Raw genomic sequence first — 57,671 nt, forward strand, 5'->3', positions numbered from 1 at the left:
GATCATAGGCCGCGGCCGCGACTTCGGCGTCGTAACTAGTAGGCATAGCGGCTGTAGCCCCTGCTGACGGATATGACTTGAGGTCCTCGCTCATCTGCCCGCTTTCATACGATTTCTCCTGAGATGGAATCGAAGATTTTTTTGTCCAACATATTCATTGGATGCCCCACCAAGCTGTTCTATTGGCGATAGAGGCGGCAAAAGATCAGTTCTGGATGGGTCCATCGCAGAGGTAAGGTTTCCAGAAGGCTGGGTGTCTCGCATCCCCCGAACGGATGAGACATGCCGAGCTTATGACTACTGAGCCCCCGTGGAGGTGCGCTGGGGCATAGGGCTACTGCACAGCCCTGTCGGGACGGAACGGCAAACGGATGGAAGGGCAATCGGGAAGGATAGTGACCGAAACGCACTCCTTCCATTCACGATTATGGCCTTCGTCGATATCCTAACGTGACCACACCGTCATTCATACGGATGGCGCGAATTCCTGGCTCGTCGGCTAGACATCCCGGGAAGAGATGGGCGTTCGCTTCAGCAAATGGACATAACATCACTGCCGGAAGGCTTCCCTCAGTCTGGATTGAAAGATGATCTTGGAGCTATTTGGGCCGTCCGGTGCTGGTAAGACGACGTTGGCGTGCGAGCTGGTGCACGTTCTGCGAGCTCAGGGCTACTCTGTTGTTTTGCAGACCGGCGACCGTCGACACCCGGTTAGAAGAGCCGCCTTCAAACTAGTCTCCGGCTTGCATTCAAAGTGGATTGGACAGCGTTCTCTCGGTGCAGAAGTGCTTAAGATCCTTCCACCCAAGAATGAGCTGTGGGCGGCTCGTCTGAACTGGCATCTTGAAGCTCTTCTACAAGCCTGGCGCGCGGCAATAGCGTCCAAGGACACGATCTCAATTTTTGACCAGGGTATGGTGCAATTCGTGTGCTCGCTGGTTTTGTTCAGCGGCATAACGGATCGTGAAAGGGTGTCGTGCGCCCTCGAGCTTTTACCCAAACCGGACCTGCTTGTCCGATTGCAGGCGCCACGAGAGATTCTAGAGGCGCGGTTGAGGGAACGCCGGCGTAATCTCGGCATCATTCAGAAGTTCCTCGAAGTTGATCTGCAGAGCAGTCTTGATCATATCGACCACGTTAATCTTATCGAGGAACAACTTGGATCGTTCCCGGTACCGACAACTTGCGTTGAAAGCTTAGATTCAGACGGGCTCGCTGCCGCCACCGAAATAATAGCGCGTGGAGTAATTGACAAGTTTGGCGCGGCGCGGGCGAAATTTAAAAGGGTTGAAGCTTAGAGAGATACGGTTTTGAAGCGTCGAGAAGAAGGTATCCAATAAAAACGGAAATCGAACTATTGAGACGGAACCGCGTGAGTTGACACGACATGCGCTTTTTTCGCTACCAAATTGTCTTGGCGTTGACGCTAGCTGCCAGCGCGACATCCATAGATCTGCGCGGAGCGGTGAGTGAAGAGGATGTGGCATCGACAAAGTTCGTCGCGCCGGTGGCCATGGACCTGCCTGATTACCTGCACCCGGCGAAGGATGCGGCATTTGGCACAACTTTCACGCGAATAACCAAACCCGGAATCCTCGGCGCCGGCGTCGCATGCGGGAGCAAATATTGCAGCCACCGCTATTCGAGCGCTCAGGCCTGGAATTCGGATCAGAGCCTTCTTGTCATCAGCAACGGCTGCGGCGGCTTATGCTTCCTGGATGGGCGCACCTACGCTCCGCTTTTTCGCCGTGTTCGATCGATCGAATGCGAATGGCACCCTCGCGATCCCGACCTGATGATCTGCGTCGGTGGTCGGAAAATCTCGACGTGGGCGCCACGCACCAATCATGAGGAGGTCCTGTTTGTTTCGACTGACAGTAGCGATCTCCAGTTCGGCCCTTATAAAGGGAATCCGAGCCGTGACGGCAGCCGTATAGCCGTGCGCGCGGTTCGCGGGGACGGCAAAGCGGTCGTCTTTGCCTACGATCTCAAACAGCGGCGGAAGTTTCCGGAAATCGATCTCGCACAGCTTGTCGGGACCAACAGCGCCTGCTCAATCTCGCCGCTAGGCGTCAACATCTTATGCATTCAATACCTAAAAGACGAAACTGAACAGACGTTCATCTTTTCGGTTGACGGCGTTCTGCGCCAAAAATGGACCGAGCATCATCGGCCTGGCCATGGGGACATGACAGTCGATGCCGACGGCAGCGAAATCTATGTGGGGATCAGTAAATCCGATCCGGACATATTCCAGGTGATCAAGCGAAGGCTGTCAGATGGGAAAGTCACCTCGCTGATGAGATATGGCGAAGCACAGCATGCATCGCTCAGGTCACTGGACAGGCCGGGTTGGGTGTTCCTTAGCTATTCCGGCGACCCGGACGAAGTATCGAAATATCCGAATTGGGCGCCGTATGCGCGGGAAGTCATCGCGCTGCGCATCGACGGCAGCGGAGAGGTTCGACGTATTGTGCAGACGAAGAACGCTCCATTCGACTACTGGAGTGAGACCCACGCCTCGCCGTCCCCAGACGGTTCACAGGTGGTCTGGTCAAGCAATTGGGGAGTACCCGGCGGTCCGGTTTACGATTTCGTCGCCCGTATTGACTGGCCGGAACGGTCAAACACTGGCTCGAGAGCATTAACCGCGAGCGGTCTTCAATAACGCAACCTTCCGGTCACCTATCACGGTTGTCTCCGATCGTGCTTACCCATTGTGCGTTCAACACCTCACCTCCAACTTCGCCGCCACGCAGCTCCGTCCAATGTCAATTCATTCAAACAGACGACGACAGGTGGCCAAGCCTGCACCTACCGTGAAAGTGCAGTTTGCAAGGCTTATGACACTTGCCGGAACTCTACGATTTACAGAAATGACTCGAACGTCGGGTGATGGCTTTTGTGCGAAAGACGCTCGCGTCGGAGCCGAGAAAGGAATAGCAGATGGATGCGGATAGGCGAGCCGAAGAGAATGCCTCTTTCAATCCTGAGTTGTTGAAACGGTTAGTATGCCCAGTGACCAAAGGCTCACTTGCCTGGGATGGGGATCGCGACGAACTCGTATCGAAGAGCGCAGGACTTGCCTACCCGGTACGCGACGGCATTCCGATCCTGCTAGCATCGGAGGCACGGGCGATCATCTCCCGCGTGGTCAAACTTCGCGCATCCAGAGGATGAGCTAGCCGCGCAAATTAGGCGGCATTCCGACGGCAACCAGCACCAAGACAGGAAAGTGCCGCGGAGCGCGAGCCGTTTGTCAACGGACCACTCCGTGCTCGGGCATCTGGGCAGTGCCGACCTTTTTGATGCAACGCGCGGCTACCTGAACCGGCTGGGCACGGCGATCCGTTTCCGGGACACGGTGTGTGTCATTCAAACAGACGAGGACAGTGGCAAGGCCTGTCCCTACCGTGATCTTGGGCGTGATGGGTAACGAAACCAACACTATGAAAGCAAATTCAACGGCCGGCCACTTCGCGCGATCGGGCTACGGCGAACGGTCAGGAGACGCAGGATGAATCCGCACCTCGTGTGTGTTGGAGGCGAGGATCACGCCCTGCGAATCCCCTTCCTGATGTCGCTGCGAGAGAAGGGATTCCAGGTTACTGCGGTTTCGAGCGGCGGTGAAGCCGCATTCCTGCGGCATGGCATTCCGCATCGCAGCTACGGTTTCGACCGCTTTTCCAGCAGCAGCGGGGAATGGGCCGCCATCAAAACCATTCGAAAGCTGATGGCGGAACTCCGGCCGGATATTATCCAAAGCTTCGACACCAAGCCCAACCTGGTGACGCCACTTGCGGTGCGCGGGAGCGTTCCAGTCGTGCGCACAATCAACGGTCTGGGCTGGACGTTCTCGTCCCTGGAACCGCGCGCCCTGGCCCTGCGCCCAATCTTTTGCGGACTGCAATGGCTTTCGTCCTTATGGACGGCCGCTACGGTGTTCCAAAATCGGGACGATCAGTCATTCTTTGAACGCTACCGACTGATCATACGTGGCAGCGGACGAGTGATCCGCAGTTCTGGAATCGACGTCGATGCGTTCGCCATGGCAAGGCATCTTGGCCCGTCGGCGATGAAAATGCGCGAGGAGCTTGGGCTCCAATCCGCCGAGATCGTAATTTTTGTCGGCCGGCTAACTCGCCAGAAAGGCATCCCGACACTCCTCAAGGCAGTCCCTCGCATTTTGGCTGAAAGGCCCGATGCCCGTTTCGTGCTTGTCGGGCCATTGGAATCCGAGGGCCCATTTGCGGTGGACAAGGCGGAGATTGATCGACATGCGCCCCATGTCATCGCCTTGGGCCCACGACGCGACGTTCCTGCCCTGCTTGGCATGGCCGATCTGTTCGCCTTTCCGACACAATACCGCGAAGGGATTCCGCGCGTCCTGCTGGAGGCAGGGCTGGCAGGATTGCCTATCGTCGCCTCAAGGATGCCTGGCTGCAATGAGGTGGTCGAAGACGGATGGAACGGCCATCTCGTCCCATCGCACGATCCGAACAGCCTTGCGTGTCGAATTATAGACGTCTTGTCCGACCGCCGGAAAGGAAGGACCATGGGCGCTCGCTCTGTCGAGCTGGTCCGGACGCAGTTCTCGCTGCCCTGGGTGGTCGAGCAATATTGCGATCTCTACGACAATGTCCTTAGCGCCAAATCCCATGGCGGCTTCGCTCGACCGGCGTCGCCGGCGTTGCTTGAAGAGGCTGCTGTAAACCGCGCATTGGGTGGAGCGCGCCGATGATCCGCGACGCGTTGCTGGCCTGCGGCGTTGCGATGTCCTATGCGGCGCAGCTCACCATTCCGGGAGTGCCGCTCGGCTATGGCGAGCTGTTTCTCGCGCTTTGGATCATGCTGTCGATCGGCCGGGTGCTCGCCGGCGGTCACTTGGTAGTCAGGCCCGCCCTGATCCGTGTCGCGGGCTTCTGGCTGATCATGACGCTTGCTCTGGGGATTGGCACCATCGTCGGCTATCTGACCACGGTGCTGTACCTGTCGGTGGTGATGCACGATACGATAGCCTACCTGCTGCTGATCTGCGTCACCTGCCTGGCCGCCGCGGAGCCCGAGGCTGATCGTCATCTGCGCAGTACTGCCTGGTGGGTGGTCGCGATCGCGAATGCAGGCTTTATTGTTCAACTGGCACTTGGATGGGGTTGGATCCACCAATCCGGCGTCGATCCGTGGTACTGGGATCGCTTCCGCGGCTGGTCCGAGAACCCGAACCAGCTCGCGCTGTATTGTGCACTCTTTGGCCCATTCGCCTTGCATCTTGCGACGACCACTAGCAATCCGTGGGCGAGATTGGCCGGGCTCAGCAGCCTTATCCTGACCATCTATATCGGAAGGCTGACGAAGAGTGATACCTATCTGTACACGACGGTCCTGGCCTGCCTGATATTTCTTGGGCTGCGGGTTCGGACATGGCTCGCGACCGGTGACGGCAAGGCCAGCTTTTCCCGGCAAGTTACCCTCCTGTTGATGATTGGCTTCCTTCCGTTGGCCTTATCGATGACGCCCTACATTCTCACGGAAGCGGGCAGCGTCGAACAGTTCGCCTTAAGTCTCACCAAGGACAAGGGCGGCGACGCGACCGCCGAAACCGCCGCACTTCGCCTCCATCTCTGGGGAGATGCATTGGGCAAGGGCCTGACGTCAGGATCCTTGGGCCTTGGTCCTGGGCCGCATCTGGAGCGCCCGCCCATTTCCTACAGCCAGTTTCTGCCCCGGCCTTTCGAGGCTCACAACACGATTCTCGATCTATACACTCAAGGTGGTTTGATTGCGGTCCTAGCCCTGGCCTGGATTGTCGGCGCGGCGGCTTTATGCGCATGGCGTGCAAAGCTCGATGCCCTGTTCGTGCTCGTCGTGTCGATCGTTATCTTCGGGATGCCACATCTGATCATCCGCCATCCAATCGTGTGGTTTGCGCTGACCATTTGCCTTGTTGCCGGAACGCCGCGAACGGTTTCGGCAACCTCGAGCGACCGGAGGTGATGGCATGTGTGGGATTGCCGGAATTCTCCTTGCACCCGATGCAGCCAGTGCCAGGCCGCTCACGGCCATAGGGCAGATGACGACGGGCCTTCGTCATCGCGGGCCTGATGGTGAAGGCTTCTGGGTCAACCGTGAAGCCGGCATCGCCTTCGGCCACAGGCGTTTGGCTATCGTCGATCTATCGGAGGCGGGACGCCAACCAATGCATTCGGCAAGTGGCCGATATGCCATTACGTTCAACGGCGAGATCTACAATTTCCGCGATCTGCGCCGCGAACTTGAAGGCGCTGGCCATCAGTTCCGTGGCGCCAGCGATACCGAAGTCATGCTGCGCGCAATCGAGAGTTGGGGTCTCGACACCGCACTGACGCGCCTCGCTGGCATGTTCGCATTTGGATTGTGGGATCTGAAGACCAGGACCCTCCATCTCGCCCGCGACCGAATGGGCAAAAAGCCGCTCTATGTTGCTGCAACACGCGATGCGCTTGTTTTTGCCTCCGAGTTGAAGGCGATCAATCGTTTTCCAGGGTTCTGTCAGGAGCTTGATCTCGACGCTGCCGCGACGATGCTTTCGAAGGGATGGGTGCCGGGTAACAGTTGCATCTGGCAAGGCGTATTCAAGTTACCTCCTGGCTCGGTTCTGTCTGTGACGGCGGCAGATTTTGCCGAGGCGCGCAGTGCCGCATCCCTTTCGCAACGCGTCCGACACTGGTGGTCGCTGCCTGAAGTCGCCGCGAACGGTCGACTGAATCCAATCGCCGGCACCGACGAAGAACTGACCGATGAACTCGACGACCTGCTGCGACTTGCCGTTCGGGAACGCATGATAGCCGATGTGCCGCTGGGTGCCTTTCTGTCTGGTGGCATCGACAGCTCCGCCGTTGTAGCGCTGATGCAGGCTCAGTCGCCGAAGCCGGTGCGCACATTCACGATTGCTTTCGGAGAAGGCGGGTTTGATGAGGCTCCCCACGCCGCGGAGGTTGCGCGGCATCTGGGCACCAATCACACTGAACTACACCTTTCGGCCGCCGCTGCGCGCGAGGTCATTCCGGAATTGCCGCAGATCTGGGACGAGCCGTTCGCCGACGAATCGCAGATACCAACTTTGCTCGTGGCGCGGCTAGCCCGCCAGCACGTTACCGTGGCCCTGTCAGGCGACGGTGGCGATGAATGCTTCGCCGGTTACGCCCGCCACTTCATGGCGGCGCGGTTGAAACGACAGCATGCGCTGCCGTCGCCGCTGCGTCACACGCTTGCTGCAGGGGTCGAATTGCTGGCCCGTGCGGCGCGCTACGATCTCGTCAGCAAGCTGCCGCTTTCGGCGAGTGCACGGCTCGCGCTGCGGAGCGATCGGCTGCACCGCCTCGCTCGGCTGCTCGCCGCAGCAGATGAGGACGAATTGTATCAACGGCTGACCGGAGTAGCGACCGAGAGCCTCACACTCCACAAGCCGCCCACATCAATTCAAGAGTCACCCCGGCTTGATGGCCTGCTGTCCCGTCTCTTGTACGACGACATGGCCGGCTACCTGCCCGACGATATACTGGTGAAGTTGGACCGTGCCAGCATGGCCAACAGCCTCGAGGGCCGGTGCCCGCTTCTCGACCATCGGGTTGTCGAATTCGCTTGGCGGCTGCCCGCACATGCGAAGGTTCGCAATGGCAAAGGCAAGTGGATCCTTCGTCAGTTGCTGAGCCGCTATCTTCCGCAACGGCTGATCGACCGGCCGAAGCAAGGTTTCGATGTTCCCATAGCGGTCTGGCTGAGAGGCCCGTTGCGCGACTGGGCCAGCGATCTGGTCGCCGATATGCGCCTCTCCGGAGATGGGATCTTCGACTTTGCGAAGGTCGGGATGTGCTGGCGCGACCACCTTGACGGAAGACAGGACCATTCTCGCGATTTGTGGCCCGCGTTGATGTTCCAGGCCTGGCGCAACGAGGCCGGGCGGCCCCCAGGGCCGGCAACGGGCATGTCTACAGTGCTCGAACTGACAGGAGTATAAGATGGAAGGTTCCATAGTCAGCCGCATTCATCTTCCGCGCGCCACTGAAATGCACGTGCCGACGCGCGAGATCAACCCGCGCGTGAGGCCATCCCTGCGCGAACAGATCGACGCGCAGACTCCCTTCCATCAGCTCCTTATTACCGTCGCGAGGAGAAAATGGTTCCTGCTTGCAATGGTGATTTTGGGCGGTGTGTTGGCTGGGCTTGCGGGTTTTGCGCGTCCCGTCCTGTTCGAGTCGACCGCACAGGTGATTGTCGATGCTCCTGGCAGGAATGCGGCTCCCGGAGGCGCAGATTCTGCGCAAGAGATGCTGGATGCGAGCATTGATGACCACCTAACCATGCTCTCTTCGCAGGGGCATCTGCGTCGCGTGGTGGCAGCCCTGCGCAAGACGGAGGTTGGTAACATTGCTGAGCAAGGGGATGTCGCAACCGGAAATTCACGCCCCGCTCCGGCCGGCGGCGACTTGCAGAACATACGCACCTTCGCAGCCGGTCTGCTGGACAGCATTTGGCCGCAGGGCAAGCCGGCGGCCGCCGATGAAGACGAACTCAAGGCATTACGGAAGGGCATGAGGGTTGGACAGGAACTGCGATCAAGAGTGATCACGGTCGGCTTTACCGACAACGATCCGGCGCGAGCCGCCCTTGTGGCCAATACGTTCGTCCAAGTATACATCGACGATCTCGCACAGAAGCGCAGGGCGTCAGACAGACTGGAACTCGCCTCGATCGTCGCTAGCCTACCGGTCGTACAAAGCGACTTGGCGAAAGCAACCGACCGCCTGGAAAAGTATCGGCTGAGCCATGGCGCGGTCGATCAAGGTGCGGCGGACAACGCTGCCAAGGAGACAGCCGAGCTCAGCCAGCAGATATCTTTGTCGAAGGCGGATCTCTCCGCAACGGAATCTCGCCTTCAACACATCGAGGCTTTGCGAAAGGAAGGAGCATCGGTCGCGGCGCTCGCCGAAGCGATCGGGTCACCGGTACTGGCCGACATGGCGGCTCGCCAAGCCAACGACAATGCGGATGCGGACCTGAGTACTGCAATCAACCGCGAGATCGAACAAGGCACTGCTCGCATTGCTGCGGAGGCGAACATCTACCGTGCCCAGATTGCGGCTCTGGAGGGGCGCAAGAATGTGCTTGATGCGGTGGTGGCCGACACAGCCGGCCGGCTTTCCGGCTTGCGTGCGCTCGAGCCGCAGGTCAGCATCTTGACGCAGCGATACAACCAGCTACTCACGCAACAACAGGATCTGGTGCAGCGTATCGCAACTCCCTTGCCCGGAGTCTCGATCCTTTCAGCGGCGTGGCCGCCGACGAATCCAAAAACCCTGCCGCCCATCTTCCTTATTCCGCCCGGCATGATCGTGTTTGGTCTCATTGGCGGGATCTTCGTGATGGTCCGCAGCCGCCTCAATCAGACCTTGTGCGGCGAGGCCGAAGCTGAAGCCGCGCTCAGGGTCCCATGCCTGGGGCTGATACCGGAAGCGCCCACAATACACGCGAAACGACTTCAGCAGCTGGTTCTTGGCCAACGAAAGTCCAGCTACAGCCGAGCCATCACTTCCCTCCTCGTCACCGTGACACTCAACAAGGCGAGGGGCCGCGCTTCGCACGTCATCCTCGTAACGTCCAGTATCCGGCATGATGGCAAGACCGAGCTTGCATGGAGCCTGGCGTTGGCAGCTACCCGACTTGGGGGACGAGTGCTTTTTCTCGATCTTGACAGCACGGGCGCCCGCCTCACGAACGAGTTCCTGAACGAATTCGGCGCGCTCCGGCCGCATAAATCCTTTGGAGACTATATGAACGACCGTTGTCCCCTGCACGACGCGGTCACGGGAATGCCTGAAATTGGAATCGACTTCATGGCGCTGGCACCATCAGAGGATCTGCTGCCGCAGCTGTCCATGATCGACGGATCCCTGGTCACAGATGAGCTGCGCTCAATCTACAGCGTCGTCATTATAAATGGACCGCTGGGACTTGGAGGACCTGAGGCCAGGCTACTGACGGGCTGGGCTGACGCGGTTCTGTTCGCCGTTCGCTGGGGCAGGACGCGTCGCAGCATCGCGCGCGGTGTTCTGCAGCTGCTGACGGAGGACGAGACGGCTCAGGTCCCCGTAGGCAGCGTTCTCACGCACGTCAATCTACAGAAACACGCTGGCTATCGGTTTGGGGACAGCGCAGATCTCTTGCTCGAGAGAACATCATGAGTGTCACATGCGGGCTTCCGCGTAACGACCGTCGCGGCAGTCAGTCTGTCGAGCGGAAGATAATATCGAAGAGTTCGCAGACCGGAGCTGGGCCCGCCGGCGCAAGAGACATCGACGATTGCAGCGATCCGAAGCTCGCCCGCTTCCCTGCGGCCTCCGTTGCTCCAACAAATATGGTTTTGCCGCACAAGGAGGACACGGGCCGGGGTCTCGGCTATGCCAGCATCTTCGCTCTTTTGGTCTATATCGGGGGTGCGGGCTTGACCAGCTTGGCGCAGTTATTGATTGCGCGCATCGTTGGCTCCACCAGCTATGGCATCTACTCCTACGTTCTGGCCTGGACCTCGGTGCTTGCCTATCTTGCAACGCTTGGGTTCCATGTATCCTTGCTGCGTTTCGTCTCCGCCTACAGTGCCAAAGGGCGGCTTGACCTGGTACACGGGGTAATCAGGTTTGCTCTGCAAAGGTCGCTGGCGGCAGCGACACTATTCGGCATCATTGGCGCCGCCTTGGTCTTTTTCTTTTCGGATTCTTCTCACAAGGAGCTTCAAACCAGCCAGCTGCTAGGCATGGCAGCAGTGCCTTTGGTCACCGCCTATGCGTTGGGCGCAACACTTGTTCGTGCTTTCGGCGGCGGTGTCTCGGCCCTCCTGCCGGAACGCATCGTGCGCGACGGCCTATTGTTGACGTTGCTGGGAATGGCGGTCTTATCCGGATCATGGACCCCCAACGCACCCCTGGTGATGCAGGCGGTGCTGGCAAGTTCAGCCATCACGGTCGGCCTGGTGTTCATCATGGCGGCAAAATTTCAGCCGCCCGGCTTGCGGCAGGTTCAGCCAGGCAACGAGTCGCGGGAATGGTGGTCCGCGGTTCCGCCAATGATGCTCATGGCCGGGCTCGATGTTTTCATCAGCCGGGCCGGGGTCATGGTGCTGGGCTGGACGCATCACATTCGCGAAGCGGGCATTTTCGCCTTGGGATTGAACGTCGCATTGCTTGTGAGCCTTTCCCTGGTCGCTGTCTCGACGATGTTTGCGCCGACAGCGGCCGCCCTTCATGCCCGAGGCGATCGGATGGCTCTGCAGCAGCTGTTTTCACGGGCCGCCCTACTTTCCTCTGGCGGCGCCATAGCGATGGCCATCCCGATGCTTGCGATTATTGAACCTCTGTTGAGCTGGTTCGGCGGAGATTTCAGTACAGCGGCACCCGTCGCGCGGATACTCATTCTCGGATATGTCTTTGTCGCGCTATGCGGACCCCAGATGCTCCTCTTGATGATGACTGGAAACGAATGGGCGGCAGCCGCAACCATGATCGCCGGCGCCGCGGCCAGCATCATGGGCTGTGCCGCAGGAATTGCGCTCTACGGCGCGCCGGGCGCCGCAGTGGGCCTCGCGCTTGCGTTGGCGATTTGGAATGTGGCGATGTCGATTTATATCAGCAAACGGCTGAAAATTATCCCTGGGCTGATCTTTGCGCTGGCGTCGCTCAGAACGCGCGCAGTCGAAGGCCAGCCGCCTCATTGGTTCCTGCGCTGATCTGATGTTATCGCGCCCGATACTCGACGGCATCAGCGTTCAGGAATTTCGAGTCCAAGATTGTGTCGGATAGAGGCTGGCGGGGGCGGCTTTGGGGCCGACACTCGCTTTATTCTCTGTCCGAAAAAAATGCGAAATCTCGAATTTGCCGAGTGGCAGATCGTTGCCCGACAAGGCACGGCCTACACCGTGGCCTCATCATTCACCGACGTTTGTTGCCGTATACTGACCGCGGCATCCGTTCCATGAAAGCCCCGGTACCATTCGACAAAGCGTTGCACTCCGTCCTCAAGCGGTGTCGCCGGGGCGAAGCCGACGGCCTTGCGGAGATCGCTGACGTCGGCGCGCGTCTCCAGAACGTCGCCAGGCGGCAACGGCACATCCACGCGAAGCGCCCGGCTGCCAAGGGCGGTCTCGATGATCGAAATCAGCCGGTTGATCTCCTCGGGCCGGTCGTTGCCGATATTGTAGACGCGACACGGCGCGGAACTTGTAGCAGGGTCGGCGGTGCAAGGGTCCCAATTCGGATCGGGCCGCGGCGGTGCAGCGAGTGCCCGAACCACGCCCTCAGCGATATCGTCGACATAGGTGAAGTCTCGCCAGACGCGGCCGGCATTGGCTACTTCGATTGGCTTGCCCTCGATGATCGCGCGCGTGAACAAATAGACCGCCATGTCGGGCCTGCCCCAGGGGCCATAAACGGTAAAGAAGCGCAGCCCCGTCACGGGCAGGTCGAACAAATGGCTATATGAATGCGCCATGAATTCATTCGAACGCTTGGTGGCGGCGTAGAAGCTGACGGGATGATCGGCGCCGTGGTGCTCGGAAAACGGTATGGTTCGATTTAAGCCGTAGACGGAGCTCGAGGAGGCGTAGACGAGATGACTGACGCCGTAATGCCGGCAGCCCTCAAGGACGTTTAGAAACCCCACTATGTTCGATTGCACGTAGGCGTGCGGGTCAACAAGTGAATGACGCACGCCGGCCTGAGCCGCGAGATGGACAAAGTGTGAGGGGCGAACGTTTGAAAACAGCAACTGAACGCGGGCGGCGTCCGCCAGATCCATTCGTATCGGCGTGAACTCCGCCTCGCTACAGAGGTGTGCAAACCGCGCTTCCTTGAGCCGCAGATCGTAATAGGGTGTGAAATTGTCGACGCCCACGACTTTGACACCCAGACGCAAAAGCCGCGAGGCCACGTGAAAACCAATGAAACCTGCTGCGCCGGTGACGACGATCGGTCCTGTCCGTGCAAGTCTCTTCACCGCTTGATCCGAACGCGATCGGGCGATTTCCACTTTCTCCGCTGCGGCAAGGACAGACTCGCTGCATAGATCGTTGTCCAACTTGTTGCCTTTCGAATTCCGTTCGACAGTACCGAATTGCCGGTCCGAGATTCCAGATTCCGATATTTACGTCAGCGCATCGAACCTGGTGGAGTTCAGGTAATGTCGGTGCCACGAACCGCGCAACGCGATGCGCGACCTGCCAAATCATGACACTCCAAATTGCGTCGTCTGGATCCCGGACGGACGCCGGCGTCCGGCGATTGCATTTAAGTGGCGGGCCCTTATGGCAGGACCGAAATACGCCCAAGAAGGGCCACCAGTTCCGCCTGGCGTTTCGTTTCGGTCTTGGCGAACAGCGAGGCAAGCTGGGAACGGATCGTGGTGCGGCTGAGACGCCAGCTGCGAGCGATCTCCAAAGGTGCGTCGCCCTGAGCCAAACGCAAGGCGAGGTGCGTTTCTGCGCTCGTCAAGCCAAACATTCTTTGCAACGTGCGAGGATTTGGCCCCGACCTGTTGTCCCGGTCCAGCAACGCCACGATGCTCGTTCCGTCGGGAGCAATAACTCCGTTCTCGTTCAGTATCACCGGCCGGTCGCCCCTGCTGCGGATTACCACCCAGGATAACGAGCCCGGCAGGAATTGGCCCGGAACATTCGCGATCAGCCGCCTTAGGGCGGCCGTAAGCCCGCTCGCCGTGTCAGCCGCTTCGCCCTGGCGCTCAAGCGTGGTTTGGGCGGCTGCGTTCCACTCGACTACTTTTCTTTCGCGATTCAGCACGAGATAGCCACAGCCAATGCGATCAAGCACGCCGGTTATGGATTCCAGACTGCGGCCTTTTGGTTCCCCGAGCCTTGCGTCCAATGGATCCGATGCGCGATCGGGAAGGTGACCAGAAGGGGGTCGCGTATTCCGCGCGTCAAAATCGTACTTGGTCCTCGTAGCAATGTACCTACCGCCCGAAGAAGCATCAACATGTCTATCGATCAGATTCATTTTCTACCCCTAACCCAAAGTTTCACACAGGCCCGAAAATAAGTATTCGGGATTCGGATAATCTTTTATGTTTAGATGGATTCTAGTCTTCTATGCGCTGACGGATAACGTGTTCATCACCACCTTGAAAACTCAATATGATCTGACAGTTCTAAGGCAGCTCATAGCCCCTGCTGCATCCGATAAAATGCGCGCTATGATAGCGGTATGGCAATCCGGCAGTGGTACTAAGCTGTACGTTTTTTGCTCTAGTCTCGACGGGCTAGTCAGAAGGTTGTAGTCTGTGTCCATGAGCTCGCAGTCGCGCAGGTCGAATTCGAACCCGTCGGGCAGATTGCTAACTCATATTGCCTCTGCATCCGTATTAGCTGCCACACTGATATTTGAAATAAAATCGTCAGCCTATATTGGGCAAGGCGCCAGTTTTCTGGAATTTGTTCCGGCTATTATTATTATCGCTTATCTCGAAGATCGTGTGCCTGCGCTCGCTGCGACGATTCTGATGGTGGCGGTCGGCCTTTGGGCGCGAGGATACGATCAGATTTCAAATGGCGATTGGGCACGCGCAATCCTGCTTCTGGTTTCGGGTGGGGTGATTGCCATGACGTTCCATCGCCTGCGGCAGGACTTGCGTGAGCTGCTGGAAGTCGCGGAGGCCAGGCTCGCTGCCGTCGAGGCGACCGAAAGCCGCTATCGTTGGGCCTTCGAACGTGCTGCCATGGGATTCGCGAACACCAACGAGAAAGGTGAGTTGCTGCAATCCAACAGACGCCTTTGTGAGATGACCGGGTACAAGGAGGAGGAGCTTGCCCAATTGCAGATCGATACGCTCGCCCACCCGAACGACCGGGACACCTTGGCGCAGTTGTTGGCGGGCCTAGGCAACGACATTGCTTCGTTCGTTTCGGAGGTCCGTCTCTTAAGAAAGGACGGTACGGCATTCTGGGCCAGGCTAACGCTTTCTTCGTCCGTGCCCGAGGGGGGACTCTCGGAGAGCATCTTCGTGGTGGTCGACGATATTTCGGAACGACGAGCTGTTCACGAAGCGCTTCGGGCTCAGAAGGAATGGCTAGACCTCGCTCTGTCTGCTGGACGCTTGGCCACGTGGCGGATCGACCTTAAAGACGGGACAGTCACAGGCTCGGACACGTTCTGGGACGTTCTCGGCTTGGCCCAGGCCAATAGCCGCAGTTTGGAGGAACTATCAGCTGTCGTTCATCCGGCGGACTGGCCAAAGCTGGCGGCATCGAGCAAGTCCGCATCATCGGTCATGAATTACGATGTTGAGATACGCGTCCGCCGACCGGACGGGCATATCCGCTGGGTTGCCCTGCGCGGAAGGGAGGAAAGACAGGGTGATGGAGGACAGCGGCTTGGAGTGGCTGCCGACCTGAGCGAGAGACGACAAACCACGCTGCTGCGCGCCGCGGCAAAGAAGCGGGAGCGCATTATGCTCGAACAACGCCACAGGTTCGGCAACGTTTTCGCGGTGATCACGGCGCTCGTGAAAATGGTCGATGTTCCTGGAAACAATGTTGCCAAATACAAGGAAATGCTGATCGACCGGATACGCGCGCTCGAGGCAACCCATCTGCTTCTTTCACGCAACGGCAGCGTATCGGGGGCGCTAAACGATCTCGTTGCTCAAGAGTTGCAACCATATATGGGAACACGCGCCATATCGGTCAGCGGTCCTTCCGTGGTGATGTCGGGAGGGGCCGCCGAGAGTTTTGCAATGATCGTCCACGAGCTTGCCACCAATTCCATGAAATATGGAGCGCTTGGCGATCCAAAAGGCCGGATCGACGTAAGCTGGACATTTGCACCTGAAGACACAGGCAGTGAGATCGTGTTCGAGTGGGTGGAATCGGGACGGCGGCGGACCTCGAGCGTAGTCCGTCATGGCTTCGGTTCCATGATAATCGGAGTAGATGGAGCGCCGCTTGTCGGTCACTCTCCCAAACTGGAAATGACTGACCACGGGTTGCGGTATTCGCTGCGGCTGTCACGCAAGGAAATCGGATCCTAGTGCAGTGCTCCGATCGAAAAGCAGATACCTAAAAGACGCGTCGCGCTGAATGGCCTTGGAGATGCGCTTAGGTTCTTTTCCAGGGATGTCGTTGGCCAAAGGCCGCAGCGCAGTTTCGGTATATGCAGTATATGCATGAAACCTTGGGCGCCGTTTGCATGTCCAAAAGGACGCGCGGCGCTCTAGCTGGCATGTCTCGAAAGCCATGTCTTCAGCATAACCGCAGCTTCTGTCCGATTGCGTACTCCCAACTCACGCAGGACCGCAGCAGCGTGGATTTTCGTGGTCGCCTCTGCGATTTCCAGGTCGCGAGCAATTTCCTTGTTTGAATAGCCTTCCGCCATCAGCTTGAGGACTTCCTTTTGCCTCGAGGTCAGCCTGCCAAGGTTGAGGCCTGTGGTACGTCGCTGTGGGCCTTTCTCGGAGTGTGTATGCGCGTGGGTTGTTTGCGTTGCACCCGGGCGTGACAGAAGTGCAGGAACATAGATGCGGCCGGAGAGGATTTCATTGACAGCCAAAACGACCTCTTCGTCCGTCTGCGACTTTACGATGTAGCCGTGAAGCCCGATCGAAAGAGCCGTGAGTATTTCCGAGCGTGAATCGTTTCCGGAAACGATCGCAAATCGCGTGTCCGGATAGGCGGACAGGATCCCGCCGAGCACCTCCTGATTGAACAGGCCCGGCATATTCAGGTCCAGGATCGCAAGATCCACGAACGATTGCTCTGCCAGCAAACTGAGCACCGCGTCGAAACAAGACGCTTCAAATATCTCCACACCTGGAATGCCTGCGGTCAGTGCCAATCGCAAGCCACGACGATACAAGCCGTGATCGTCGGCGATGACGATTCGATACATTGAACTACCCCAACGCGTATCTGAATGGATTGAACGGTGATGGGCCTGAAAGTCGTAGCCATTCACTCGTCGATTCATCCAGCCGACGCCGCGGCACCCCAACGCCGCAAACGCCAGATTTCTAATATAATCTTAAATGACGGGAAACGCTCCTCTTTTTTTGCCCCTTGTGAGCGAAACCCGCCGAACGTCGTCGAACATGTGTTCTGACCTCTTGGAAAGCTGACAGACCGGCTGGTCGTTCAGCACTGCCATAGGTCTGTAGGTATAGAACAGCAAAACGGCTGAATTGTTACCATTCGAATGCACGACGACATCCACCCCGACGGCCACATACCATCCAGATGCAATGTCCGGATCAGGGATCGGTGGGGAAATCTCACCGGTCTTCTACGGGAAATCTCACCGGTTCTTCTGAGGGGACAAGAACGCGTTTCCCGGGTGCTGACCAGGGTAGGATAACCGGCCCGTGACGATGGCGTTCAGGCCGAATGAACAAGGGAGGACCAGGATGAAAGCGGTGATTCAATGTGGTGGAATGGGAACACGCCTCCGCCCCTTCACTTCGATCTTGCCGAAGCCGCTCATGCCGATTGGTGCACGGCCGGTTCTCGAGATGCTTCTGAAATGGTTGCGACGCAACGGTATTCAGGAAGTCTATATTACAACCGGGTATCTCGGCCACTTGATCCGCACCGTGTGTGGAGATGGCTCGCAGTGGAACCTGAAAATTCGATACACGCAGGAGATGGAGCCGCTGGGCACCATCGGGCCATTGTCTTTGATCAGGGACGAACTGACGGAGCCATTCATCGTTCTCAATGGCGATGTCCTTACGGATCTAAGCCTCAGTCGATTTGTAGCAGCGCACCGTAAGCACACCGATCCAGTGACGATCGCAACAGCCTGTCGCCTGATCAAGATGGATTTCGGCGTCATCGACGAAGTCGACAATACCGTGCAGACCTTTCGCGAGAAACCGACGCTGTCGCATCTGGTCAGCATGGGGATTTACTGCATGAATCCAGACGTTCTGCAGTTCATCCCGTCCGGCATACCCTTTGGGTTCGACGACCTGATGCTCCAGATGATGCAGAACGGCACAACCGTGCACGTGTACAAGCATGAAGGTCTCTGGCTCGATATCGGGCGCGTCGACGACTTTCAGAACGCACAGACCATTTCCTGGGAAGACCAGTCGGCCTCGATCGAGGTCACTGCGACGGCTGCATGATGAAGTCACCAGCGCGGTTCCCACAGTTATCAGTCTAGGAGGTTGTGATGCTCTTGGTCAGTGCCCCGATCTTGGGTGTGCCGGAGAAGACTGCTTTGACCAAGGTCATCGACAGCGGCTGGCTGACCATGGGGGAGCAGGTACGAGCCTTCGAACAAGCCTTTGCCGACGTGCATGGTGCGGAGGATTGCGTCGCGGTCAGTTCTTGTACCGCAGCGCTTCATCTCATTTTGCACGCACTTGGTATCGGCCCGGGCGACGAGGTGCTGGTCCCATCCTTGACTTTCGTGGCGACCGCAAATGCGGTCCTCTATGTTGGTGCGACCCCCGTTTTCGTCGACATCGAGTCGGTCGATGTGCCGCTGATGTCCATCGCGGAAGCCGAAGCGAAATGCACGGCCCGCACCAAGGCAGTCATTCTCGTCCATTTCGCCGGCTACCTCGCCGATCGGGAACAATGGCAGAAGTTCGCCCGTGCCCGTGGGCTGCATATCGTCGAGGACGCGGCGCATGCGCCCGGCCTGAAGGAGGTGGGGACATTTGGTGCCGCGGCCGCCTTCAGCTTCTACGGCAACAAGAACATGACCACGGCGGAAGGCGGGGCGGTGATTGCCAGGGATGCCGGTCTGCTCGAGACGATCCGCCAGGCGCGTGGACATGGGATGACCACCGGGACACGTCAAAGGCTGAACAGCCGCACCCCGCAGTATGATGTCACCATGCTCGGATTCAATTATCGCATGGATGAATTGCGGGCTGCGATCGGATTGGTCCAGCTGCAAAATCTGCAGGAGTGGAATGAGATCAGGCGTATCCTGGTGATGCTGTATCGCCGTCTCATCGCGAAGCATTGCCCGGCCGTGACCATCCCGTTCCACGAGCCGCGGACGTCGGCCTACCACATCATGCCTATCCTTTTGCCGCGTTACGCCGACAGGCAAGACGTCATCGACGCACTGCGCGCGCAAGGGATACAAACCACTATCCACTACCCGCCGGTGCACCAGATGACGCTCTATCGTGAGCTCATTCCCGGTACTCATTTACCGCGCACGGAAGATTTCGCCCAGCGCGAACTCACTGTACCGCTGCATCCGCAGATCACCGCACCTTTGGTCGAAACGGTAGTGGTCGCTCTTGCCGCGGCGGTCAATAACTGCGCTCAGACAGGAACAGCCGCATGAATGCCCTGGACCTAGCCATTCACCGGCCTAACGTCTCGAGCGCCGCCCATGGGGCTGTGAGACGAGCAATCGATCTCGTCATTGCTGCAGCCGCGGCGATCGTCTTCGCTCCGCTGATGCTGCTGATTGCCCTGGCGCTGCTGCTGGAAGGCGGTCGGCCAATCTTCTTTACGCAGACCCGCGTCGGGGCCGGTGCTCGCCCATTCCGCATGTACAAATTCCGCAAATTCAGAGTGCGATGCGATCCCGGTGGCCTGGCGCTGACCATGGCCGATGACAGCCGCATGACGCCAATCGGGCGGTTCCTCGCCGCCACCAAATTCGACGAGCTGCCGCAGCTATGGAATGTCTTCAGAGGCGAGATGGCAATCATCGGTCCACGCCCGGAGAGCCTTGCCTTTGCCGATTGTTTTCGTGGGGGCTTTGAGGACATTTTACAATACAAGCCAGGCTTGTTGGGTCCGGCCCAGGTTCTCTTCCGGAATGAAGCGCATTTTTATCCGCGATCCGTGGACCCGCTATTGTTCTACCGCCAGGTTCTGTTTCCTGCCAAGGCCAGGCTCGACCTTTCCTATTATCCGCAGCGCACGATCGTCTCTGATGTCGTCTGGATGGTGCGCGGCTTGCTGGCGGTGCTTGGCGTCGTTTCGCCGCCGCCGATCGGAACGTGAGAGCAGGTGGAATACCCGCGCTCTCGTGGATTTGCAAAGTCAGTGCCTCACGTCATAGGGGGAACGCTTGGGTCATGGCATACAAGGGCAGGAAAGTTCTGGTTACCGGTGCCGATGGGTTCATCGGGTCGCATCTCACCGAAGCACTCGTCCGTAGCGGCGCGGACGTCACTGCGCTGGCTCTCTACAATTCGTTCGACAGCCACGGCTGGCTGGACGATTTGCCGGACACCATTCGAAGCCAGCTGAACCTCATCCGCGGTGATGTTCGTGACAGCGCGTTCCTTAACCGGATCGTGCGTGGCCAGGCGGTGGTGTTTCATCTCGCCGCACTGATCGCGATCCCATATTCGTATGCCGCGGCCCAGTCCTATGTAGAAACCAACATCCTGGGCACGGTCAACGTCCTCGAAGCGGCGCGGCAATGGGAGACGGAGCGGGTGGTGCACACCTCGACAAGCGAGGTTTATGGCACCGCGCTGACAATGCCCATCAGCGAATCACACCCGTTGCAGGGACAGTCACCATATTCGGCATCCAAGATCGGTGCGGACATGATGGCGGAGTCGTACGCCAGATCGTTCGACGTCCCCGTGGTCATCATGCGGCCCTTCAATACGTATGGCCCACGCCAGAGCGAGCGAGCCATCGTACCGACCATCATACGTCAGGCTCTCGACAAGAAATGCTCGGCGATCATGGTGGGAGACACCAGCCCGATCCGCGATCTTACTTTCGTGGAAGACACTGCGGCGGCGTTTTTGACCGCAGGTTCGGCCGAGCTCGAATTTGGCCATGCCTACAATGCCGGAAGCCAGCGCGCCGTGACGATCTCGGACATATTGGATCTGGTGGTCGAGTTGAGTGGCTGCAAGAAACCAATTCACCGCGACGAGCGCCGCCTGCGGCCGCAGAATTCAGAGGTGCGTGCCTTGCTGGCTGATTCTTCGCTCCTCGAAAGCAAGACTGGATGGCGCGCCCAGACCAGCCTGCGCGAAGGGTTGGAGCGGACCATCGGATGGTGGCAGGGACGCCTCAGCGAAGGCCGGGTGCGCCATGAGATGGGTTACATGACATGAGCTTTCGCCTGGGTGGATTGGCTCCGCAGTTGTCGCTGGATTCGAACCAGAAGGAGATTGTCACCAATGGTCCTTGTTAACCGAATCCTTCTTGTCGTGCTCGGCATGCTGGCTGCCATGGATACGGCCGCTGCAGCGGAAGCGCAGGTCGCCTATCGACTTTCCGCCGGCGACACCATCGAGATAGGAATTGCCTCCATCCCGGAGCGAACGCAACGTGCCGTGGTCCAGATGGACGGCACGATCGCGTTTCCCGAAGTCGGGATGGTTTCGGTGGGCGGCCTAAGCCCGGCCGAACTGCAAACACGCATGCAGACGATCCTGCCAACCAAGATATTCCACCATCGTCTGCCTGACGGGCGGGAGCAAATGATCGTCATCAAGCCGACAGACGTGACCGCCGTGGTCGCAGAATATCGGCCGATCTATGTGACAGGGGATGTGCTCACTCCCGGACAGCAGGCCTACCGGCCGCTGATGACCGTGCGGCAGGCGATTGCCGTGTCAGGTGGTTTCAGCCTTTTGCGGTCCCGGGCAAACCAGGTTGGCCCCGATCCGGTGGATCTGCGGCGCGATTACGAATCGCTTTGGGGGGAATACACGAGAGACTACTATCACAGCGCCCGCATTCGCGCCGAACTTCAGGGCAAATCGAGCTTCGACATGCAGCCACCACAAGGATCGCCCTTGCCGGCAGTTTTTGCATCGGCGATCGCCCAGGCCGAAGCAGAAGGGCTGAAGCTCTCGTTGGACAACTTCCAGCAAGAGCAGAGCTTTCTCGATAAAAGTGGCAAGGATGCCGCTGCACAAACCGAGACCTTGCTCAAACGCGAGCAGGCCGAAGCGGATGGCGTGAAGGCGGACGAAGACGAGCTGGCGCGCGTAAGGAAAGCGTTTGAGTCCGGAAATCTCACCAATAACCGGCTCGCCGACGTCCGGCGCGCTTTGGTACTCTCTTCCAGCCGGGCACTCGAAACGTCGGTTGAACTTATGAGAGCACGACGTCAGCAGGCTGATTTTGCCAGACAGCACGAACGCAATGACAACCAAAGAAGGATAGGTCTGCTGACTGAGTTGAAAGATACCAATGTGCGTCTTGCCGACATCAATGCAAGACTTCGCGCCGCCAGCCAGAAGTTGCAGCCCACGGGAGCTGCCGCCCTGCCGTTGCCGGTTGCCGGTGAGACGATCCAAGCCGAGGTCACGATCGTTCGCAGGGTCGGCGAAGAATGGCGGAAACAGCCGGCCCAAGAAGACACCGAGGTCATGCCGGGAGACACGATCGAGGTAAGGTTCAGCAGCGCTCTCGAGAGCGCGGCGATCCGATAGATCGGCTGCGCCTCGAGCCAAGCGGCCGCCACTGGGTTGGCAGCCGCTTACTGCCTGAAAGCTCTGGAAAATTGGTCGGTAAGAGGTTTCATCAAGTAGGACCAGACACTGCGCTCGTCGGTTCTTATATGGACTTCGGCGGGCATGCCCGGTTTGAGGATTTTCTCTCCTGTCAGGCAGGTCGCTTCGTTCTCGACATCGATGCGCGCCGAAAAATAGGAAAGCTGACGTTGCTGATCCTTGATCAGATCTGCGGAGACGCGGTTGACCGAGCCTTCGCAAGCCGGTGTAGTGCCGGCGTCGAACGCCGGAAAGCGGATCGACACCTGCTGTCCGGGATGGATCTCATCAATGCGCGACGGAGGAATGGAAGCGTCTACGACAAGGTTGTCGGAATCGGGCACAATCATCATGAGCACCTCCCCGGCGCCAATCACGCCTCCGACGGTGTGGACCGAGGATTCTTGTACCGTGCCTGATTGCGGGGCGCGAATGTCTGTCCTGCCGAGCTCGTCTTCGGCCACCACCTTGCGCTCACTGAGTTCGGTCTGCTTGGCTTCCGTTTCGCGAAGTTCGTTGGTCACGTCGCTCCGCATTTGTTCGTCGAGCTGAAGCACCTGCAGGTCCGTTTCACTGATGTGAGCTTGTACCTCCGCTATCGCTGCGACAAGGCGTCCCGATTCGCCGCGAGTCCGGGTCTTCTCCAGGCTGACAGTGCTCAACCTCTCCTTGGAGACCAACTTCTTTGCGTAGAGAGATTCGACGTCAGCAAGGTTCTTGGTCAGCAGATCCAGAGACTCATCCGTCGCAGACTGCTGCGATTTGAGGCCATCGATCTGACGTTCCAGCTGCTTCGCGCGGCTTTGCAATTGTGCCTTCTGGCCAGCCAGCGCCGCAGCACGGCTTTCGAACAAGGCACGTTCGCCGCTGACAAGCGCCGCCACTTGCGGGTCACCCATTTGAACCCGAAGGCCAGGCGGGATCTGCATTTCCGGCAGACCCTGGCGCTCGGCTTCCAGCCGGGCCAGACGAATGGTGGCTCGATTGAGGTCCTCGGTGATTATCTGCAGGTTTGCTCGGGTCAATGTGTTGTCCAGCCTGACCAACACGTCGCCGGCCTTCACGTGATCGCCGTCCTGCGCGAAGATTCCGCCGATGGTGCCGCCGGTTTGATGCTGGACTTTTTTTATGTTGCTTTCGACCACCACAGTTGCAGGCGCAATCACCGCGCCGGCAATCTTGGTCAATCCCAACCACAGCCCTCCGCCAAAGATCAACAGCAAGCTGGTTGCCAAGCCCAAGAGCAGATTGGCCCGGATGCCATCCGGATCCGGCTTCGTTTCCAACGAACGGCTTTCGCCACCGGGCGCGGCGTATGGCGACACGGTAACAGTAGAGCGATACCTCACATATGCCCGGCTGCACCTCTGTGCAGCGGAACGAGAATGTTCTGCCAGGCTCCGGAGCAGATTGCCCCAGGGTAAATTGGCTCGAATGCCATCCGGCTCTGGCTTCGCCCCGGTCGGCTGGCCTTCGCCAGCGATCGCAGCATATGACGACATGGTCACGTTAGACACTAAGCAATACCTCACGCATGCCCGCTTGCACCGTGCTGCAGCGGAACGACAATGTTTGGCTTGTCCGGACGCGGGAAGGGCCGGATCACATTTGCCAGAACGTCTTCGCGCGAACCGAACGAATGGAGCATCCCGTTCGACAGGACGAGTACCTGATCGATGTTGACGAGAGCGGAGGGGCGATGCGCAACGACGATCACGATACCGCCGCGCTGACGCACTGCCAGGATCGCGCCGGCCAAAGCAGCATCGCCGTCTGCATCCAGATTGGAATTTGGTTCGTCAAGAACGACGAGGAATGGATCACCGTAAAGTGCCCTGGCAAGTCCGACGAGCTGCCTCTGCCCAGCCGACAGGGCTGCGCCGCCTTCTCCGATGCGTGTTTGAAAACCCTGCGGAAGACGCATGATCATCTTGTCCACGCCCGCAGCTTTGGCAGCTGCCAACACGCCCCTTGCGTCGCTTTTGCCGCCGAACCTTGAAATGTTGTCGGCGATCGTGCCGTCGAACAGCTCAACGTCCTGCGGCAGGTAGCCAATATGAATGCCGAGCAGCTCTGAATTCCACTGATCGAGCGAGGCGCCGTCCAATCTTACCGTTCCTCGAAGCGGCTTCCATGCCCCGACCACAGCGCGCACGAGCGTGGTCTTGCCGGAGCCGCTCGGGCCGACGACCGCCAACCCTGCGCCCCTCGCCAAGCGGAAGCTTACATTGAAGATTGTTGGCTTCTGCAGACTTGGTGGCGCGACCGTCAATTCCTCGACCGCAAGCTCCGCCTTTGGGCGTGGCAGTTCCATTGGCTCTTGCTGGCTATCAAAAGCATCCAGCGCTGCCGCCAGCTCGGAATAGCTTTTGCGGGTTGCCAGAAACCCTCTCCAATTTGCGATCGCCACATCGACCGGCGCCAGTGAGCGGCCCAGCAATATGGACGACGCTATGATCACACCCGGCGAGGCCTCGCCCCCGATCACGAGGTAGGCACCAAGCCCCAGCACGCATGATTGCAAGGCCATTCGGAGCGTCTTCGACAGTGAGCTCGCTGCGCCAACGACGTCGGAGAGCCGTTCCTGGTTCTTCAGATAAAGATGACTGACCTCGTTCCAGCGCCGGCTAAGCGGGGCGGACAGGCCCATAGCCTGAACAACCTCTGCGTTGCGGCGGCCGGAATCGGCCAGAAGCCGCTGCGCAACGAGTGTTTCAGACGCACGAGCCGCAGGTTTGCGGCCGATGATCTCCGCAGCCACCGTCAAAAGCACAACGGCGCATGCGCCGAGCGTTGCCAGCACGCCAAGCGCAGGGTGCAGCAGATAGATGACCACCATATAAAATGGTATCCAGGGAGCGTCGAATAAGACTGTCGGGCCCAGTCCGGAAAGAAAGCCACGTAGCTGGTCCAGATCACGAAGCGGATGTACCCGGTTCGCATCCGGCCCGGCAACGAGGGGCAGGGAAAGCGAGGCTGCGAACGCCTTTTGCTGCAGATTTCTATGCAGGCGGCTGCCGATGCGGACCAACAGGCGAAGCCTCACGAAATCGAGGAGCCCGTAGGCCGCGTAAAGTCCCAGCATCCCGACTGTAAATCCGACAAGAGTCGGCACGCTCTGCGAAGGCAGCACGCGATCGTAGACCTGGAGCATGTAGACGGAGCCGGTCAAGGCGAGGATATTTATCAATGCGGAGAAAACGCCTACGCCAACGAGGCCGTGCACACAGCCGAACATCGCGGATCGTAGATCGAGCGAGCGCCCTTTGGTTGACTTCATGATATGCGCTCTTTGACGCGAAATTGCCGCGCAATCTCGTCGGTTCTTTCGATGAGGGACAAACTTTAACCTTCCGGGAAGCAGCAGCTCCGCCCTTCGCTGCTGGAACATTACGAATTGCTTACATATGTGCCTTCTTTGATTAAAATGTAGCAAAATCGTGACGCCAGGCTGAGAATTCGGCAACTGGCTCGCCAGGCTGGGGATAACCGGGTCTGGTAAGGAGATATTCCTAATCATGACACAGCGCAGAAGCTTATGGTCATCTTTGTAGCATCAAGGCGTCGAAGCGTCTGGGGACGGATGGGTTTTGATTTTGTCGATCGAGAGTTAAACGGTTTTGAGATACACTTCATCGGAACGCAATTGTCGGCCACCAACGCCGGCTAAAACGGGGAGGCGAGTGTCGTGAGCGAAGAGATCAATGTTGCCGACGCCTACGGCAGGGGCCGCAGCACCTTCATGGGATTGCAGCTGCTGGTCTCGCCCGGTGCGCTTGTTCCTCGGCCGGAAACGGAACTGCTCGGCAACGCCGCTCTCGATGTTCTGAGCCAACTGAACTTGCCGGTGCCTCGCGTTGTCGACATGTGCTGTGGGGCGGGCAATCTGGCGTGCGCCATCGCGCACCACGCTCCCACCGCGCGCGTGTGGGCAAGCGATCTTACCGACGGATGCGTGGAGGTCGCGCGCCGCAACGTCACCCATCTTGATATGGAGGAGCGGGTAACGGTGCTTCAGGGCGACTTGTTCGGCGCCTTCTCCGGCTTGGAGCTTGACGGCACGATCGACGTGATCGTTTGCAACCCGCCCTATATTTCGGAAAAACGGCTCGAGGGCGATCGTTCGCATTTGGTCGAGCTCGAGCCGCGTGAAGCGTTCGCAGCCGGACCCTACGGTCTGAGCATCCATATGCGAGTGCTCAAGGACGCGCCGCGTTATTTGCGGCGCGGAGGCATCCTGCTTTTCGAGGTTGGGCTTGGCCAGGACCGGCAGGTCATGAGTTTGCTCGAGCGTTCCAAGGCTTATGAGAGTATCCGGGCAGTCACCAACCAGGCCGGCGAGGGCAGGGTGGTTGTGGGGCATACGAAGGCGCAGGCGTAAGCACCGCCGTCGCGACAGGCCTAGACGCGCTGTCGCAACCGGAAACGGTCGGGGACTTGAAACAGAGTTGCGCGAGATGTCGGCAAATCAGTTTCTCTTGCGCATGACATATTGCGCAATTCCCTCGATGGAATCGAGATTCTCGGGCAGCAGCTCGCTGTCTTCGACCGTGATGCCGAAGGTCTCCTCGATGAAGCCGATAACCTCGAGCACCCCCGTCGAGTCCACGATGCCTTGGTCGAGAAGCGAGGTGTCGCTCTCCAGGCTCTCTGGATCGGCTATATAGAAATTCGACGCCAGGAAAGCGCGAATTTGATCGCTGCAGGTATCGGTTCTATCCTTGGTAGACAACATTGATTTCGCCTCCGGTACAAAAAATGAATGCTGATCAACTTCGCCCTGATACCGACTCATGACAGGGCGGTTTTTTTGAGTTTGCCCGTGTCGGTCATCGGCAGACTGGGTACGATGACGATCGACTTTGGAACCATGAAGTTTTCCAGTCGTCTCTGGCACTCTTTCTGCAACTGCTTTTCACCGATCATGCTTCCTTGCTCCATCACGACAAATGCCTTCACTGCTTGTCCAAGCAACTCGTCCGGAACGCCGATGACCGCGGCTTCCCGTACGCCCGCAATCTCCATCAACACGTTTTCCACCTCCTTCGGCGCTATCTTCTCGCCCCGCGATTTTATGATCTCGTCGCCGCGACCGACAAAGTAGAGGTAGCCCTCGGCGTCCATCCGGCAGTAATCGCCGGTGTACAGGACCTGCTCGCCCGGCAGCGGTCCGGGCTTGAGCTTCCTGGCCGTCGCCTCCGGCTTGCCCCAGTAACCCTTCATCACCGTCGCTCCGCGGATGACGAGCTGGCCAACGACACCGTGGCCGACCCGCCTGTCATGCTCGTCGACAATCCACATTTCCGTATTGGGGATGGCGATCCCGACGCTCAACGGCTTTCGCTCGAGATCCTCCGGCGGCAGGTAGGTACAGCGCTTGCATTCGGTAAGGCCGTACATCGAATAGATACGGGCACGAGAAAATAGCTCCTGAAGCAGGAGAATGTGCTTGAGCGGCAGAGCGGCCGCAGTGTTCGTGACATAGCGAATACTCGAAAAATCCTGATCCCTGAGAGACTTGAGCTCCCCGAGTGCGGCGAAGATGGTCGGTACGCCGGGAAAGCCCGTCACCCTTTCTTGCTTGATCAGCCCAAGGATCTGCGCGGGGAAGGCGAACGAGCGTTCAAGCACCAGCCGGGCGCCCGCGCCGAATGCCATGATCATCTGGTACAGGCCGTAGTCGAAGGCGAGCGGCAGGACGTTGAGGATCACCTCGTCTTCAGCAAGCGCCAGGTATGAGGAAATCGAGGCGCACGCGGCAACCATGTTTCGGTGCGTCAGCATCACGCCCTTGGGCTCGCCCGTCGAGCCGGACGTATAAATGATTGCAGCAAGATCGATATCGATGCAGCGGCGCGCGGGCGGCGTGCTGCGGGCTGCCGCGACCGCAGTTTCCCAGCGCACAGCATGCGGCAGTTCTTGCAGGTCGTCGCGTTCGATCGGCCCGGAGACGATCATGCAGCGCAACGATGGGCAATTCCGCGCCGGCTCCCTGAAAATCGAATGCAGGTGGTTGTCGGTGATCAGTGCCGTCGGGCGGCAATCGTTGAGCAGATAACCAAGCTTGTCGCTTTTGGTGAGTGGATTGACGATGCACACCACGGCGTTGGCCTTGAGCACGGCCCAGAAAGCGACGACGGCCTCGACAGTGTTGTCGGCGAAGATCACCACCCGATCGCCGCGCGCGATTCCGGCCTGGCTCAAATGATGCGCTATGGCGTTCGAGCGCATATCGAGATCGCCGTAGGTGACACGTTGATTACCGCACACCAGGGCCACCTTCCCGCCGAGCCGGCTGGCAGAGTGGATGAGATAGTCGTGCAGGAGCGGTACGGCGCCATGCATCATGCGAGCACCTCTGCGCGATGCTCGCGGTCGATATCGACGCTGAGCTTGAGCGTGCGAGCTCCACTTGGTCGGCTCGCGATAAATTGCTCATGAAGAAGCTGCGTCGACAGCACCCCGACCAGCGCCATATTGTCGGAGTTGGACAGGTCGGCGCCGCCGGCGCTGGCCTGGCACTTGCTCAGGAGACGGGCAACCGACTTAGGATCGAAGACGTTTGCCTCGCGCAGCGCCGCCTCCGAAAGTGCTTCGCGAATATAGGCCGGAGCGCCATCGGCGACGAAGCAAAGCGCGTTGGGGGCCCGGTAGGGCTGCTTCTTGCGAGTGACGATTTCCGACGGCACAATCGGTTGCGCCACACGCTTCAGAACATGCTTTTCATCGAGCACGCGCAGCTTATAGGCGGCCGGAAGCGAATTCGCGAGCCTCACGAGTTCATGATCGAGGAATGGGAAGCGCCCCTCGACGGAATGGGCCAAGAGCATCCTGTCCCCTTGCGATGAAAGCAGGTATCCCGACATCAGCGTCTGGATCTCGATATGCTGGTCCTGCGCAAGGGAGCCCCATCGCGAAAACTCCGCCGGCAGGCGGGCAAGCAGCTCGGACACGGCGTTGCGGCGCTCCGTTTGGGCCCGCATGTCTGCCGAAAACAGCCGCTTGATAGCGCTCGTGGTACGCCAGCGCGTGCCATGCGCAAAACCAGGCGCGTCATGGGCGTGGATGTCGCGCCCGAAGAACTGGCGTGCCATCGCCTGCTGTTGCACCGGCGAGCGGCTGAGATAGGGATAGAGGCGCTCCAGCAGCCGGGAGCGTCGCGTCGAGGCGGGCTGGCGTCCCCAGAAACGGCGGACCTTGCCCTCGCGGAACAGATCGTAGCCGGCGAACATTTCGTCGGCCCCTTCGCCGGTCAGCACGACCTTGATGCCATGCTGACGCACCAGTCTCGATAGCAGGAACAGCGGCGCCGGCGCGGTCCTGAGGATTGGCCGCTCGGTGTGGTAGATCACCTCAGGGAAGATGCCAGCGATATCGCTGCGCGAAACAACCACCTCATGGTGCTCGCTTCCCGCCACGCCGGCAACCAGGCGCTGGAAATGAGTCTCGTCATACTCGGCGTCGGCAAAACGCAGGGAGAAAGTCTGGAAGCGCCCGCCGGCGAAGCGTCTTCCAAGCGCGGCGACCAGCGAGCTGTCGAGCCCGCCGGACAAATAGCAGCCGACCGGCACGTCGGCGCGTACTATCCTGAGCGCCGTAGCGGCTTCCAGGGCGCCGCGCACTTCCTCCACCGCGTCATCAAGTGAACCGGCGAATTCGTCATCGCCGGGTCCGTCAACCTCTGGATAGCTTGGCTTCCAAAAAGCCCGCTCGCGAACGATGCCACTGTCATAAATGCGAATGTGCCCTGGAGTGAGTTCGCTTACTCCTCCAAACACGCCTTGTGGCGGCACGACGGTCCAGAGCGTGAAAGTCTGATCGATGCCGGCTGGATCGAAGGCGCGGGGTATATCCGCATCGGCCGCGAAAATGGCCTTCACCTCGCTGGCGAAGTAAAGCCGTCCGCCGTGCTCGCAAAAATGCAGCGGACAGATGCCGAACCGATCCCGCGACAAGACGAGTCGACCCGCCACGGAGTCCCAAATGGCGACTGCCCATTGCCCATTCATCCGCTCGAAGGCAGCCTCGCCCCAGGCATGATAGGCATGGACGATGACCTCCGTGTCGCTGCGTGTGCGGAAGCGATAACCGAGCGCGACCAGGTCTTGTCGCAGCTCGATGTAATTGAAGATTTCGCCGTTAAAGACGATCCACATTGTGTCGCCCGCGCCAGCGAGTGGCTGCTGGCCACTGGCGAGATCGATGACGGACAGACGGGCATGCGCCAATCCCGCACGTTTGTCCCGGTAAAGACCGCGCTCGTCCGGGCCGCGATGCGCCAGTGTGCCTACCATGCGCATCAGCGCATCACGGGAAGGGGGCGCCGCGGCGGCGCTCAGCGACACAATTCCGGCGATGCCGCACATCGCCTAGCCCTCGCCCATTGAAGAGGACACCAACGGCCGCGCGTGAAGATAGCGTGCGGCGCGCCGTTTGCTGTCGATATCCTTGAAAACTTTCTGAACCTGCACCACGGTGAGACCGGTGGCCTCGGCGACGTCTTCGCTAGCGATCCCGTGGTTTAACCCGTAGAGGCACAAATCCATCAGATAATAAGGCAGTGCGAAGTAGAACTCCTCCTGGCTCTGCGCCATCGAGAAGGTGTCCGTGGTGGGCGGTCTGCGCCGGACCTCTTCCTCCACCCCAAGATATTCGGCCAACTGGTAGACCTGGGTCTTGTAGAGGTGAACGATTGGCATCAGGTCGGCGATTCCGTCGCCCTGCTTGACGAAGAAGCCCTGGTCGTATTCCAGGCGGTTCGGCGTGCCCGCTACCGCGTAGTTGAGGCGGTCGGCATGATAGTACTCGGTCATCTTGCGCAGGCGCTGCTTGTAATTGGTTGCGGCGACGATCTGCAGATAGGCTGCCGACGGCAGACGCACCGTGTCGGTCCTGCCCTCAGGGTCCTGAACCGTGAGGCGCGTGATGTTGAGACCATTGCTCTCGAGAACTGAGGCCAGCACCAGCTTGCATTTCCAGCCGTCCCCATAGTCGGGAACGACAGTCTGGATTGCCTCGGTCTGCCGACAATAGGCGCCGATCGCTTCGAGGGCCGGTGTTATGTCCTCCAGGATCGCATCGATGCCAAGCTGTGCGGCGACAGTGCGGCCAAGCCTTAGCGAGTCACCGGAGGAGTGGCGCTCCGGCATGAATATTCCGAGGACCTTGTCTTTCCCAAAGGCGCGAACACACAACGCCGCGACGACGGAGCTGTCGATGCCGCCTGAGAGGCCGACAACCGCGCCTCGACGTCGCAGCGTGCCAAGGACCTGCTGGCGCAGGATCTGGACGATGCGATCGACCTCCGCAGCAGCGTCGAGCACAAGCGCGTCCTTGCTGAATGTTGAGATCAGGTCGATAGCTTGTACTCCAGTTTGCGAGACTCGGTTGGCGAATAGGTTTGCGCCACCGCTTTCTCGATAAGCGGGCGGTTGGTGGCGAGGTGAGGTTCTACGACCAGATCGATGTGGCTGCCGACGATCGGAATCACGTCCAGATGTCCGAAAGCGCGATCCCAGCCGATGGCCAGAGGCATTCCGGGTCGAGCACAGCGGAACAGGGTGCCTGTGATCGGCAGCGCCGGCTTTGGCTCGGCCACCCACTGGAAGAAGGCTCGCGCGCGCAAAACCTCTTGCAGTTCCAGTTTGGTTCTAAAACTCGTCGCGTTGAACTGTCCCTGAGCGAAACGATCGAGAAACCGGACCAGTTGCGCCTCGCGCCGCATTGCCACGGCGACTTTCGCGAGGGCCCGGCAAGCCATCCGATAAGCGGATACGCGGTTGGTTCGGATTCGATTGAATGTGCGCGTAAACGTCTCCCAGCGAGCGCTTCGCTCGCCGACGAGACTGGTGTCGAGAATGCCAAGGAACCTTACGGTCCGCCCCGCGGCCAGCAGCCGCGCCGCAACTTCGAAAGCGACAGCACCGCCGAGCGAATGACCGAGAAGTCGTATATGACCCGCGGGTTGAGCGCGGCGGATCTGCTCGACGGCGGCATCGGCCATGTCGGAGAGGCTGTTTTGCCCGCGCAGGATCATGGTCAGGGCTGGGTACCTGATCGGGGCAACGCGGGTGATCTTGCCCATCGCTGCTGCAAAGGCAGCAAGGCTCGGGCCGTAGCCGACGGATCCCGGGAACAGAAAAAGAATTGGAGGATCATGCTTCTGGGCGCGCGCGCTTTGGTCGCCTGCCTGTGCAGACGCGACCGCCTTGACCATCTCGTCCAGGCTCATTCCAACGGTGAACGCCTCAAGGCCGAGTTCCTGCCCGATGGCGCTTTCGATTTCCATGACGCAGTGCAGCAGCTTCAGCGAGTCTCCTCCGGCGTCATCCCAGCGTCCCGCCGCTACGCGCGTATTGAGGATGCTGGTCCACGCCCGCTGGACGATCTGCTGCGCCGTCAGCTTGCCTCGCGGCTCGAGCGGACGCGCCGTCGCTGCCGTCCCTCTGGCTGAAAGATCCATCTCTGCAAGTGTCGAGATGTCCACCTTGCCGCTTGGCAGACGCGGGATCTCGGCGATCGTGTGTAACCGCAAGGGACGCAGCGGCGGTGGCAGATTGGTCCTCACAAGCTGGCGAAGCTCGTCCGAAAAGCTCGCTTCGGCCGAGCGCCGAGGAACGGCAAAGGCGACAAGCTCATTGGCCGCAGTCACGATTGCCACGGCATCCGCAACAGCAGGCGCGCAACGCAGCACCCGTTCGAGTTCGGCTGGCTCGACGCGTCGACCGTTGATCTTTACCTGCCGTCCCTTGCGACCGACGATGTGCAGTAAGCCTTGATTATCAAGTCGGGCGAGGTCACCTGTCGCGAAAATCCGAAGGCCTGGATCGTCCGGGTCTGATGTCGCCGGCATAACCGCCCCGTCCTCCCAATGGCCAAGCAAGACATACGGGCTCCTGATCAGAAGCTCTCCGCTGCGGCCCGATTGAACGCAGCGGCCCGCTTCGTCGACAATTGCGAAGGTGATTCCAGGCAGCAGCCAACCAACTGGAACCGAATCTCCATGCTCCGGCCAGTCTCGCGGCAAGAACCATTGTGAGCCGGTGGTCTCGGTTGACGAGTAACCGATCTGGATGAGGCACGTATCGGAGACGGCCTTGCGCAGCAGTGCGATGTCGGTCCAGGGCACCTTCTCGCCACCGATCCGGGCGACTCTAAGCGAATGGAACGCTTCAGCAGGTCCGTCGGCCATGAGCGCGCGAAGCAGCGCCGGCACCAGATAGGTGATTGTCACGCCTTCGGATCGCACTAGGCGCTGAACGGCGCGCAAGCCGACCGCTTCGACTTCGACCAGATGCAAAGTGGCCCCGGTGAGAAGGGCTGCAAGAATCTCCCGGTACCCGGCGATTGTGGCGGGTCCGGTCAATGGCAGGAAAACATCATCCGAGTTGATGTGGCATGCATCGACATATTGCTGGACCCGGCACAGCAAGCTGCGCTGGCTGTTAACGATGCCTTTGGGGCGGCCTGTGCTCCCTGACGTATAAAGCACGATGGCGGGCGCATCGACCGAGACGGGGTAAGGCTGAGGCACTTGTACCGATTGCGAGGCCGCACTGGTGGGCACATCGATCCAACTGACTTGGTGAGGCAAACCGGCGGGTCGGACATTGCCCTCGCCCAGGATGGCCGAGAGCCGCGCCCCCGCCACGATTTCCAGGATCCGCGAGCTGGGATCTCGCGCGTTGAGTGGCACCGAAAGTCGCCCAGCCGTCATGCTTGCCAGCATGGCGATGGGATACCAGGCCGAGTTGGCCTGAAGAATCCCTATCGCCTGTCCGTCTGGGACGGCGGCAGCGATCTGGTAGGACAGCGTCTCAACTGACCGGAGAAGCTGGGAATAAGTCAGACGATTGGCGCCGTCGCTGATTGCAAGCTTGTCGGGGTACTGGCGGACCATATTTCTCAGGTGATCGAATACGGCAACGTTGGTAAAATCGGTGCCCAATCCTTGAAATGGGCGCAGTACCGGACCACCCTGATCCAGTGCGTATTGTGGAACACTTGACCATTTATTGGAGGTCGTTGTCTGACAATCCACCGCTAGATCCTGATCCGCGACTTCTGATCCCAAATATGCCGAAGACATGAGTTGCCCACGCTAAGATTAGGATCACTTATCGCCTCCCGCCCCAATCTTTTCATCGATCATTCTGATGATGCCCCGATCTTCGCCCAAGGACGCTTGGTTAGTCACTTCGCCTGTTTCGCAAGCCGCCGGCAGAGCCAATCATGCCGGGCTCGCGTGGTGCGCTTGACGCAGCGAGCACTGGCGTTCGTGCCAGGTTGGCAACGCCTGTTACACATCTGCCAAGGTGGGATCGAAGACGGAATCGCCGCTATTCAGGCACATTGCCTATTCTGTGGTTCTCCCGGGCGATACCGGCAATGGTTCAGTATCGGAGTAGCTGCCGGCGACAAAACAATATGCATAGATCTGTCCCCGATTTTCGTCAGTCACGCGGATCCAGTCTTTTTCCCACTTTCGGAAGGTAATATGTCCATCGGTCACCATGGCCGCAGCCTTGAACGGACTCGGCGCGTTGACGACGCGCACCGAGATCACATCGTCGCCGTCCATACGCTCGACGAGATACGTCTGCATGAAAGCCTCCCGCTAAACCACCCGCACTTTAACGCCGGCTAATAGATTCGGTTGCAACGTGCTTGGCGAAACTTGGGGTGGACACGTTCCATACCTGCAGGCACCTTCGCACTCGGCGTCGGCCGCGATGGTCTCGCCTGTCGGCAACGGTTCGCGCGCCCTGAGCGTCGAGACCAAAAGAAGCTCAAGACAGCTCAGCGGGCTGAGATATCGGCCGGATGGCTGAGCGCGCAGCCTGCGCGCCGCCCAGACCGGCACCATCGCCGCGCCGATTTCGGACGTCACCAACCCCTTTTTCGCCGAGTTCGTACGCGGACTGGAGACGCAGCCCACCAGCGCGCCGAGCGCTATAATATTCTGCTGTTCAACACCGAGGAGAAACACGGCACGCGAAGCGCGCGAGATCGACCGGGTGCTGGAGCGCCGCATCGACGGCATCGTCATGGCACCGGCGGCGGCAACGAGGAGTTGCTCGCCGACCTCGCCGAGAGCGGACTGTCACTCGTCTTCGGCCACCGCAGGCTGAAGGGCGTGCTGGAACGTCAGTCGTATTTGGCCAGGAAGCGCCCGACGGCGGCGAGGCAGTCGTGCTTTTCCTCGACATGCGGCATGTGGCTGGAATTCGGGAAGACCAAACCTTCGACGTGCGGGATAAGATCCAGAAAGGGCTGGACGCAGGCCTCGGTCGCTTCGTCGTAGAAGCCGCGGAAAACCAGGGTCGGCGCCTCGATCTGATGCAGGCGGTCGACGATGGTCCAGTTCCGCATCGTGCCGATGACGTGGAACTCATTGGGACCATTCATGGTGTGATAGACGGTCGGATCTTCCTCGATTGCCGCAAATGTCCGGGCGACCTCTGGCGGCATCGGAACGACGCGACAGACATGGCGGTCGTAGAAAGCCTTCGTCGCCGCAACATATTCCGGATGATCGGTGGTTCCTGCCGCTTCGTGCCGGTCGAGCGCGCTTTGCACATCGGCTGGCAGCCCGGCGCGCAATTGCCGGGCTCCTTTCACCCACAGCACCATCGAGGCCAGCGAATTGGCCAGGATCAATGCCTTCAGCCCCTCCGGGCGGCGCACCGCGTGCTCGGCCGAAAGTATGCCGCCCCAGGATTGGCCCAGCAGGGCGTAGCGGCTGGCAATGCCGAGATGGGCGAGCAGCGCATCGAGTTCGCCCAGGAAGAAATCGACGGTCCAGAAGTCACCGCCCTTATCCGGCAGATGGGTCGATTTGCCATTGCCGATCTGGTCGTAGTGGATGACGGCTCGTCCGGTTTCGGCAAGCTCCTTGAATGAATCCACATAGTCGTGCGTGCAGCCCGGTCCACCATGAGCGACGATCAGGGGCAGCTTGCCCGAGGTGAGGTTTCCGGTCACTCGGTACCAGGTGCGATAGCCCTGGTATTGGCTAAATCCTTCGGTGATCGCATGCGCCGTCACAATCAAAGCTCCGCATCATGGCGCGGCAGGAGCCGAAGTGTGGACCCTCCCAAGCCTTGTTTTGCGGCCGACGGTACTAAGCGGCCCGGCGCATTTACAGCTAGCACTATTTATAGGTTTGCCGGTTATGAGTTTGCCCGAGGCAAGGCCGATCGCCCGCAGGTCGAGAGCCTCAATGCTCCGGTTCAAGCAGCCGGTAATGGGCGGCGAGCGCGATGGCATGGAAGCGGTTGCGCGCGCCAAGCTTTCGCGTCGCCGCGTTGAGGTGCAGCGTTGCGGTAGGCACCGCGCGGCCAATCTCACGCGCGACCTGCTTGGCCGTCAGTCCGGCAGCGGCCAGGCGCAGGCACTGGCGTTCGCGCGACGTCAGATGGACATGTTGGCAGGTGCGGATTCCAGCATCGAAACCGGCATAGACGGAATCATGCAGCAGATGACCCAGATCGCCGATCTCGGCGATGAAGGGTCTGGCTTCGGCCTCGAACCCGGCCTCCGGATCGGCACGGATAGCGGTGAAGGTGGCGAGATCGCCGCCGGCAAGGCGAATGGGTACGGTGACGCCGCAGGTCATCCTCGTGTCAAGCAGATAGCTGACCACAGGATCGTGCTTGGACTGAAGCACACGCTGCATGACGTTGCTCTGAACGCCGTTGTGCGACCAGAGAAACGGTCTCGATACCGCGAGCGCGGCCTCCTGCACCGGGTCGAGCTGATAATATCCGCCCTTGCACCAGAGATCCTGCATGTCGCGCGGCACGTTGCGCAGAGCCATCAGCGAGGGCGTGATAAGCTCGCCCTTGTGGCTGACCGGCACCGGCGTATAGTCGTAGATGAATGCGGTGAAACCGATGGGCTCCAGCACCTCCGTCGCCATCGCCATGGCAGCGTCGATGCTCATTCCAGTTCGGAACCGGCTCTCTAGATCGCCTGGAAGGCTTTGCATCCGGCAAGCTTACCCGCTGATGATTGCTTGTCAAATAGCCATGTCGGGCGACTGCTCAACAAATAGGCGGGAATAAGCCTGTCCGACCCTATCTATCTTAATAGCTATCCCGTCCGGCTTCGCTCGCCGTAGTCTTTTGCGATTGGGCGAAGTAGCGAACGCCGTTCGCAAACCCAGGACTGTTTTCAGCCGCGCGGTGGTCGATCGACCGGATTCAGCGCGGCAAAAGCCGACACGCCTCCATGAGGGAACAAATATGCGACCCCAAAAAGCATTTGCAGCGTTGATACCCGGGCTGGCTCTGCTCGGCGTGACGATGATGTCGCCGGCAAGCGGTGCCTTGGCCGCCGAGGGCAAGCCAGGCGGCACGCTCCGATTGCTGGCCAATGCCGCGGCAGGCACCGCCGATCCGCACATCAATTACACGCTGCAGTATTTCCAGATCAATTATGTCCTCTACGATGGCCTGGTGACCTACAGGAAGGCCGGAGACAAGACCGGCTTCGAGGTCGTCGCGGACCTGGCGGAAAGCCTCCCGCAGGTCGAGAACGGCGGCAAGACCTATGTCTTCAAGCTGCGCAAGGGCATCAAGTTCGCCGATGGCTCGGACGTCACGACCAAAGACGTGGTCGCTTCGTTCCAGCGCATCTTCAAGATCAGCGGGCCGACGGCCGGGACCTTCTACAAAGGCATCATCGGCGCGGATGCATGCTTGAAGGCGCCCGCGACATGCTCCCTCGAAGGTGGCCTGTCTGTCGACGATGCGGCCGGAACCATTACCTTCAACTTGGTCCAGCCGGATGCCGAGTTCCTGCAGAAGCTTGCCGTTCCACACGCGTCGATCCTGCCGGCGAGCGCGCCGCTCAAGGACGCCGGCACCGATCCGATTCCGGGCACCGGACCCTATATGATCGCCAGCTACGACCCCAACAAGCTGATGAAGATTGTGCGCAACCCTCACTTCAAGGAATGGAGCAAGGAAGCGCAGCCGGCCGGATATCCGGACGAGATCGACTATGAATTCGGCCTTACCGACGAGGCGGCGGTGACGGCGGTCGAGAATGGCCAGGCGGACTGGATGTTCGATCCGCCGCCGTCCGACCGTCTCGCCGAACTCGGCACCAAATATGCCAAGCAGGTCACGGTTCACCCGCTGACGGCGATGTGGTACGCGCCGATGAACACCAATCTGGCGCCGTTCAACGACATCCGCGTTCGCCAGGCGGTGAACTTCGCCATCGACCGCGCCGCGATCGTCAAGCTTTTCGGCGGCAGCAATCTGGCGCAGCCGGCCTGTCAAATCCTGCCGCCGGGCTTCCCGTCATTCGCAGCCTATTGCCCGTTCACCGCCAATCCGGGTGAGAAGTGGTCCGCGCCGGATATGGATAAGGCCAAGCAATTGGTTGCTGAATCGGGAACCGCAGGTCAGGAGGTGACGATCATCACCGAGGACACCACTGTCTCCAAGGCGATCGGCGTCTATCTGCAGGACGTGCTCAACCAGCTTGGCTACAAGACGTCGGTCAAGCCGATTTCGCAGAACATCCAGTTCACCTACATCCAGAACACCAACAACAAGGTGCAGATTTCGATCTCGCAATGGTTCCAGGATTACCCGGCGCCATCGAATTTCCTGCAGGTCTTGTTCAGCTGTGCCTCGTTTACGCCAGGTTCCGACGCCTCGGTCAATATTTCGGGGTTCTGCGACAAGTCGATCGACGCATCGATGGACGAGGCAGAGGCAGCCACCATCGCCGATCCGGCCAAGGGCGCGACACTCTGGACCGCCATCGACAAGGCGGTGACGGACAAGGCGCCGGTCGCCGTCCTGTTCACGCCGAAGCGGGTCGATGTCATCTCGTCCAGGCTGAAGAACTTCACCTTCAGCCCACAATTCTACTGGATCGTCAGCCAGTCTTGGGTGGAATAACCTCCCGGAGCCAATGCGACGGAGCGCCGCCGGCTCTCCGTCGCATTTCCTTTTCCGGCGGATCAGCGCATCTTTCAGGCCGAGATTTTTCCTAGGCAATCCTGTTCATGGTCAATGTCATTGCGGATCAGCCCGCCATCTCGGTTCGCCGGGCCACCGATGGCCCGTGGCGCACGGCATGGCGCAAGCTGAGAGGCGATCGTTCGGCAATATCGGCATTCGCCGTGCTCGTCGTCGTCGTGATCGCCTCGCTCGCGGCGCCGCTTTATGCGCGGTACGTCTCCGGCACCGATCCATTTGTGACCAATCTCAATGGCGAGGTCGTCGTCGATGGGGTGACCCAGCCGGTGCTGCAGCCCTCCACAGAAGGCCTTGGCCTCGGCATGACGCCGATCGGGCCGACGTGGCGCATCGGTCCCTACCTGCTCGGAGCCGACAACCAGGGCCGCGACGTCGCGGCGCGGCTGCTTTACGGCGGACGGGATTCGCTGTTGATCTCGGGTGCTGCAGCCGCGCTGTGCCTCGTCCTCGCGACGTTTCTGGGGGTCGTCTCCGGGTTCTTCGGTGGCATCGTCGACATCGGCCTGTCGCGCATTCTCGACGTGCTCTGGGCCTTCCCGATTTTCCTGCTGGCGATCTCGCTGTCGATCGTGCTGATTGCGCAGAGTATCCAGATCGGTCCATTCGAAATCCGCTCCGGCAGCCTGTGGCTACCGGTCTTCATCATCGGCATCGTCTATGTGCCCTATGTGGCGCGGCCGATCCGTGGCCATGTCCTGACCTTGATGCATGCCGAATTCGTGACCGCTGCGATCGGCCTGGGCGCGTCGCCCTGGCGCATCCTTTTGCGCGACATCATGCCCAATGTGGTGACCCGGATCATCGTTTTCGTGCCGTTGATCCTGGCGCTCAACATGATGACGGAATCCTCGCTGTCGTTCCTGTCGATCGGCGTGCAGCCGCCGGATGCCAGCTGGGGCACCATCATCCAGGACGGCCAGGGCCTGCTCTATTCGCGGCCGGTCGTTGCACTGGCGCCGGGGCTGGCCATCGTCATCACGGTCCTGGCCCTCAACATTCTGGGCGACAGCGTACGCGACGCGCTCGATCCGAAATCCTCGCCGAGGGGCGTCTAGTGGTTGCCGCGCTCGGCTTCCGGCTTGGCCAGATGGTGCTGGTCATGTTCGGCATAAGTGTCGTTGCTTTCCTGATTTTCTTTGCGACGCCGGGCGCCGATCCGTCAGCGCGCATTGCCGGCCGCAATGCCTCGCAAGAGACGTTGATCCAGGTGCGCCACGATTTCGGTCTCGACCGGCCATTGCCTGTGCAATATGGGCTGATGATGAACCGGCTTTTTGTCAGCCGTGATCTCACCTCCTTCGTCAATCGCGGGCAGCGCGTCATCCCGACCGTGATAAGCGCCATTCCGGTGACGCTGTCGCTGGTCGGCGGCGCGGCAGTGCTGTGGGTGCTGGGTGGACTGATTGTCGGGGTGATCGCAGGCGCAACGCGCGGTACATTCGTTGATCGCGCGCTGATGATCCTGAGCCTGGTCGGCGTGTCGATCCCGGTCTTCTGGCTGGGCGAGGTCGCCAACCTGCTGACACAAAGCCGCTGGCACGACAGCTGGCTGTTTTCCTGGGTTCCTCCGCTCGGCTACATCCCCCTGACCGAGAATCCCTGGGGCTGGTTCAAGGCGCTCGTCATTCCGTGGTTCACGCTGGCAACCCTCTATGTCGGCCTCTATGGACGGGTGCTGCGCGCAAGCCTGATCGAGATGATGCAGGAGGATTTCATCCGCACCGCCCGGGCCAAGGGGATCGGCGAGCGCCGGGTGTTGCTGCATCATGGCCTCAGGACCTCGCTGGTCGCGTTCGTTACCATGTTCGGCCTCGATTTTGGTGCCCTGGTCGGCGGCGGCGCACTGTTGACCGAAGTGGTCTTCGGATTGCAGGGTGTCGGGAAACTGACCTATGAGGCACTGCAGACCCTCGATCTGCCGATGATCCTGGCCACGGTGATCTACGCCGCCTTCTTCGTGGTGATGGCAAACTTCATCGTCGACGTCGTCTTCGTCATCATCGACCCGAGGGCACGCAATGTCGGCTGATGCTCCTCTTCTGGTGGTCAAGGACCTCACCGTCTCCTTCCGCAGCGACGAGGGCCTGGTGCGGGCGGTGGGAGGCGTCTCGTTTGCCGTCGAGCAGCGCGAGATCATCGGGGTGGTCGGCGAATCCGGTTCGGGCAAAAGCCAGACCTTGCTCGCCATCATGGGGCTGATCGACAGCCCCAACGCTATCGTCTCCGGTTCCATCCGTTTCATGGGACAGGAGCTGATCGGGCTCAGCCGGCGTGCGCTCGATGCCATTCGCGGCCGCCAGATCGCGATGATCTTCCAGGATCCGATGTCGGCGCTCACTCCTGTGCATACGATCGGCAACCAGATCGGCGAGCAGGTGCGCGCGCATGAAAAAGTGTCGGCGAAAGCCGCGCGGGCGCGGGCCGTGCAATTGCTGGATGCGGTCGGCATCGCAAATCCGGATCGGGTCGTCGACAGCTACCCGCACCAGCTTTCCGGCGGCATGCGCCAGCGCGCGGTGATTGCCATGGCACTCTCCTGCAACCCGGCGCTGCTCGTCGCGGATGAACCGACCACAGCCCTCGATGTTACCGTGCAGGCGCAGATCCTCGAGCTGATCGGACGATTGCGCGACCAGTTCGGCTCGGCGGTGATCCTGGTCACGCATGATCTTGGCGTCGTTGCCGAAGTCGCGGACCGGGTGCTGGTGATGTATGGCGGACGCTTTGTCGAGGAGGGCGGCAAGAGCAGCGTGTTCCGGGCGCCGCTGCATCCCTACACATGGGGCTTGTTCGGCTCGATCCCGCCGATGGGGGGACCACGTCCGGCCCGGCTTGCCGCTATCCCGGGGATTCCGCCCTCGCTCTCCAACCTGCCGAAAGGCTGCGCCTTCGGCCCCCGGTGTGCCTTTCGCCACGACGCCTGTCTGGTCCAGCTGCCGATCATGCAAGGCGAGAGCCATCGCGCCGCCTGCGTGTTGCCGGAGTCCATGCGCAGACAATTCGCTGTCCAGAAGGCTGGCGGCGTGGAGATGCAACGATGAATGCCGTGCCGCGCCCGCTGCTTCGCGCTGGCGATCTGTCGAAACGTTATAGCGTCGGCCGCTCGATCTTCCCGGCACAGCGCCGGACCGTACATGCGGTCGATAAGGTGTCTCTCGACATCTGGCCCGGGGAAACGCTCGGCATCGTCGGTGAGTCCGGTTGCGGCAAATCCACGCTTGGCCGGTGTCTGGTGCGTCTGACCGAAATCAGCTCGGGGTCGCTGGAATTCGAGGGCCGCGACATCAGCGATGCCTCCCAGCGCCAGCTTCGTCCGTTGCGGCGGCAGATGCAGATGGTCTTTCAGGATCCCAGCGCTTCGCTCAATCCGCGCCGGCGGGTCGGCGATCTGCTGGCCGATCCATTCCGTATCCATGAACGCCTCTCGGCATCGGAAATGGCGGATCGCGTGGCCGACCTTCTGCGCCGGGTCGACTTGTCGCCCCAGCACGCATCGCGCTATCCGCACGAATTCTCCGGCGGCCAGCGCCAGCGTATCGGCATCGCCCGTGCGCTGGCGCTGCGGCCACGGCTGATCGTGGCCGACGAGCCGGTCTCGGCGCTCGACGTGTCGATCCAGGCGCAGATCGTCAATCTGCTCGCCGATCTGCGCGAGGAGTTCAACCTGACCTATGTGTTCATCGCTCACGACCTTTCCGTGGTGCGTCAGATCTCGAGCCGTGTGGCGGTAATGTATCTGGGATCGATCGTGGAGAGTGGGCCGACCGACGAGGTCTTTGCGGCGCCCAGACACCATTACACCGCGGCGCTGCGTTCCGCCGTGCCGATACCCAGCATCGACCGGGCGCGGCGCGGGCGGTTGGTACTCAAGGGCGACCTGCCCAGCCCGATGAACCCACCTTCGGGATGCCGGTTCCACACCCGCTGCCCAGCCGCCACCTCCCTCTGCCGCAGCGAGCGTCCGCTTCTTCAAAGCATCGGCGATGGCCGCCTGGTTGCATGCCATCATCCAGCCGGCGGTTGAGAACACACGTTTCTCGTTCAGCTGCATCATCTGATCACGACCGCTCGGGCCGGGATTTCATCACGGCACGTCGGCTTCAGAGAGATCAGACGCCATCTGGACCCTGCACGATCCGGCCCTATGTTGCGCTTCGACGTCCGCGGCATGGGCACCGCGAGCCTAATACTAAAGTAACTGTTCTCGCGTTGCCGCGCGATGCTACGATTTGAGGGACGGGCATAGGCGGCCGTACAGCGCTGCGATTTTCCGCCGGAGAGGACGGAATATGGGAGGCCACTCTTCGTGCCGCAGCAGGCAGCCGCCGACATGTTGCTCGGTTGTCGACCATAAGGGAGGAAGTCACCAATGAAGATATCGTACCTGGCCTCGGCCGCGCTTCTTGCAGCGACTGCGATGCCTGCCGCAGCCGCCGAGATTTCTGACGGCAAGGTCAAGATCGGCATTCTCAACGACCAGTCCGGCGTCTATGCCGATTTCGGCGGCAAGTGGTCGGTCGAGGCCGCCAAGATGGCGGTCGAGGATTTCGGCGGCAAGGTACAAGGCGCGCCGATCGAGATCGTCAGCGCCGACCACCAGAACAAGCCGGACATCGCCTCCAACATTGCGCGGCAGTGGTATGATACCGAACAGGTCGATTCCATCATGGAACTGACCACCTCCTCGGTGGCGCTGGCCGTCCAGGGGATTTCCAAGGAAAAGAAGAAAATCGACATCGTCACCGGCGCCGCGACCACCGAGCTGACCGGCAAACAATGCTCGCCCTATGGCTTCCACTGGGCCTATGACACGCATTCGCAGGCGGTAGGAACCGGTGGCGCTCTTGTCCAGCAAGGCGGCGACAGCTGGTTCTTCGTCACCGTCGATTATGCATTCGGCTATTCGCTCAAGGAGCAGACCGCCAAGTTCGTCGAGAGCCATGGCGGCAAGGTGGTTGGCGAGGTGCGCTATCCGCTCGGCTCGACCGATTATTCATCCTTCCTGCTGCAGGCGCAATCGTCGGGCGCCAAGGTCGTCGGGCTGGCGAACGCCGGCCTCGACACCTCCAACTCGATCAAGCAGGCGGCCGAGTTCGGTATCGTGCAGGGCGGTCAGCGGCTTGCAGCGCTTCTGTTCACGCTGGCCGAGGTGCATGGGCTCGGCCTCGAGGCAGCGCAAGGCGTGGTGCTGACCGAAGGCTTCTACTGGGATCGCGATGACAAGAGCCGCGAGTTCGCCCAGCAGTTTTTCAAGCGCACCAACCGCATGCCGAACATGATCCAGGTCGCCACCTACTCGGCAGTGACGCAGTATCTGAAGGCGATCGACAAGGCCGGCACCGACGCGACTGAAGCCGTCGCCAAGGAATTGCATTCGATGCCGGTGAACGACGTCTTTACGGCGAACGGCAAAGTGCAGTCCGACGGCAACATGGTCCACGATATGTATCTTTATCAGGTCAAGTCGCCGAGCGAGAGCACCAAGGAATGGGACTATTACAAACCCCTTGCCACGATCCCCGGTAACGAGGCGTTCCTGAGCCCCAAGGAAAGCGGCTGTCCCACGGCCGGCGAGTGATTGGCGGGCCGATGGCGCCGCCCGAACCGAATGGGCCGCGGGTGGTGCTTTCCGCCCGGGGCCTGCGGCGCGACTTCGCCGGTTTCGTCGCGGTCAGGAATGTCGATCTCGACCTCTACCATGGCAACATCCACGCGCTGATCGGGCCCAACGGCGCCGGCAAGACCACCGTCTTCAACCTGCTTACCAAGTTCCTGCCGCCGACGAGCGGCAGGATCGAACTGCTCGGCCACGACATCACCCGCACGTCGCCGGCCAAGGTCGCGCGGATGGGCCTGGTGCGCTCGTTCCAGATATCGGCGGTGTTTCCGCATCTCAGCGTGCTCGACAATGTGCGCGTTGCGCTGCAGCGGCCGGGCGGGCTCAGCGTTCAGTTCTGGCGCTCGCTGGCAGCGCTCGATCGATTGACGCCGCGCGCCGAGGAGCTTTTGCGGTCTGTTGGCCTCGACGATGCCAAGAACAGGCCCGCCGCCGATCTCTCCTATGGTAGGAAACGCGTGCTCGAAATCGCCACGACGCTGGCGCTCGACCCGAAAGTGCTGCTGCTCGACGAGCCGATGGCCGGCATGGGGCATGAGGATGTGCGCACGGTTTCAGACATCATCCGCTCGGTCGCCAGGGATCGCGCCGTGCTGATGGTCGAGCACAATCTGACTGTTGTAGCCGATCTTTGCGACTGGATAACCGTCATGCAGCGCGGCGAAATCCTTGCCGCCGGCGACTATGCCACGGTCAGTCGCGACGAACGGGTGAGGATCGCCTATATGGGCACCGCCGATGAGTGACGCCGCGCCTCTTCTCGCAGTCCGCGGCCTCAACGCCTGGTATGGCGAAAGCCATGCGCTTCACGGCGTCGATCTGGAGGTCTTTCCAGGTGAAACGGTGACATTGCTGGGCCGCAACGGCGTCGGCAAGACCACGACATTGCGCGCCATTATCGGGCTGATCCGCCAGCGGACCGGCCAGATTGCTTTCGACGGCAAGGATCTGATGCGCCTGCCACTGCACCGGACGGCGCATCAAGGCATTGGCCTGGTGCCGGAGGAACGCGGCATCTTCGCGACGCTGACCGTGGACGAGAATCTGGTCCTGCCGCCGATCGTAGCCGAGGGCGGCATGAGCGTGGAGGAAATATTCGATCTCTTCCCCAATCTGAAGGAGCGCCGCAACAGCCCCGGCACCAGGCTGTCGGGCGGCGAACAGCAGATGCTGGCGATCGCGCGCATGCTGCGGACCGGCGTGAAAATGCTGCTTCTCGATGAACCGACCGAGGGACTGGCTCCCGTTATCGTGCAGCGCATCGGCGATCTGCTGGCGACGATGAAAAAGCGCGGCATGACAATCCTGCTGGTCGAGCAGAATTTCCGCTTTGCCAGCCGTGTCACCGATCGTTTCTATCTGATGGAGCACGGCAAGGTGGTGGCGGGCTTTCCGGTCGGCGAACTTCCGGATCGCATGACGCTGCTGCATGAAGTGCTGGGTGTATGATGGCGCCATGACGATGATCTTCGGAATACCCGTTCAGGCATTCCTCGGCCAATTGCTGGTCGGCCTCATCAACGGCTCTTTCTACGCAATGTTGAGCCTCGGCCTGGCCGTCATATTCGGCCTGTTGCGTGTCATCAATTTCGCCCACGGTGCGCTCTATATGCTCGGCGCCTTCATCGGCTATCTGCTGCTCACCCGGTTCGGCATCGGCTATTGGCCAGCTCTGATCCTATCGCCGCTGATCGTCGGCGGCTTCGGTGTCGTGGTCGAGCGCCTGGCGCTGTCGCGGCTTTACGATATCGACCCGCTTTACGGTCTACTTTTCACCTTTGGCCTCGCGCTCGTGCTCGAAGGCGTGTTCCGTTACTACTATGGGGTATCGGGAAGTCCTTATTCCGTGCCGCCGCTGCTCTCCGGCGGCACCAATCTCGGCTTCATGTTCCTGCCAAATTACCGCGGCTGGGTGGTGGTCGCCTCGATGATCGTCTGTTTCGGCACCTGGGTGCTGATCGAGAAGACCAAGCTGGGCTCCTATCTGCGCGCGGCAACGGAGAACCCCCGCCTGGTCCAGGCTTTCGGCGTCAACGTGCCGTTGCTGCTGACCCTTACCTACGGCCTCGGCTGCGCTCTTGCCGGTCTCGCCGGCGTTCTCGCTGCGCCGATCTATCAGGTAAGCCCGCTGATGGGATCTGATCTCATCATCGTCGTGTTCGCCGTTGTCGTGGTCGGCGGCATGGGATCGATCCTCGGGGCGATCGTCACCGGTTACATGCTTGGGCTCGCCGAAGGCCTGACCAAGGTTTTCTATCCCGAAGCCTCCAATCTGGTGGTCTTCGTCATCATGGCGATCGTGCTTCTGGTCCGGCCCGCCGGTCTTTTCGGAAGGGACGTCTGAGATGGCCGAACTCTCACTTCGCGAGACGCGCGCCAAAAGTTCGGTATGGCTTGAATGGACGCTGGTGGGGCTCGGCATCCTAGCGCTGCTGGTGGCGCCTTTCTTCGTCTATCCGATCTTCCTGATGAAAATGCTGTGCTTTGCGCTGTTTGCCTGCGCGTTCAACCTTCTGCTCGGCTACACCGGGTTGTTGTCCTTCGGCCATGCGACGTTCTTCGGCGGGGCAGCCTACTTCAGCGCATATGCGGTCAAGGTCTGGGGCTGGCCGCCGGAAGCGGGCATCCTGCTCGGCGTCCTGGGTGCCGCGCTGCTTGGCCTTGTCATGGGCTTCTTTGCCATCCGCCGGCAAGGCATCTATTTCGCCATGATCACGCTGGCGCTGTCGCAGATGTTCTTCTTTTTCTGCGTGCAGGCGCCGTTCACCGGAGGTGAGGACGGCATCCAGGGCGTGCCGCGCGGCAGGCTGTTTGGAATGCTCGACCTGAACGTCTCGATGAACATCTACTATTTCGTTCTGGCGGTCTTCCTGATCGGCGTGTTCGCCATCTGGCGCATCATCAACTCGCCTTTCGGCATGATCCTGCGTTCCATCCGCGAAAACGAGAGCCGGGCGATTTCGCTTGGCTATTCCGTCGCCAACTACAAGCTGGCGGCTTTCGTCATGTCGGCAACATTGGCCGGGCTGGCCGGCGCGCTCAAGGCGATTGTTTTCCAGTTTGCCACGCTCACCGACGTCACCTGGCAGATGTCGGGCGAGGTGATCCTGATGACGCTCCTCGGCGGCATCGGCACCATGGTCGGGCCGATCATCGGCGCCAGTCTGGTCGTCGGCCTGGAAAACACGCTCGCCACCTCGAATTTTCCGGTGACCATCGCCACCGGCCTGACCTTCATGGTCTGTGTGCTGGTTTTCCGGCGCGGTATTGTCGGTGAGGTCTATGCGCGGTTTCTCGGGCCAAAAGGTGACGCGAAAGACTGAAATGGCTCAGCGCCGCCTCGCTACGCGATGCGTACGCCTTGCGCGTCGAGAAGCACGCAGCTCAGCGGGTCGAAGCAGACATCGACCGTTTCGCCCTCACGCAGCGGCTGGCCGTCGATCAGCGTGTTGGCGCGCACCGGCGTGCCAGCGCCGATGTCGATCTCGTAGACCGCATTGCCGCCGAGATAGGAGGTCGAGACTATTCGTCCCGCCAGCCTGTTGGCAGCACCCGCCGCGCCAACGGTAAGCTTCTGCGGGCGAACGACGACAGTGATCGCGCTGCCGGCCGTGAGCGCCTTCGGCGCGGCCGCCTTTACGACATGGCCGCTGGCCAGCGCGATCGTCGCCATCTTGCCGTCCATCGCCGTCACGCTGCCGGGCAGCATGTTGGCCTTGCCCAGGAAATTGGCGACAAATGCGGTGGCCGGCTGGTCGTAGACCTGCGCGGGGGAACCGATCTGCTCGATCAGGCCGGCGTTCATCACGACGATGCGGTCGGACATCGACAAGGCTTCTTCCTGGTCGTGCGTCACAAAGATGGCGGTGATGCCCGTCTCTCGCTGGATTTTCTTGATCTCGACGCGCATGTCCTCGCGCATATTGGCGTCGAGCGCCGACAAGGGCTCGTCTAGCAGCAGCACTTCCGGTTCGAAGACGATGGCGCGGGCCAGTGCGATGCGTTGCTGCTGGCCGCCCGAGAGCTGTGACGGCAGCTTTGTCTCACTGCCGGGCAGCCGCACCATATCCAGCGCCTTCTTGACCCGGCGCACGATTTCCGGTTTCGGCACGTTCCGGTATTTCAGCCCGAATGCGACGTTGTCGAAGACGTTCTTGTGTGGAAAGAGCGCGTAGTTCTGGAACACCAGGCCGATGTTGCGCTTGTAGATCGGGATGTCGTCGACGCGCTTTCCGCCGATCGAGATCTGCCCGCTGGTGATATCCACCAGGCCGGCGATCGATCGCAGGATCGTGGTCTTGCCGCATCCGGACGGCCCCAGCAAGGTGACGAAACTGCCCTTGCGGATCGCCAGTGAAAAATCGCGCACGGCGGCGAACTTGCCGTAGAAAATATCGATGTCGCGAAACTCGACCGCAGGCCTTCCTGTCGGCTGGCTTTCGCCCCGAGCGAGCGGGTCGCGATCAGCCCCGGCCGATGCCGGCCGGGGCTGATCGTGGCTGTTATCGTCATGCACCTTTCGACACCCTGTCCCATTGCTTGGTCCAGGCGTCTTCGTTCTTCGCCCAGTAGAGCGGATCGGCGAAGGTCAGCGACTTCATCGATCCGGTCGGGTCGAAGGCCGGAAGCGCTGCGATCTTGTCGGTCAGCTTCACCTTGGTCGGATCAAGCGAGGGTGGATAATTCTGGCCTTCGGCGACAGCGATCGACGTGGCCGGATCCAGCATGAAGTTGATCAGTTCCTCGCATTCGGCCATCGGCGATCCCTTGAGCACCAGCATGTCCTCCATCCATGCGTATGAGCCGGCGGGGTCGAGATAGCCGATCGGCTGGCCCTGCTGCTGCAGGGCGGCGACGCGTCCGGACCAGGCATCGGTAACGACGATTTCGTTGCGCGACAGGAGGTCCATCAGTTCCGCGCCGGAACTCCAGAACTTCTTGGCCAGGTCGCGGGTCTCGCGAACCTTGGCCCAGACCGCATCCATGTCCTGGATGTTGTTGGGGTCCTGTTTCGTCTGCAGCGCCGCATACCAGACGCGCGTCGTCATATCGGCGTAGCCGCCGACCTTGCCGGCATATTTCTTGTCGGTAAGCAGGTTGGCGCCCTTTTCCTTGGCTTCCTCCGGCGAGATGACCTTGTTGTTGTAGGCGATGCCGGTGGTGCCGTAATCATATGGCACTGCCGACAGCTTCGGCGTGATCTTGCGGAACGGCTCGATCATGGCGGTCAGCACATTCGCCATGTTCGGAATGTTCGCCTCGTTGATCTCCGAGTTGAAGCCGCCATTGACGTATTTGATGTAGTAGTTGACGCCGGAAGAATGGACGATCTGGAAGTCGCCCGGCTTCGACGTCTTGATCTTGGTGATGATCTCGTTCTCGTCGCCAAAGGTGCCCTGGACGACCTTGACCTTGGACTTGGCGGTGTAGGGCTGGAACGCGTACTTATCGATCGCCTCCTGCACCACGCCGCCCCATCCGTCGAAGCGCACTTCCGAAACCGCGGCCAGCGCGCGTCCCATCCAGGGCATGGAAAGCCCGGTGGCGGCGGCAGCGGCGGCCGTCAGCGTCAGGAATGATCGCCGGCTGATGTCGCCATTGGCATAGCGTTCGTTGAGCCGTTCCAGTCGTTTGGTGGTTGTCAGTTTCATTTTCATTCTCCCATTTTCATTTTCACTTGCCTGCCTTGAACCAGGTGAGGCTTTGCAGGATGAGCCCACCAGTCAAGGGAATGCCGACCGTCAAAAGGATCATGACAGTGCCCAGCGCGTTCACCTCGGGGCTGATCGAGATCTTCAGCATCGAGAGGATTTGCGTCGGCATGGTCTCGACGCCCGCCGGTCGCCAGAACAGGCTGGCCGAGGTGTTGTCGAACGAGATGGTGAAGGCGAGCAGCACGCTGGCAAGCACTGCGGGAATGAGCAGCGGCAGCGTGATCTCGCGGAATGTCGACACACGCGGCGCCCCGAGCGACAGTGCCGCCTCCTCATAGGAACGTTTAATGCCGACCATGCGCGCCTGAACGATCAGCACCACGTAGGGGAGCGTGAGCAGAATGTGGCCGAGCACCAGAAGCGTCATGCTGCGCGGTTGGTCGACGGCTTTGATCATGACCAGCAGGCCGACGCCCAGTATCGTCTCGGGGACCAGCGCGGGAAGAATGACAAGCGTGTTGATCGCCTGCTTGCCACGGAACTCGAAGCGCACCAGCGCCAATGCCGCCATGATGCCGAGCAGCGTCGTCACCGTTGCCGTCACCAGGGCAATCCACATCGATGTCCGGAAGGCATCGAGGACTGGCCCGTTGGTGAGCAGCTTCTCGTACCAGCGCAGGCTGAAGCCGGTGAGGGGAAAGCCGCCAAACATCGAGGCGTTGAAGGAAAGCACGACCGTGGCGAGGATCGGCGCGAACATGAAGACATAGACGCACACCGTGATCGCGCCGGTTAGCCGCCACGCCCATCTGCCTTCGCGATCGGGATGCTCCGCTCTCATGCACTGAGACCCTTCATGATCTGCGACAGGCCCATATAGCGGCTGTAGGCGGCCGCGGCCGCACCGAGCAGAACGAACAGGACGATGGAAAGCGTGGCGCCCATCGGCCAGTTGAGCTGCCCCATGATGGTGTCGTAGATCAGGTTGCCGAACAGCGCGTCGCGGCTTCCCCCGAGCAATTGCGGCGTCACATAGGAGCCGGCCGCCAGCACGAAGCAGAGCAACAGTCCGGCGCCCAGCCCCGGAATCGACAGCGGCAGGGTCACTTCGCGGAACGCCTGTGCGCTGGTGCAGCCCATCGAGCGGGCGGCGGCGATCAAGGTGCGGTCGATGCCCTCCAGGCTGACATAGACGTTCAGGATCATGTAGGGCAGCAGAAAATGCAGCAGCCCCATGATGACGGCGCCCTCGGTGTAGAGCATCGGCAACGGCTCGTTGATGACCCCCAGCCGGATGAGCACGACGTTGATCAGCCCCTGTTCGCCGAGAATGTGGATCCACGAGAATGTCCGGATGGTGAAGCTGATCCAGAACGGCACGATGAGCAGCAACAGCAGCAGCCATTTGTGCTTGAAAGTCGTGGCCCAGATGAAATAGGCGGGGAAATAGCCAAGGATCGCGCAGATCACAGCGGTGATGGCGCCGACGCGAACGGTCTTCCAAAGAAAGCCGTGATAGTAGCTGTCGGTGAGGAATTCCTTCCAGTTGTCGAAGGTCAGCACCGCCGACTCCACCCCAGCGGTAACGAAGGTGAAAAACGTGTAGACAGTCATCATCGCGATCGGCAGCAGCAGAAGCAGGGTAAGCAGCAAAAGCACGGGCGCGACGAGGACCCAGGCCAGTCGCTGATCATATAATTTCCACCCTTTGGTCACGACCCGTCCAACCACTTCATGTCCAAGCCGCCATCACCGGGCTCGGCTCCGGACTAGATTGGGCGATCGGCGTTCAGGTGTCCACTCTGCATATGGCTCCTGCACAAATTCTGTGCAGGGCCACCGCGCGACCGTCGCCCTGCTGGATTTAACAAATTGCTCGGGTTCGCCTGCGCATTGATTAAATCAGATATCCCGATATACAGGATAATTTCGGATATAGATTTGGCATGGGCCCGGGCATTTTATGAGTCGCAATTTTCTGGTGATTGAACCTGAGGAAGGCATTGCCGTGCTCAAGGGGCTTGCCTCCTCGGCGCGTATCTCGATGCTGAAACTGCTGCATGAGAAGGGGCCGATGAATGTCAACGAAATCGCCGCCGTGCTGTCGCTGCCGCAGTCGACCGTCTCGACCAACATCCAGGTGCTGGAGGATGCGGGGCTGATCCGCACCGAGAACCTGAAAGCGAAGAAAGGCAGCCAGAAAATCTGTTATCCGACGGCCGAAGAAGTGCTCGTCGTGTTCAAGAGCGAATATCGTGCGGTCAAGAACGACGCGATCGAAGTGTCGATGCCGATCGGGCTTTACACCGGCTTCGAGGTTACCGCGCCCTGCGGCCTTTGTTCGCCGGACGGCATCATCGGCTTGCTCGATGTACCGAACACTTTCCTCGATCCGGATCGTATGAAAGCCGGGCTGTTGTGGTTCACCCGCGGTTTTGTCGAATACCAGTTTCCCAATAATGCCAAGCTCGCCAATGCCGAGATCACCGAGCTCGAAGTGGCGATAGAGCTGTCTTCGGAAGTGCCGGGCACCAGCGCCGATTGGCCCTCGGACATCACGCTGACGATCAATGGCGTCGATGTCGGCACCTGGACGTCGCCGGGGGATTTCGGCGACAAGCGCGGCGTCTTCACGCCGTCCTGGTGGAAACTCAAGGGTTCGCAATACGGCAAGCTCAAGAACTGGCGAATTGCCAATGACGGCACCTATGTCGACGGCCTCAGGATTTCCGAAACCGGCCTCGCCGCACTCGATCTGAAGAGCCATCATTCAATCCGCGTCCGTATCGGCGTCAAGGACGACGCCAAGCGCCCCGGCGGGATCAACATTTTCGGCAAGGGCTTTGGAAATTACGATCAGGACATCCTGCTCCGGATCAAAACTGGTTGATATCATGAAACCGGGTTCTGAAGATAACGCAGCAATTTCAATGAACTGGCTTTCTGCTGAGCCAAAACCTTCGTCTAATTGTCCTACTTTTGGCTATTTTGGCTTGACGAAGGGCTGCCAATTCCTCTTTGATATCGGGCAAGATGATTTAAATCATCGTTTGTGATATCGATGGGAGGAATGCATGAAGGCAGCCGTTACGGCACATCCGCATTATGTTGTCTCGGAAATCGATCCGAGGCTCTACGGATCCTTCATCGAGCATCTCGGGCGGGCAGTTTATACCGGCATCTACGAGCCAGGCCATCCGACGGCGGATGCCAATGGCATGCGTCAGGACGTCATCGATCTCGTCAGAGAACTTAATGTTCCGATCGTCCGCTATCCCGGCGGCAATTTCGTCTCCGCCTACAATTGGGAAGACGGCATCGGCCCCAAGGAAGAGCGCCCGGTGCGGCTCGACCTCGCCTGGCATACGTCGGAAAGCAACGAAGTCGGCCTGCACGAATTTGCCGATTGGTGCACCTCCGCCAACACCGAGATGATGCTTGCCGTCAATCTCGGCTCGCGCGGTCTTGACGAAGCCCGCAACCTTCTGGAGTACGCCAACCATCCCGGCGGCAGTAAATGGAGCGACAAGCGCATCGCCAATGGCCGCAAGGAGCCCTTCGACGTCAAGCTCTGGTGCCTCGGCAATGAAATGGACGGCCCCTGGCAGATCGGCCACAAGACCGCGGACGAGTATGGCCGCTTAGCGCATGAGACGGCCAAGGCAATGCGCGCCTTCTCCAAGTCGCTCGAGTTGGTGGTCTGCGGCTCTTCGAATGCCAAGATGCCGACCTACCCTGAATGGGAAGCGACGGTTCTCGACCATACCTACAACGAGGTCGACTACATCTCGCTGCACATGTATTTCGACAACGAAGCCAACGACGCTTCGAACTATCTCGCCATGAGCGAAAAGCTCGACGACTACATTGTCTCGGTCGCCGGCGTCATCGACTATATCAAGGCCAAGAAGCGCTCCAACAAGCAGGTCTACATCTCGTTCGACGAATGGAACGTCTGGTACCATTCCAAGGAGCAGGACAAGAAAATCCTCGGCGGCAGCGACGGCTGGCCATTCGCCCCGCCGTTGCTCGAAGACATCTATAATTTCGAGGATGTGCTGCAGGTCGGCCTGATCCTCAACACCTTCATCCGCCGTTCCGATGTCGTCAAGATCGCCTGCCTGGCACAACTGGTCAACGTCATCGCGCCGATCATGACCGTTCCGAATGGCCCGGCATGGCGGCAGACGATTTTTTATCCCTATCTGTTTGCTTCTAACTACGGCCGCGGCAATGCGCTGGATCTCAAGGTGGAAAGCCCGACCTATAAATCCACCGTTGCGGGCGACGTCGCCTACGTCGACATTGCCGGCGTGCACGACACGAAGACCGGCCACGTCACCTTCTTCGCCGTCAACCGCCATTCGAGCGAGGCAATCGAAACAGTGGTCGACCTCACCGGCTTCGGCGCAGCGGAAATCGTCGATCACCGGGTCGTGGCGCACGCCGATCTGAAAGCCGTCAATTCGGCCGAGAACCCAGGCAATGTCGGCCCAAGGAAGGGTGAGGGCGCCTCACTCGCCGGCGGCAAGCTGAGCCTGTCGCTGCCGGCCTATTCCTACCAGGTCATTCGCCTGAGGCTCTGAGTTCAGGCGGATCATCGAGACAAGCGCAAGCGCTGAGGAGGAGCGTCGACGTGACGGCCGATATCGAGATCAGAAACGTGAGCAAGCAGTTCGGTGCCATGACGGTGCTGGATCATCTGTCGCTCTCCATAAGGGCACGCGAATTCATCGTGTTCCTGGGGCCGTCCGGTTGCGGAAAATCGACGCTTCTTCGAATGATTGCCGGTCTCGAAGCTGTCGATAGCGGTGAGATTGCCATCAACAATGAGCGCATTGATCATCTGCCGCCGGGCAAGCGCGGCATTGCCATGGTGTTCCAGTCCTATGCGCTTTATCCGCATATGACGGTGCGCGACAACATGGCCTTCGGGCTTGCGAATATCGGCGTTCCAGGCAAGGTCATCGAGGCGCGCATCAACGAAGCCGCCCGCATCCTCGAAATGCCGCATTTGCTCGATCGCAAGCCGGGCCAGCTCTCCGGCGGTCAGCGCCAGCGCGTCGCCATCGGCCGTGCGATCGTCAAGGAGCCGAAGGCGTTCCTGTTCGACGAGCCGCTCTCCAATCTCGATGCGGCGTTGCGCACCCGCACCCGCATCGAACTTGCCCAGCTTCATCAGCGCCTGCAGTCGACGATGATCTTCGTCACCCACGACCAGGTCGAGGCAATGACGCTGGCCGACCGCATCGTCGTCATGAACAATCGCAAGATCGATCAGATCGGCACTCCGATGGAGATCTACGAGCGTCCGGCGACCAAATTCGTCGCAGGGTTCGTCGGTGCGCCGGCGATGAACTTCGTTGATGCGACGCTCAACAAATCCGGCGAGAACGCCACGGCCAGGTTTGCGGACGGCATCTCGGTGCAGACCGAGATCGCCTCCAGCCAATTGACCGATGGCAAGTACACTTTCGGCATCCGTTCGGAAGACGTCCGTATCGTTGCCGCCGGACAGGGCAATGCCGATGGCGTGGTCGATGTGCTCGAGCGGCTCGGCGAACGCACCCTGATCTACGCGCGGCTGGGCGATGGCCAGCAGATAGTCGGTTCCGATGCCGGCAACAGTCGCGTCGCCGTCGGCGACAGGATCGGGCTCGCCTTCGACGGCCAGAAATCGCATCTGTTCAATGAGACCGGCCGCGCCTGGCATGCGAGGGAGGCCTGAGATGGTTGACCGGCTGGCGATGTCCCCGACCGCGACGCTTGCTGTCGGCGCCAGAACGCCGACCGCCGACATCTATGCGCCGCAATGGCGAAACTTCATTTTCGTTGCGCCATTCTTGTTCTTCTTCACGACGCTGCTGCTCTTCCCGCTGCTCTGGGGGATGTGGCTGAGTTTCCACAAGGCCGACACGTTCTCGTCCGGAAATTTTGTCGGTTTCGGCAATTACGTCAGGCTGTATCACGACAAGGTCTTCCTGCAATCGATCTGGAACACCTTCTACTTCGTGCTGCTGACGGTGCCGACGCTGGCGCTGATCGGTATTTTCCTGGCGCTTTGCCTCAATCGCCGGACGCGCACTGCTGCGGTTTTGCGGACGCTGTTCTTTTCCTCGTCGGTGCTGTCGGTCACCATCGTCACGCTGATCTGGCGCATCGTCTTCATTCCGAATGTCGGCCTGTTGTCGACGATCTACGGATGGTTCGGCGCGACCGCGCCGGCTTTCATTTCCGATCCCAACCTGGCGATGGTCGGCATCGCCATTGCCACCATCTGGTGGTGCATCGGCCTGCCGATGATGCTCTTTCTCTCGGCGCTCCAGCAGATTCCGCAGGATATCTACGAGGCGGCGGCGCTGGACAATGCCAATCGCTGGCAGACGCTACGCTCGATCACGCTGCCGTCGATCAAGCGGACCTTCATCCTGGTGATCATTATCCAGATCGTGCTGCAATTCCAGCTGTTCGGCCAGGCTTGGCTGATGACGCGGGGCGGTCCGAACAACCTGACCAAGCCGATCGTGCTCTACATCTACGACACCGCATTCCGCCGCTGGGATCTCGGCCTGGGCGCCGCTGCATCGGAAATCCTGTTCATCCTCATCCTGATCGCGGCCATGGCCCAGTACCTGGTGACACGCAGCAGGGGAGACCAGGCATGAGCGCTCCAGCCGCTTCCATCAAGGGACGGGCATTTGGCGACCATTTGTTATTGGCCCTGGTCCTCCTGCTTTCGATCGTCATGATCGCGCCGGTTCTGTGGGTCATCGGCCTGTCACTCAAGGACAATGCGGAGCTGATGGCAGATCCGAATTCGGTGTTTCACGCGCCCTATACGCTGAAGAACTACATCAACACGGTCGGCACCTCGTCGGTGTTCATCTGGGTGCGCAACAGCATCATCGTCTCGGGCGG

The 57,671-nt window shown here is 60.1% G+C and carries 50 protein-coding genes (2 of these 50 cut by a window edge); 31 read left to right on the top strand and 19 right to left on the bottom strand.

Annotation, left to right across the window (positions count from 1 at the left end):
- On the bottom strand, positions 1-94 hold the start of the coding sequence (locus tag NKH01_RS16885) for a class I SAM-dependent methyltransferase (protein ID WP_353021281.1). 692 nt of this gene lie to the left of the window's left edge; 94 of the gene's 786 nt are visible here — the first part of the coding sequence; it begins with the start codon at positions 92-94; its stop codon lies beyond the left edge, outside the window.
- Positions 95-587: 493 nt separating this feature from the next.
- Between NKH01_RS16885 and NKH01_RS16890 the strand changes: the two genes are divergently transcribed.
- The 8 genes from NKH01_RS16890 (at position 588) to NKH01_RS16925 (ending at position 11,758) form a co-directional block, all read left to right on the top strand.
- Complete coding sequence (locus tag NKH01_RS16890; protein WP_023718570.1) at positions 588-1,298, top strand: AAA family ATPase; 711 nt, start codon at positions 588-590, stop codon at positions 1,296-1,298.
- Positions 1,299-1,387: 89 nt separating this feature from the next.
- Complete coding sequence (locus tag NKH01_RS16895) at positions 1,388-2,668, top strand: hypothetical protein (protein ID WP_023718569.1); 1,281 nt, start codon at positions 1,388-1,390, stop codon at positions 2,666-2,668.
- Positions 2,669-2,946: 278 nt separating this feature from the next.
- Complete coding sequence (locus NKH01_RS16900) at positions 2,947-3,180, top strand: Trm112 family protein (protein ID WP_084642590.1); 234 nt, start codon at positions 2,947-2,949, stop codon at positions 3,178-3,180.
- 337 nt (positions 3,181-3,517) lie between these two features.
- A complete protein-coding gene (locus NKH01_RS16905) occupies positions 3,518-4,741 on the top strand; it encodes a glycosyltransferase family 4 protein (RefSeq protein ID WP_353021285.1) in 1,224 nt (407 codons plus the stop codon).
- Positions 4,738-5,994: an O-antigen ligase family protein gene (locus NKH01_RS16910; protein WP_352844749.1), complete on the top strand. Its 1,257-nt coding sequence runs from the start codon at positions 4,738-4,740 to the stop codon at positions 5,992-5,994. The genes NKH01_RS16905 and NKH01_RS16910 overlap by 4 nt, the downstream gene beginning before the upstream one ends.
- A 4-nt stretch (positions 5,995-5,998) precedes the next feature.
- On the top strand, positions 5,999-7,996 hold the full coding sequence (asnB, locus tag NKH01_RS16915; RefSeq protein WP_353021288.1) for an asparagine synthase (glutamine-hydrolyzing): 1,998 nt from the start codon (positions 5,999-6,001) through the stop codon (positions 7,994-7,996).
- A gap of 1 nt (position 7,997) precedes the next feature.
- A complete protein-coding gene (locus NKH01_RS16920) occupies positions 7,998-10,220 on the top strand; it encodes a GumC family protein (RefSeq protein ID WP_353021291.1) in 2,223 nt (740 codons plus the stop codon).
- On the top strand, positions 10,217-11,758 hold the full coding sequence (locus tag NKH01_RS16925) for a lipopolysaccharide biosynthesis protein (protein WP_352844747.1): 1,542 nt from the start codon (positions 10,217-10,219) through the stop codon (positions 11,756-11,758). Before NKH01_RS16920 ends, NKH01_RS16925 begins: the two co-directional genes overlap by 4 nt.
- A 182-nt stretch (positions 11,759-11,940) precedes the next feature.
- Here the strand turns inward: NKH01_RS16925 and NKH01_RS16930 are convergent, their stop codons facing one another.
- A complete protein-coding gene (locus NKH01_RS16930) occupies positions 11,941-13,023 on the bottom strand; it encodes an NAD-dependent epimerase (protein WP_353021408.1) in 1,083 nt (360 codons plus the stop codon).
- A 305-nt stretch (positions 13,024-13,328) separates the two neighbouring features.
- Positions 13,329-14,039: a helix-turn-helix transcriptional regulator gene (locus NKH01_RS16935; RefSeq protein ID WP_353021294.1), complete on the bottom strand. Its 711-nt coding sequence runs from the start codon at positions 14,037-14,039 to the stop codon at positions 13,329-13,331.
- Between the two features lie 289 nt (positions 14,040-14,328).
- Here NKH01_RS16935 and NKH01_RS16940 point away from each other — a divergent pair, with 289 nt between their 5' ends.
- Positions 14,329-16,068, top strand: a complete 1,740-nt coding sequence (locus NKH01_RS16940) for a sensor histidine kinase (protein WP_353021297.1) — start codon at positions 14,329-14,331, stop codon at positions 16,066-16,068.
- Between the two features lie 182 nt (positions 16,069-16,250).
- Here NKH01_RS16940 and NKH01_RS16945 read toward each other — a convergent pair whose 3' ends face one another.
- Positions 16,251-16,925 carry a LuxR C-terminal-related transcriptional regulator gene (locus NKH01_RS16945; protein ID WP_352484593.1) on the bottom strand — a complete coding sequence of 225 codons (675 nt, stop codon included), beginning with the start codon at positions 16,923-16,925 and terminating at the stop codon, positions 16,251-16,253.
- Positions 16,926-17,436: 511 nt separating this feature from the next.
- Between NKH01_RS16945 and NKH01_RS16950 the strand changes: the two genes are divergently transcribed.
- From NKH01_RS16950 to NKH01_RS16970, 5 genes are all read left to right on the top strand, one after another.
- Positions 17,437-18,159 carry a nucleotidyltransferase family protein gene (locus NKH01_RS16950; RefSeq protein ID WP_031193847.1) on the top strand — a complete coding sequence of 241 codons (723 nt, stop codon included), beginning with the start codon at positions 17,437-17,439 and terminating at the stop codon, positions 18,157-18,159.
- A gap of 47 nt (positions 18,160-18,206) precedes the next feature.
- Positions 18,207-19,343 carry a DegT/DnrJ/EryC1/StrS family aminotransferase gene (locus NKH01_RS16955; protein WP_023718557.1) on the top strand — a complete coding sequence of 379 codons (1,137 nt, stop codon included), beginning with the start codon at positions 18,207-18,209 and terminating at the stop codon, positions 19,341-19,343.
- Complete coding sequence (locus NKH01_RS16960; RefSeq protein WP_031193846.1) at positions 19,340-20,014, top strand: sugar transferase; 675 nt, start codon at positions 19,340-19,342, stop codon at positions 20,012-20,014. The genes NKH01_RS16955 and NKH01_RS16960 overlap by 4 nt, the downstream gene beginning before the upstream one ends.
- Before the next feature lie 74 nt (positions 20,015-20,088).
- Positions 20,089-21,093 (top strand): SDR family NAD(P)-dependent oxidoreductase, encoded by a 1,005-nt coding sequence (locus NKH01_RS16965; RefSeq protein WP_023718555.1) that lies wholly within the window; start codon positions 20,089-20,091, stop codon positions 21,091-21,093.
- A 66-nt stretch (positions 21,094-21,159) separates the two neighbouring features.
- Complete coding sequence (locus NKH01_RS16970; protein WP_353021302.1) at positions 21,160-22,422, top strand: polysaccharide biosynthesis/export family protein; 1,263 nt, start codon at positions 21,160-21,162, stop codon at positions 22,420-22,422.
- A 47-nt stretch (positions 22,423-22,469) separates the two neighbouring features.
- On the opposite strand, the gene NKH01_RS16975 is transcribed toward NKH01_RS16970, so the two are convergent.
- A complete protein-coding gene (locus NKH01_RS16975; protein WP_352589441.1) occupies positions 22,470-23,768 on the bottom strand; it encodes an HlyD family type I secretion periplasmic adaptor subunit in 1,299 nt (432 codons plus the stop codon).
- Positions 23,769-24,010: 242 nt separating this feature from the next.
- Complete coding sequence (locus NKH01_RS16980; RefSeq protein ID WP_353021305.1) at positions 24,011-25,762, bottom strand: type I secretion system permease/ATPase; 1,752 nt, start codon at positions 25,760-25,762, stop codon at positions 24,011-24,013.
- Between the two features lie 408 nt (positions 25,763-26,170).
- Between NKH01_RS16980 and NKH01_RS16985 the strand changes: the two genes are divergently transcribed.
- Entirely contained in the window at positions 26,171-26,863 is a 693-nt protein-coding gene (locus NKH01_RS16985; RefSeq protein ID WP_023718551.1) for a N5-glutamine methyltransferase family protein, read from the top strand.
- Between the two features lie 87 nt (positions 26,864-26,950).
- On the opposite strand, the gene NKH01_RS16990 is transcribed toward NKH01_RS16985, so the two are convergent.
- The 9 genes from NKH01_RS16990 to NKH01_RS17030 form a co-directional block, all read right to left on the bottom strand.
- The gene (locus tag NKH01_RS16990) at positions 26,951-27,217 is read right to left on the bottom strand and encodes an acyl carrier protein (RefSeq protein ID WP_023718550.1); all 267 of its coding nucleotides are present in this window, start codon (positions 27,215-27,217) and stop codon (positions 26,951-26,953) included.
- A gap of 56 nt (positions 27,218-27,273) precedes the next feature.
- Positions 27,274-28,830 (bottom strand): class I adenylate-forming enzyme family protein, encoded by a 1,557-nt coding sequence (locus tag NKH01_RS16995; RefSeq protein WP_023718549.1) that lies wholly within the window; start codon positions 28,828-28,830, stop codon positions 27,274-27,276.
- Positions 28,827-30,848, bottom strand: coding sequence for an asparagine synthase (glutamine-hydrolyzing) (asnB, locus tag NKH01_RS17000; RefSeq protein WP_023718548.1), 2,022 nt, complete (start codon positions 30,846-30,848; stop codon positions 28,827-28,829). The genes NKH01_RS16995 and asnB (NKH01_RS17000) overlap by 4 nt, the downstream gene beginning before the upstream one ends.
- 3 nt (positions 30,849-30,851) lie before the next feature.
- On the bottom strand, positions 30,852-31,835 hold the full coding sequence (gene nadE / locus NKH01_RS17005) for an NAD(+) synthase (RefSeq protein ID WP_031193946.1): 984 nt from the start codon (positions 31,833-31,835) through the stop codon (positions 30,852-30,854).
- Entirely contained in the window at positions 31,832-34,570 is a 2,739-nt protein-coding gene (locus tag NKH01_RS17010) for an AMP-binding protein (protein WP_353021309.1), read from the bottom strand. The genes nadE and NKH01_RS17010 overlap by 4 nt, the downstream gene beginning before the upstream one ends.
- Before the next feature lie 267 nt (positions 34,571-34,837).
- Complete coding sequence (locus tag NKH01_RS17015; RefSeq protein WP_023718545.1) at positions 34,838-35,086, bottom strand: hypothetical protein; 249 nt, start codon at positions 35,084-35,086, stop codon at positions 34,838-34,840.
- Positions 35,087-35,098: 12 nt separating this feature from the next.
- A complete protein-coding gene (locus NKH01_RS17020; protein ID WP_352639384.1) occupies positions 35,099-35,530 on the bottom strand; it encodes a hypothetical protein in 432 nt (143 codons plus the stop codon).
- Between the two features lie 98 nt (positions 35,531-35,628).
- Positions 35,629-36,528, bottom strand: a complete 900-nt coding sequence (locus NKH01_RS17025) for a proline iminopeptidase-family hydrolase (protein WP_031193844.1) — start codon at positions 36,526-36,528, stop codon at positions 35,629-35,631.
- Positions 36,529-36,700: 172 nt separating this feature from the next.
- Positions 36,701-37,426, bottom strand: coding sequence for a LuxR family transcriptional regulator (locus NKH01_RS17030; RefSeq protein ID WP_023718543.1), 726 nt, complete (start codon positions 37,424-37,426; stop codon positions 36,701-36,703).
- A gap of 301 nt (positions 37,427-37,727) precedes the next feature.
- Between NKH01_RS17030 and NKH01_RS17035 the strand changes: the two genes are divergently transcribed.
- The 10 genes from NKH01_RS17035 (at position 37,728) to NKH01_RS17080 (ending at position 48,422) form a co-directional block, all read left to right on the top strand.
- Positions 37,728-39,401, top strand: a complete 1,674-nt coding sequence (locus NKH01_RS17035) for an ABC transporter substrate-binding protein (protein ID WP_353021313.1) — start codon at positions 37,728-37,730, stop codon at positions 39,399-39,401.
- Positions 39,402-39,508: 107 nt separating this feature from the next.
- On the top strand, positions 39,509-40,537 hold the full coding sequence (locus NKH01_RS17040) for an ABC transporter permease (RefSeq protein WP_353021315.1): 1,029 nt from the start codon (positions 39,509-39,511) through the stop codon (positions 40,535-40,537).
- Positions 40,537-41,511, top strand: a complete 975-nt coding sequence (locus NKH01_RS17045; RefSeq protein WP_023718540.1) for an ABC transporter permease — start codon at positions 40,537-40,539, stop codon at positions 41,509-41,511. Before NKH01_RS17040 ends, NKH01_RS17045 begins: the two co-directional genes overlap by 1 nt.
- A complete protein-coding gene (locus NKH01_RS17050) occupies positions 41,501-42,523 on the top strand; it encodes an ABC transporter ATP-binding protein (protein WP_353021317.1) in 1,023 nt (340 codons plus the stop codon). The genes NKH01_RS17045 and NKH01_RS17050 overlap by 11 nt, the downstream gene beginning before the upstream one ends.
- Positions 42,520-43,506, top strand: coding sequence for an ABC transporter ATP-binding protein (locus NKH01_RS17055; RefSeq protein WP_352639398.1), 987 nt, complete (start codon positions 42,520-42,522; stop codon positions 43,504-43,506). Before NKH01_RS17050 ends, NKH01_RS17055 begins: the two co-directional genes overlap by 4 nt.
- 345 nt (positions 43,507-43,851) lie before the next feature.
- A complete protein-coding gene (locus NKH01_RS17060) occupies positions 43,852-45,060 on the top strand; it encodes an ABC transporter substrate-binding protein (protein ID WP_352856504.1) in 1,209 nt (402 codons plus the stop codon).
- An 11-nt stretch (positions 45,061-45,071) separates the two neighbouring features.
- On the top strand, positions 45,072-45,845 hold the full coding sequence (locus NKH01_RS17065; RefSeq protein WP_352494494.1) for an ABC transporter ATP-binding protein: 774 nt from the start codon (positions 45,072-45,074) through the stop codon (positions 45,843-45,845).
- Positions 45,838-46,548, top strand: a complete 711-nt coding sequence (locus NKH01_RS17070) for an ABC transporter ATP-binding protein (protein WP_352856500.1) — start codon at positions 45,838-45,840, stop codon at positions 46,546-46,548. Before NKH01_RS17065 ends, NKH01_RS17070 begins: the two co-directional genes overlap by 8 nt.
- A 7-nt stretch (positions 46,549-46,555) precedes the next feature.
- A complete protein-coding gene (locus NKH01_RS17075) occupies positions 46,556-47,443 on the top strand; it encodes a branched-chain amino acid ABC transporter permease (protein ID WP_031193840.1) in 888 nt (295 codons plus the stop codon).
- 1 nt (position 47,444) lies between these two features.
- Positions 47,445-48,422, top strand: a complete 978-nt coding sequence (locus NKH01_RS17080; protein ID WP_352639403.1) for a branched-chain amino acid ABC transporter permease — start codon at positions 47,445-47,447, stop codon at positions 48,420-48,422.
- A gap of 20 nt (positions 48,423-48,442) precedes the next feature.
- Here the strand turns inward: NKH01_RS17080 and NKH01_RS17085 are convergent, their stop codons facing one another.
- From NKH01_RS17085 to NKH01_RS17100, 4 genes are read right to left on the bottom strand one after another with little or no spacing between them, the layout of a single operon-like run.
- Positions 48,443-49,615: an ABC transporter ATP-binding protein gene (locus NKH01_RS17085; protein ID WP_353021323.1), complete on the bottom strand. Its 1,173-nt coding sequence runs from the start codon at positions 49,613-49,615 to the stop codon at positions 48,443-48,445.
- Positions 49,608-50,750: an extracellular solute-binding protein gene (locus NKH01_RS17090; RefSeq protein WP_352484610.1), complete on the bottom strand. Its 1,143-nt coding sequence runs from the start codon at positions 50,748-50,750 to the stop codon at positions 49,608-49,610. The genes NKH01_RS17085 and NKH01_RS17090 overlap by 8 nt, the downstream gene beginning before the upstream one ends.
- 22 nt (positions 50,751-50,772) lie before the next feature.
- Entirely contained in the window at positions 50,773-51,594 is an 822-nt protein-coding gene (locus NKH01_RS17095) for an ABC transporter permease (protein ID WP_353021327.1), read from the bottom strand.
- Positions 51,591-52,469, bottom strand: coding sequence for an ABC transporter permease (locus NKH01_RS17100; protein WP_023718528.1), 879 nt, complete (start codon positions 52,467-52,469; stop codon positions 51,591-51,593). Before NKH01_RS17100 ends, NKH01_RS17095 begins: the two co-directional genes overlap by 4 nt.
- Positions 52,470-52,716: 247 nt before the next feature.
- Between NKH01_RS17100 and NKH01_RS17105 the strand changes: the two genes are divergently transcribed.
- The 6 genes in view from NKH01_RS17105 to NKH01_RS17130 are tightly spaced (at most 50 nt apart) and all read left to right on the top strand, a layout consistent with a single transcriptional unit that may run on beyond the window.
- The gene (locus tag NKH01_RS17105) at positions 52,717-53,643 is read left to right on the top strand and encodes an ArsR/SmtB family transcription factor (protein ID WP_352494491.1); all 927 of its coding nucleotides are present in this window, start codon (positions 52,717-52,719) and stop codon (positions 53,641-53,643) included.
- Between the two features lie 4 nt (positions 53,644-53,647).
- Complete coding sequence (locus NKH01_RS17110; RefSeq protein WP_352844719.1) at positions 53,648-53,809, top strand: hypothetical protein; 162 nt, start codon at positions 53,648-53,650, stop codon at positions 53,807-53,809.
- 18 nt (positions 53,810-53,827) lie between these two features.
- Positions 53,828-55,339 (top strand): arabinosylfuranosidase ArfA, encoded by a 1,512-nt coding sequence (gene arfA / locus NKH01_RS17115; protein ID WP_023720714.1) that lies wholly within the window; start codon positions 53,828-53,830, stop codon positions 55,337-55,339.
- A 50-nt stretch (positions 55,340-55,389) separates the two neighbouring features.
- Positions 55,390-56,481, top strand: coding sequence for an ABC transporter ATP-binding protein (locus tag NKH01_RS17120; RefSeq protein ID WP_023720713.1), 1,092 nt, complete (start codon positions 55,390-55,392; stop codon positions 56,479-56,481).
- A gap of 19 nt (positions 56,482-56,500) precedes the next feature.
- Positions 56,501-57,418, top strand: coding sequence for a carbohydrate ABC transporter permease (locus tag NKH01_RS17125; protein ID WP_353021412.1), 918 nt, complete (start codon positions 56,501-56,503; stop codon positions 57,416-57,418).
- Positions 57,415-57,671: the beginning of a carbohydrate ABC transporter permease gene (locus NKH01_RS17130; RefSeq protein WP_352484059.1), read on the top strand. It continues 592 nt past the right edge of the window; only the first 257 of its 849 coding nucleotides appear in the window; the start codon lies at positions 57,415-57,417; the stop codon falls past the right edge of the window. Before NKH01_RS17125 ends, NKH01_RS17130 begins: the two co-directional genes overlap by 4 nt.

It is taken from the genome of Mesorhizobium sp. M1403 (genome assembly GCF_040317695.1).
Classification (GTDB): domain Bacteria; phylum Pseudomonadota; class Alphaproteobacteria; order Rhizobiales; family Rhizobiaceae; genus Mesorhizobium.

Coding starts and splice junctions, on each gene's coding strand:
- NKH01_RS16890 (WP_023718570.1), top strand. CDS start 588: ATGATCTTGGAGCTATTTGGGCCGTCCGGTGCTGGTAAGACGACGTTG.
- NKH01_RS16895 (WP_023718569.1), top strand. CDS start 1,388: ATGCGCTTTTTTCGCTACCAAATTGTCTTGGCGTTGACGCTAGCTGCC.
- NKH01_RS16900 (WP_084642590.1), top strand. CDS start 2,947: ATGGATGCGGATAGGCGAGCCGAAGAGAATGCCTCTTTCAATCCTGAG.
- NKH01_RS16905 (WP_353021285.1), top strand. CDS start 3,518: ATGAATCCGCACCTCGTGTGTGTTGGAGGCGAGGATCACGCCCTGCGA.
- NKH01_RS16910 (WP_352844749.1), top strand. CDS start 4,738: ATGATCCGCGACGCGTTGCTGGCCTGCGGCGTTGCGATGTCCTATGCG.
- asnB (WP_353021288.1), top strand. CDS start 5,999: ATGTGTGGGATTGCCGGAATTCTCCTTGCACCCGATGCAGCCAGTGCC.
- NKH01_RS16920 (WP_353021291.1), top strand. CDS start 7,998: ATGGAAGGTTCCATAGTCAGCCGCATTCATCTTCCGCGCGCCACTGAA.
- NKH01_RS16925 (WP_352844747.1), top strand. CDS start 10,217: ATGAGTGTCACATGCGGGCTTCCGCGTAACGACCGTCGCGGCAGTCAG.
- NKH01_RS16935 (WP_353021294.1), bottom strand. CDS start 14,039: ATGAATCTGATCGATAGACATGTTGATGCTTCTTCGGGCGGTAGGTAC.
- NKH01_RS16940 (WP_353021297.1), top strand. CDS start 14,329: ATGAGCTCGCAGTCGCGCAGGTCGAATTCGAACCCGTCGGGCAGATTG.
- NKH01_RS16945 (WP_352484593.1), bottom strand. CDS start 16,925: ATGTATCGAATCGTCATCGCCGACGATCACGGCTTGTATCGTCGTGGC.
- NKH01_RS16950 (WP_031193847.1), top strand. CDS start 17,437: ATGAAAGCGGTGATTCAATGTGGTGGAATGGGAACACGCCTCCGCCCC.
- NKH01_RS16955 (WP_023718557.1), top strand. CDS start 18,207: ATGCTCTTGGTCAGTGCCCCGATCTTGGGTGTGCCGGAGAAGACTGCT.
- NKH01_RS16960 (WP_031193846.1), top strand. CDS start 19,340: ATGAATGCCCTGGACCTAGCCATTCACCGGCCTAACGTCTCGAGCGCC.
- NKH01_RS16965 (WP_023718555.1), top strand. CDS start 20,089: ATGGCATACAAGGGCAGGAAAGTTCTGGTTACCGGTGCCGATGGGTTC.
- NKH01_RS16970 (WP_353021302.1), top strand. CDS start 21,160: ATGGTCCTTGTTAACCGAATCCTTCTTGTCGTGCTCGGCATGCTGGCT.
- NKH01_RS16980 (WP_353021305.1), bottom strand. CDS start 25,762: ATGAAGTCAACCAAAGGGCGCTCGCTCGATCTACGATCCGCGATGTTC.
- NKH01_RS16990 (WP_023718550.1), bottom strand. CDS start 27,217: ATGTTGTCTACCAAGGATAGAACCGATACCTGCAGCGATCAAATTCGC.
- NKH01_RS16995 (WP_023718549.1), bottom strand. CDS start 28,830: ATGATGCATGGCGCCGTACCGCTCCTGCACGACTATCTCATCCACTCT.
- asnB (WP_023718548.1), bottom strand. CDS start 30,848: ATGTGCGGCATCGCCGGAATTGTGTCGCTGAGCGCCGCCGCGGCGCCC.
- NKH01_RS17010 (WP_353021309.1), bottom strand. CDS start 34,570: ATGTCTTCGGCATATTTGGGATCAGAAGTCGCGGATCAGGATCTAGCG.
- NKH01_RS17015 (WP_023718545.1), bottom strand. CDS start 35,086: ATGCAGACGTATCTCGTCGAGCGTATGGACGGCGACGATGTGATCTCG.
- NKH01_RS17020 (WP_352639384.1), bottom strand. CDS start 35,530: ATGACGATGCCGTCGATGCGGCGCTCCAGCACCCGGTCGATCTCGCGC.
- NKH01_RS17030 (WP_023718543.1), bottom strand. CDS start 37,426: ATGAGCATCGACGCTGCCATGGCGATGGCGACGGAGGTGCTGGAGCCC.
- NKH01_RS17035 (WP_353021313.1), top strand. CDS start 37,728: ATGCGACCCCAAAAAGCATTTGCAGCGTTGATACCCGGGCTGGCTCTG.
- NKH01_RS17040 (WP_353021315.1), top strand. CDS start 39,509: ATGGTCAATGTCATTGCGGATCAGCCCGCCATCTCGGTTCGCCGGGCC.
- NKH01_RS17050 (WP_353021317.1), top strand. CDS start 41,501: ATGTCGGCTGATGCTCCTCTTCTGGTGGTCAAGGACCTCACCGTCTCC.
- NKH01_RS17055 (WP_352639398.1), top strand. CDS start 42,520: ATGAATGCCGTGCCGCGCCCGCTGCTTCGCGCTGGCGATCTGTCGAAA.
- NKH01_RS17060 (WP_352856504.1), top strand. CDS start 43,852: ATGAAGATATCGTACCTGGCCTCGGCCGCGCTTCTTGCAGCGACTGCG.
- NKH01_RS17065 (WP_352494494.1), top strand. CDS start 45,072: ATGGCGCCGCCCGAACCGAATGGGCCGCGGGTGGTGCTTTCCGCCCGG.
- NKH01_RS17070 (WP_352856500.1), top strand. CDS start 45,838: ATGAGTGACGCCGCGCCTCTTCTCGCAGTCCGCGGCCTCAACGCCTGG.
- NKH01_RS17075 (WP_031193840.1), top strand. CDS start 46,556: ATGACGATGATCTTCGGAATACCCGTTCAGGCATTCCTCGGCCAATTG.
- NKH01_RS17080 (WP_352639403.1), top strand. CDS start 47,445: ATGGCCGAACTCTCACTTCGCGAGACGCGCGCCAAAAGTTCGGTATGG.
- NKH01_RS17090 (WP_352484610.1), bottom strand. CDS start 50,750: ATGAAACTGACAACCACCAAACGACTGGAACGGCTCAACGAACGCTAT.
- NKH01_RS17095 (WP_353021327.1), bottom strand. CDS start 51,594: ATGAGAGCGGAGCATCCCGATCGCGAAGGCAGATGGGCGTGGCGGCTA.
- NKH01_RS17105 (WP_352494491.1), top strand. CDS start 52,717: ATGAGTCGCAATTTTCTGGTGATTGAACCTGAGGAAGGCATTGCCGTG.
- NKH01_RS17110 (WP_352844719.1), top strand. CDS start 53,648: ATGAAACCGGGTTCTGAAGATAACGCAGCAATTTCAATGAACTGGCTT.
- arfA (WP_023720714.1), top strand. CDS start 53,828: ATGAAGGCAGCCGTTACGGCACATCCGCATTATGTTGTCTCGGAAATC.
- NKH01_RS17125 (WP_353021412.1), top strand. CDS start 56,501: ATGTCCCCGACCGCGACGCTTGCTGTCGGCGCCAGAACGCCGACCGCC.